The 57,671-nt window shown below is 71.9% G+C and carries 45 protein-coding genes and 3 tRNA genes (1 of these 48 only partly in view); 17 read left to right on the top strand and 31 right to left on the bottom strand.

Annotated features, from left to right (window positions below):
* Nucleotides 1-144: 144 nt before the first annotated feature.
* From AC54T1_RS13935 to AC54T1_RS13905, 7 genes are all read right to left on the bottom strand, one after another.
* Nucleotides 145-4,149, bottom strand: a complete 4,005-nt coding sequence (locus AC54T1_RS13935; RefSeq protein WP_496912301.1) for an endo-1,4-beta-xylanase — start codon at nt 4,147-4,149, stop codon at nt 145-147.
* Nucleotides 4,150-4,411: 262 nt separating this feature from the next.
* Nucleotides 4,412-8,062, bottom strand: a complete 3,651-nt coding sequence (mfd, locus tag AC54T1_RS13930) for a transcription-repair coupling factor (RefSeq protein ID WP_496912325.1) — start codon at nt 8,060-8,062, stop codon at nt 4,412-4,414.
* A gap of 183 nt (nt 8,063-8,245) precedes the next feature.
* Entirely contained in the window at nt 8,246-8,845 is a 600-nt protein-coding gene (gene pth / locus AC54T1_RS13925; RefSeq protein ID WP_496912300.1) for an aminoacyl-tRNA hydrolase, read from the bottom strand.
* 131 nt (nt 8,846-8,976) lie between these two features.
* Nucleotides 8,977-9,603 (bottom strand): 50S ribosomal protein L25/general stress protein Ctc, encoded by a 627-nt coding sequence (locus AC54T1_RS13920; RefSeq protein ID WP_484345832.1) that lies wholly within the window; start codon nt 9,601-9,603, stop codon nt 8,977-8,979.
* Between the two features lie 373 nt (nt 9,604-9,976).
* A complete protein-coding gene (locus AC54T1_RS13915) occupies nt 9,977-10,963 on the bottom strand; it encodes a ribose-phosphate diphosphokinase (RefSeq protein WP_484345833.1) in 987 nt (328 codons plus the stop codon).
* Nucleotides 10,963-12,621: a bifunctional UDP-N-acetylglucosamine diphosphorylase/glucosamine-1-phosphate N-acetyltransferase GlmU gene (glmU, locus tag AC54T1_RS13910; protein WP_496912299.1), complete on the bottom strand. Its 1,659-nt coding sequence runs from the start codon at nt 12,619-12,621 to the stop codon at nt 10,963-10,965. The genes AC54T1_RS13915 and glmU overlap by 1 nt, the downstream gene beginning before the upstream one ends.
* 59 nt (nt 12,622-12,680) lie before the next feature.
* Nucleotides 12,681-12,752 (bottom strand) — tRNA-Gln (locus tag AC54T1_RS13905).
* A 169-nt stretch (nt 12,753-12,921) separates the two neighbouring features.
* On the opposite strand from AC54T1_RS13905, the gene AC54T1_RS13900 reads away from it, so the two are divergent.
* From AC54T1_RS13900 to AC54T1_RS13885, 4 genes are all read left to right on the top strand, one after another.
* Nucleotides 12,922-13,527: a TetR/AcrR family transcriptional regulator gene (locus AC54T1_RS13900; RefSeq protein WP_484345936.1), complete on the top strand. Its 606-nt coding sequence runs from the start codon at nt 12,922-12,924 to the stop codon at nt 13,525-13,527.
* An 85-nt stretch (nt 13,528-13,612) separates the two neighbouring features.
* Nucleotides 13,613-14,548: an ABC transporter ATP-binding protein gene (locus AC54T1_RS13895; RefSeq protein WP_496912298.1), complete on the top strand. Its 936-nt coding sequence runs from the start codon at nt 13,613-13,615 to the stop codon at nt 14,546-14,548.
* The gene (locus tag AC54T1_RS13890) at nt 14,545-15,714 is read left to right on the top strand and encodes an ABC transporter permease (protein WP_496912297.1); all 1,170 of its coding nucleotides are present in this window, start codon (nt 14,545-14,547) and stop codon (nt 15,712-15,714) included. Before AC54T1_RS13895 ends, AC54T1_RS13890 begins: the two co-directional genes overlap by 4 nt.
* A 64-nt stretch (nt 15,715-15,778) precedes the next feature.
* Nucleotides 15,779-16,285 (top strand): MarR family winged helix-turn-helix transcriptional regulator, encoded by a 507-nt coding sequence (locus tag AC54T1_RS13885; RefSeq protein ID WP_484345837.1) that lies wholly within the window; start codon nt 15,779-15,781, stop codon nt 16,283-16,285.
* A 27-nt stretch (nt 16,286-16,312) separates the two neighbouring features.
* Here AC54T1_RS13885 and AC54T1_RS13880 read toward each other — a convergent pair whose 3' ends face one another.
* The 10 genes from AC54T1_RS13880 to AC54T1_RS13835 form a co-directional block, all read right to left on the bottom strand.
* Complete coding sequence (locus AC54T1_RS13880; protein WP_496912296.1) at nt 16,313-18,184, bottom strand: ABC-F family ATP-binding cassette domain-containing protein; 1,872 nt, start codon at nt 18,182-18,184, stop codon at nt 16,313-16,315.
* A 48-nt stretch (nt 18,185-18,232) separates the two neighbouring features.
* Nucleotides 18,233-19,162 (bottom strand): 4-(cytidine 5'-diphospho)-2-C-methyl-D-erythritol kinase, encoded by a 930-nt coding sequence (locus AC54T1_RS13875; protein ID WP_484345839.1) that lies wholly within the window; start codon nt 19,160-19,162, stop codon nt 18,233-18,235.
* Nucleotides 19,159-20,058, bottom strand: a complete 900-nt coding sequence (rsmA, locus tag AC54T1_RS13870) for a 16S rRNA (adenine(1518)-N(6)/adenine(1519)-N(6))-dimethyltransferase RsmA (RefSeq protein WP_484345840.1) — start codon at nt 20,056-20,058, stop codon at nt 19,159-19,161. The genes AC54T1_RS13875 and rsmA overlap by 4 nt, the downstream gene beginning before the upstream one ends.
* A 51-nt stretch (nt 20,059-20,109) precedes the next feature.
* On the bottom strand, nt 20,110-21,645 hold the full coding sequence (locus AC54T1_RS13865) for a resuscitation-promoting factor (RefSeq protein WP_496912295.1): 1,536 nt from the start codon (nt 21,643-21,645) through the stop codon (nt 20,110-20,112).
* 394 nt (nt 21,646-22,039) lie between these two features.
* Entirely contained in the window at nt 22,040-23,203 is a 1,164-nt protein-coding gene (locus AC54T1_RS13860; RefSeq protein WP_496912324.1) for a resuscitation-promoting factor, read from the bottom strand.
* Between the two features lie 154 nt (nt 23,204-23,357).
* A complete protein-coding gene (locus AC54T1_RS13855; protein ID WP_496912294.1) occupies nt 23,358-24,275 on the bottom strand; it encodes a TatD family hydrolase in 918 nt (305 codons plus the stop codon).
* A 2-nt stretch (nt 24,276-24,277) separates the two neighbouring features.
* On the bottom strand, nt 24,278-25,972 hold the full coding sequence (metG, locus tag AC54T1_RS13850; protein ID WP_496912293.1) for a methionine--tRNA ligase: 1,695 nt from the start codon (nt 25,970-25,972) through the stop codon (nt 24,278-24,280).
* A 19-nt stretch (nt 25,973-25,991) separates the two neighbouring features.
* Entirely contained in the window at nt 25,992-28,130 is a 2,139-nt protein-coding gene (locus AC54T1_RS13845; RefSeq protein WP_496912292.1) for a DEAD/DEAH box helicase, read from the bottom strand.
* A gap of 137 nt (nt 28,131-28,267) precedes the next feature.
* Complete coding sequence (locus AC54T1_RS13840) at nt 28,268-29,569, bottom strand: PQQ-dependent sugar dehydrogenase (protein WP_496912291.1); 1,302 nt, start codon at nt 29,567-29,569, stop codon at nt 28,268-28,270.
* Between the two features lie 11 nt (nt 29,570-29,580).
* Nucleotides 29,581-30,774: an aminotransferase class I/II-fold pyridoxal phosphate-dependent enzyme gene (locus AC54T1_RS13835; protein ID WP_484345847.1), complete on the bottom strand. Its 1,194-nt coding sequence runs from the start codon at nt 30,772-30,774 to the stop codon at nt 29,581-29,583.
* A gap of 71 nt (nt 30,775-30,845) precedes the next feature.
* Here AC54T1_RS13835 and AC54T1_RS13830 point away from each other — a divergent pair, with 71 nt between their 5' ends.
* On the top strand, nt 30,846-31,439 hold the full coding sequence (locus AC54T1_RS13830; protein ID WP_484345848.1) for an isochorismatase family protein: 594 nt from the start codon (nt 30,846-30,848) through the stop codon (nt 31,437-31,439).
* 72 nt (nt 31,440-31,511) lie between these two features.
* Here AC54T1_RS13830 and rsmI read toward each other — a convergent pair whose 3' ends face one another.
* Nucleotides 31,512-32,360: a 16S rRNA (cytidine(1402)-2'-O)-methyltransferase gene (rsmI, locus tag AC54T1_RS13825; RefSeq protein WP_484345849.1), complete on the bottom strand. Its 849-nt coding sequence runs from the start codon at nt 32,358-32,360 to the stop codon at nt 31,512-31,514.
* 52 nt (nt 32,361-32,412) lie between these two features.
* Here rsmI and AC54T1_RS13820 point away from each other — a divergent pair, with 52 nt between their 5' ends.
* Entirely contained in the window at nt 32,413-34,071 is a 1,659-nt protein-coding gene (locus AC54T1_RS13820) for a dolichyl-phosphate-mannose--protein mannosyltransferase (RefSeq protein WP_496912323.1), read from the top strand.
* 36 nt (nt 34,072-34,107) lie between these two features.
* Here AC54T1_RS13820 and AC54T1_RS13815 read toward each other — a convergent pair whose 3' ends face one another.
* The 5 genes from AC54T1_RS13815 to AC54T1_RS13795 all read right to left on the bottom strand — a co-directional run bounded on the left by AC54T1_RS13815 (nt 34,108) and on the right by AC54T1_RS13795 (nt 38,794).
* The gene (locus AC54T1_RS13815; RefSeq protein ID WP_484345850.1) at nt 34,108-35,181 is read right to left on the bottom strand and encodes a fatty acid desaturase family protein; all 1,074 of its coding nucleotides are present in this window, start codon (nt 35,179-35,181) and stop codon (nt 34,108-34,110) included.
* Between the two features lie 211 nt (nt 35,182-35,392).
* Nucleotides 35,393-35,468, bottom strand: a tRNA-Ala gene (locus AC54T1_RS13810).
* 91 nt (nt 35,469-35,559) lie between these two features.
* A complete protein-coding gene (locus AC54T1_RS13805; protein ID WP_496912290.1) occupies nt 35,560-36,720 on the bottom strand; it encodes a hypothetical protein in 1,161 nt (386 codons plus the stop codon).
* Between the two features lie 83 nt (nt 36,721-36,803).
* Nucleotides 36,804-37,517, bottom strand: coding sequence for a GNAT family N-acetyltransferase (locus tag AC54T1_RS13800; RefSeq protein WP_496912322.1), 714 nt, complete (start codon nt 37,515-37,517; stop codon nt 36,804-36,806).
* Nucleotides 37,518-37,555: 38 nt separating this feature from the next.
* Nucleotides 37,556-38,794: a molybdopterin molybdotransferase MoeA gene (locus tag AC54T1_RS13795; RefSeq protein WP_484345853.1), complete on the bottom strand. Its 1,239-nt coding sequence runs from the start codon at nt 38,792-38,794 to the stop codon at nt 37,556-37,558.
* Between the two features lie 114 nt (nt 38,795-38,908).
* Between AC54T1_RS13795 and AC54T1_RS13790 the strand changes: the two genes are divergently transcribed.
* Nucleotides 38,909-39,550 carry a 5-formyltetrahydrofolate cyclo-ligase gene (locus AC54T1_RS13790; protein ID WP_484345854.1) on the top strand — a complete coding sequence of 214 codons (642 nt, stop codon included), beginning with the start codon at nt 38,909-38,911 and terminating at the stop codon, nt 39,548-39,550.
* 12 nt (nt 39,551-39,562) lie between these two features.
* On the opposite strand, the gene AC54T1_RS13785 is transcribed toward AC54T1_RS13790, so the two are convergent.
* Nucleotides 39,563-42,202 (bottom strand): penicillin acylase family protein, encoded by a 2,640-nt coding sequence (locus tag AC54T1_RS13785; protein ID WP_496912289.1) that lies wholly within the window; start codon nt 42,200-42,202, stop codon nt 39,563-39,565.
* 168 nt (nt 42,203-42,370) lie between these two features.
* Here AC54T1_RS13785 and AC54T1_RS13780 point away from each other — a divergent pair, with 168 nt between their 5' ends.
* The 3 genes from AC54T1_RS13780 (at nt 42,371) to mscL (ending at nt 44,140) form a co-directional block, all read left to right on the top strand.
* Nucleotides 42,371-42,766, top strand: coding sequence for an FmdB family zinc ribbon protein (locus tag AC54T1_RS13780; protein ID WP_496912288.1), 396 nt, complete (start codon nt 42,371-42,373; stop codon nt 42,764-42,766).
* 155 nt (nt 42,767-42,921) lie between these two features.
* Nucleotides 42,922-43,629, top strand: coding sequence for an SAF domain-containing protein (locus AC54T1_RS13775; protein WP_484345857.1), 708 nt, complete (start codon nt 42,922-42,924; stop codon nt 43,627-43,629).
* 25 nt (nt 43,630-43,654) lie between these two features.
* On the top strand, nt 43,655-44,140 hold the full coding sequence (gene mscL / locus AC54T1_RS13770) for a large conductance mechanosensitive channel protein MscL (protein WP_484345858.1): 486 nt from the start codon (nt 43,655-43,657) through the stop codon (nt 44,138-44,140).
* A 42-nt stretch (nt 44,141-44,182) separates the two neighbouring features.
* Here mscL and AC54T1_RS13765 read toward each other — a convergent pair whose 3' ends face one another.
* The gene (locus tag AC54T1_RS13765) at nt 44,183-44,425 is read right to left on the bottom strand and encodes a hypothetical protein (protein ID WP_496912287.1); all 243 of its coding nucleotides are present in this window, start codon (nt 44,423-44,425) and stop codon (nt 44,183-44,185) included.
* Nucleotides 44,426-44,434: 9 nt separating this feature from the next.
* Nucleotides 44,435-48,691, bottom strand: coding sequence for a PDDEXK-like endonuclease domain-containing protein (locus tag AC54T1_RS13760; RefSeq protein ID WP_496912286.1), 4,257 nt, complete (start codon nt 48,689-48,691; stop codon nt 44,435-44,437).
* Nucleotides 48,692-49,193: 502 nt separating this feature from the next.
* Here AC54T1_RS13760 and AC54T1_RS13755 point away from each other — a divergent pair.
* Nucleotides 49,194-49,266 (top strand) — tRNA-Arg (locus AC54T1_RS13755).
* A 124-nt stretch (nt 49,267-49,390) separates the two neighbouring features.
* Here AC54T1_RS13755 and AC54T1_RS13750 read toward each other — a convergent pair.
* Genes AC54T1_RS13750 through AC54T1_RS13735 form a run of 4 tightly spaced genes read right to left on the bottom strand, consistent with a single transcriptional unit; the run spans nt 49,391 to nt 52,558 of the window.
* Entirely contained in the window at nt 49,391-49,861 is a 471-nt protein-coding gene (locus AC54T1_RS13750; RefSeq protein ID WP_496912285.1) for a hypothetical protein, read from the bottom strand.
* Nucleotides 49,858-51,282: an alpha/beta hydrolase family protein gene (locus tag AC54T1_RS13745; protein WP_496912284.1), complete on the bottom strand. Its 1,425-nt coding sequence runs from the start codon at nt 51,280-51,282 to the stop codon at nt 49,858-49,860. Before AC54T1_RS13745 ends, AC54T1_RS13750 begins: the two co-directional genes overlap by 4 nt.
* The gene (locus AC54T1_RS13740; protein ID WP_496912283.1) at nt 51,279-52,079 is read right to left on the bottom strand and encodes a hypothetical protein; all 801 of its coding nucleotides are present in this window, start codon (nt 52,077-52,079) and stop codon (nt 51,279-51,281) included. The genes AC54T1_RS13745 and AC54T1_RS13740 overlap by 4 nt, the downstream gene beginning before the upstream one ends.
* Entirely contained in the window at nt 52,076-52,558 is a 483-nt protein-coding gene (locus AC54T1_RS13735; RefSeq protein WP_484345864.1) for a hypothetical protein, read from the bottom strand. Before AC54T1_RS13735 ends, AC54T1_RS13740 begins: the two co-directional genes overlap by 4 nt.
* A gap of 127 nt (nt 52,559-52,685) precedes the next feature.
* Between AC54T1_RS13735 and AC54T1_RS13730 the strand changes: the two genes are divergently transcribed.
* From AC54T1_RS13730 to AC54T1_RS13705, 6 genes are all read left to right on the top strand, one after another.
* Nucleotides 52,686-53,177: an OsmC family protein gene (locus AC54T1_RS13730; RefSeq protein WP_496912282.1), complete on the top strand. Its 492-nt coding sequence runs from the start codon at nt 52,686-52,688 to the stop codon at nt 53,175-53,177.
* A gap of 18 nt (nt 53,178-53,195) precedes the next feature.
* Nucleotides 53,196-53,894 carry a hypothetical protein gene (locus AC54T1_RS13725; RefSeq protein WP_484345866.1) on the top strand — a complete coding sequence of 233 codons (699 nt, stop codon included), beginning with the start codon at nt 53,196-53,198 and terminating at the stop codon, nt 53,892-53,894.
* Nucleotides 53,891-54,364: an SRPBCC family protein gene (locus tag AC54T1_RS13720; protein WP_496912281.1), complete on the top strand. Its 474-nt coding sequence runs from the start codon at nt 53,891-53,893 to the stop codon at nt 54,362-54,364. Before AC54T1_RS13725 ends, AC54T1_RS13720 begins: the two co-directional genes overlap by 4 nt.
* A gap of 75 nt (nt 54,365-54,439) precedes the next feature.
* A complete protein-coding gene (gene ddaH / locus AC54T1_RS13715) occupies nt 54,440-55,261 on the top strand; it encodes a dimethylargininase (protein ID WP_484345868.1) in 822 nt (273 codons plus the stop codon).
* A gap of 67 nt (nt 55,262-55,328) precedes the next feature.
* The gene (locus tag AC54T1_RS13710) at nt 55,329-56,321 is read left to right on the top strand and encodes an ATP-binding cassette domain-containing protein (RefSeq protein ID WP_484345869.1); all 993 of its coding nucleotides are present in this window, start codon (nt 55,329-55,331) and stop codon (nt 56,319-56,321) included.
* Nucleotides 56,318-57,154, top strand: a complete 837-nt coding sequence (locus AC54T1_RS13705; RefSeq protein WP_484345870.1) for an ABC transporter permease — start codon at nt 56,318-56,320, stop codon at nt 57,152-57,154. The genes AC54T1_RS13710 and AC54T1_RS13705 overlap by 4 nt, the downstream gene beginning before the upstream one ends.
* A 23-nt stretch (nt 57,155-57,177) precedes the next feature.
* Here AC54T1_RS13705 and AC54T1_RS13700 read toward each other — a convergent pair whose 3' ends face one another.
* Nucleotides 57,178-57,671, bottom strand: the 3' portion of a protein-coding gene (locus AC54T1_RS13700; protein WP_484345871.1) for a universal stress protein. It continues 430 nt past the right edge of the window; the window shows 494 of its 924 coding nt (coding positions 431-924); its start codon lies off the right edge, out of view; the stop codon is at nt 57,178-57,180.

The raw sequence follows: 57,671 nt of genomic DNA, 5'->3' as shown, positions 1-57,671 counted from the left end.
CCAGCGTACTTGGATCGCAGCCGGGAGCGTCGGGATGTTCGTCCCGTGGTTCCCGCGGCAGCCCTCCTCCGGACGCACCGCGGGCCCTGACCTCGGATGAGGTCAGGGCCCGCGGTGTCACTCGGTCAGGGCAGGTGTCACCACCTATGCGCCGTCAAGCCCCCGACGTCGGTACCGGACGAGGGCAGCGCCGACACCGACGAGCAGCGCCAGGGCGAGGAGCGCCCCGGTGAGCTCGGCACCGGTGAGGGCGAGCGATCCACCCGAGCGCGGCGCGTCGCCAGCTCCGGGGCCGGCAGGACCTGCCGCAGGGGCCGTGCCCGGGTCGGTCCCGTCCTCCGGCGGCACGACCGGGTCGGTCGGGTCGGTCGGGTCGGTCGGGACCACGACGTCGAGGGTCTCGACGAGCTGCCCCACCCCCCAACGGCTCGTGTCCTGGTAGGAGTTGCCCGTCGGGTCGCTCCACGACCGCACCGAGGTGCGCGCCGTGTTGCCGGGCGTCGCGTCGTTGACCTGGAACTCGACACCGATGAACGGGCCGTCCTCCGCCGCTGCGGCGAGGGCGACCTCCTCCGGCTCGGTGAGCTGGACGGACGCCTCGACGATGTACCCCGTGTCCGTGATCGCCGTCGCGCTCTGGAGGTTGTCGCCGATGACGGTGGGGTCACCGCCGAACGACTGCTCGTTGTCGAAGTTGACCCGGTAGTGGCCGTCCGCCGGGTTGAGCGGACCGGACTTCGCGTTGGTCGGGTCGACGAAGAACTCGACCGAGTCCTGCAGGTAGGCGTCGATGGCCGACTTGTCGAGCTCGTCGTCGGTGACCTCGAAGAGGAGGTGCAGCACGCCCTCCGTCCACAGGGTGCGGACCGTGGCGGTCGCTCCACCCTCTGCTTCGCCCTCGACCTGGGTGTCGGTGCTCACGACAGCGGCACCGGCCCAGGCCTCCTCGATCTCACCGTCGATGGTCACGTCGCCCTCGGCACGCGGGATGGCCACGTAGCCGACGGGCTCGACGAGCACGGCGGTGCCGAGCGCGGAACCGTCCTCCTGGTTGTGCGTGAGGTCGTTCCACGACACGAGCTCACCGGTGCCACCGTCGGCGATGCGGACGTCGAACGGCACGGTGGAGTCACGGGTGATGCCGTCGACGGCGAGCTCGGCGACGACGGTGTACCCGGTCTCCGTGCTGACCACCTGGGTGCCGGCGGTGGATCCGTCACGCGCGACCTCGAGCGAGGTGTCACCGGCGAACAGCGTCACCGTGTCGGCGGCGCCGTCGTCCGTGGGGTCCTGCACCTGGACGTAGGCCAGAAGTCGACCCTCGTCCCAGCGCAGCTGGAAGCCGGTGGTCCCGGCGTCGCTCGACTCGATCTCCGTCAGCGGGAGCAGCGCCCACTCGATGTCGTCGACCACGCCGGGCTCGACCGTGAGGTCGGCCTGGTGGGTGGTGACCTGGCGGGTGAGAGCCGGCAGCTCGCTGCGGTCGGCGATGCCCCAGAAGGCGGGCTTGGCCTGGCGCTCCTCGTCGAACACCAGGGGGGCTTCCCCGGTGCGCCAGGTGCGCGCGTCGTCCGGTCCCCAGAGAGTGACGGAGAACAGGTCGGGGTACTCACGGAGCATGTCGAACAGATCCGCGTAGTAGTACCCCTGCTGGACGAGCCGCTCCGGGGTCGCCTCGCCGTTGACCCCGACGTCGAGCTCCGTGACGACCTGCACGAGGCCGGTCTCGGCGAAGGCGTCGATGCTGGCCTTCATCTGCGCGATCGGCGTCGCGAGGCTGACGTGGAACTGGTGTCCCATGCCGTCGACGGGCGCGCCACGCTCGAGCATGCGCTCCACGACGTTGACCATCGCCTGGCGCTTGCCGGGCAGCTCGGTGTTGTAGTCGTTGATGAACAGGGTGACGGGTCCGCCCACCTGGCCGCCGTTGAACGCGTCGCTCGCGTACTCGAACGCGAGGTCGAGGTACTGCTCGCCGAGCACCTGGAACCAGCGGCTCTTGCGCAGGCCGTCGGACTGGGACTCGTCGATCGCCTCGTTGACGACGTCGAACGCGACGATCGGGTTGGTGGCGGAGCCGAACTCCCCGTACTTCGTGCGGTAGTGGTCCGCCACGGTGTCGATGTGCGTCTTCATGCGGTCACGGAGGATCGCCTGGTCTGCTGCGCTGTTGGTCAGGGGCTCACCGGCAGCGTTGTTGAAGAACCACTCAGGCGTCTGGCTGTGCCACACGAGCGTGTGCCCGTAGACGCGCATGTTGTTCTCGACCGCGAAGTCCACCAGCGCGTCAGCGCCAGCGAAGTTGAACTCACCCTCGGTGGGCTGGATCGCCTCAGGCTTCATCGCGTTCTCGGCCGTGATCTGGTCGAAGTGCTTCGTGACGAGGACCTCGCCCTGCCCGTCGGTCTCGCGAGCGTCGATCGCGACGCCGAGGGGCCACGGGAGCGGGTCGTCGAGGTCGTTCAGGGACGGGATGTCCGTCTGCACGGGAGTCTCGTCGCCGGGGTTGATCGCGGTGACGACGATGTCGTCGACGAGGAACGAGGACGTCCCTGCCGCCGTCTCGAAGTAGAGCAGCAGCTGGTCGGCGGTGGAGGGGGCCGTGTACGTGGCGGAGATCTGCTGCCACGCGCCGCTCTGGACGTTGGTCGCGGAAGCGACCTGCGAGTAGGTCGTGGCGTCCGCGAGACCGCGTTGCTGGCTGAGGTTGACGTCGGCGGCACTGGCCCCCGCCGCCATCTTCACCCAGGCGGAGACCCTGTAGGAGGCTCCGGGCTGGAGGACGTCGACGACGTCTGCCTGGAGGCCGTTCCAGGGGTTCGTGCGACCGGACACGAGGGCTGCCTGCCCACCGTTGCGGCCGTCGTCGTCGAGCGCAGCGACGGCCTGGGCGTCGCCGCCCTCACCGCGCACGCCCCAGGCACCGAGCCCGGTCTCGAAGTCGTTGCTGAGCCCGGGGTCTGCCACGGGAGTCTCCGGCTCGGCCGGGATTCCGGTCGCGTCGGCTCCGACGGGGAGGGTGAACTCCCAGTCCTGAGCGAGACGCTCCGCCACGACGGTCCGCACCGCGGCGACGCTGTTGTTCCGGTCGCCGCCACCGTCGTGCACGAGCACGATCTCGCCCGCCCTCATGCTGGCGCGGAGGTTCGCGGTCAGCGTGGCGAGGTCCTGGGTCTCCCAGTCGCTGATCGTGTTCGTGACCTCGAGCGGCTGCATGCCGAGGCGCACGGCGACGGCCGGGGTCGCACCCCAGCTGCCGTTGGGCGCCCTGAAGAACGGTACGGGCGCCGTCGGGTCGCCGAGCGCCTCGCGGATGATGTCGAGGTTCTCCCGGAGGTCGGCCTCGATGTCGGCCTCGGACGCGCTGCCGAGGTCGGCGTAGCCGGTCGTGTGGTTGCACAGGACGTGGCCCTCGTCGACCATCCGCTGGAGCAGCTCCGCGCCGCCCGGCTTCTGGATGTTCTCGCCGATGACGCAGAACGTCGCCTGGATGTCTTGCGTCTCGAGGAAGTCGAGGAGGTCAGCCGTGGTCTGGCCGTTGGGACCGTCGTCGAACGTCAGGGCGGACACGTTGCCCGAGCCCCGTGCGGCGGTCACCGGGGTGACGACAGGGCTCGTGGGCTCGGCGGGAGCCTCGCCGCCGCCGGCGGGACGCTCGGGGCCGTTGATGACGACGTCGTCCACCATGAACGACGTGGCTGCACTGCCCGCCTCGAGGTAGAGCAGCGCGCCGGTCGCTGTGGCGGGCATCGTGTAGGTGCCGGAGAGCTCGACCCACGAGTCGCCGACGTTCGTGGCCTCGGCCACCGTGACGTAGTCCGAGGGGGTCTCCTCGACGGTGAACTTCAGCGTGTCCGCGGTGGAGCCGGCGGGCAGCCGGACCCAGGCGGAGACGTCGTACTCCTCGCCGGGCGCGAGCAGACCGGTGAGGGAGGTAGCGGTGCCCTGCCATGTGTCGGCGCGGTCCGTGACGAGCAGGCTGCTGCTGCCCGTGTGCGCCTCGGGTGAGAGTGCCAGCTTCGCGGCACCCCGTGGTGCCCACGGCTCGTAGGTGGTCTCGAAGTCGTTGGAGAGGATGTCGACGTCAGCAGCCTGCGCCGAGGTGATGGGAAGGATTGCGAGGGGCGCTGCTACGACTGCGGCAGCCACGAGGGCCGCGATCCTGCTTCTTCCGGGGGAGGCTTGAGCGCGTGCGTGTCGCGGCTCAGCTCTACCCTTTCCGAAAGTTTCGATCTGTGCGGGCGAGATCATCACACGCTCCTTTGCGAGTCCGATGCCCAAAAGGGGACACGGGGCACCTTACGGGGGTGAAAACTCCCCCGCAAGAGCGCGTGACCCTCCCGTGACGAACCCGAAAGTTTCGCTCCGATTCTGCTACCACATACCGGACAGTTCGACGTTCATCGCCGCCTTACCGCGTGCCGACGGCCGCAGCGGCACCCACGTTCCCGACGATGACGGCATCGATGAGCTCGGTCGCCCAGGTGAGGATCTCCGCCCCGCGCAACGGTCGCCCACCGATCCGCGCCGTCGTCGGGAAGGGCACGAGGATCGTCCGGGTCGCTGGCTTGACCATCGCGCCCGGGTAGAGGCGCTTGAGGCGCAGCTCCGCCGACTCCGCGAGATCGACCGGCGCGAACCGCACGAACTTCCCCTGGGACGTGACGTCCGAGAGGCCCGCCGCGCGCGCATGGTTGCGGAACGCCGCGACGTCGAACAGGTTCCCCACCATCTCCGGGACCGGTCCGTATCGGTCGACGAGCTCCGCGCGGATGTCCGCGAGCGCCGCGTCGTCCTGCGCGGCAGCGATCTTGCGGTACGCCTCGAGGCGGAGCCGCTCGTGCGCGATGTAGTCGTGCGGCAGGTGTGCATCGACGGGCAGCTCGATCGTCACCTCCGGCGCCTCCTCCTCGACCTCCCCGCGGAAGGACGCGACGGCCTCCCCCACCATGCGGATGTAGAGGTCGAACCCGACCCCCGCGATGTGCCCCGACTGCTCGCCGCCGAGCAGGTTCCCGGCGCCGCGGATCTCGAGGTCCTTGAGCGCGACGGCCATGCCCGACCCGAGGTCGGTGTTGGCGGCGATCGTCGCGAGGCGGTCGTGCGCGGTCTCCGTGAGAGGCCGCTCGGGCGGGTAGAGGAAGTACGCGTACGCGCGGTCCCGACCGCGCCCGACACGTCCGCGCAGCTGGTGCAGCTGTGACAGGCCGAGCATGTCGGCGCGCTCGAGGATGAGGGTGTTGGCGTTGGAGATGTCCAGCCCGGTCTCGATGATCGTCGTGCAGACGAGCACGTCGAACTTCTTCTCCCAGAAGTCCATGATCACGCGCTCGAGCTGGTGCTCGCCCATCTTCCCGTGCGCCACCTCGATGCGGGCCTCCGGGACGAGCTCGTGCAGGCGCGCGGCCGTCCGGTCGATCGACTCGACCTTGTTGTGGACGTAGAACACCTGACCCTCGCGCAGCAGCTCGCGGCGGATGGCCGCGCTGATCTGCTTCTCGTCGTACGCGCCGACGTACGTGAGGATCGGGTGGCGCTCCTCGGGGGGCGTCGCGAGGGTGGACATCTCCCGGATACCCGTCACGGCCATCTCGAGCGTGCGCGGGATCGGCGTCGCGCTCATCGCGAGGACGTCGACGTTGGTCCGCAGCTGCTTGAGCTTCTCCTTGTGCTCGACACCGAACCGCTGCTCCTCGTCGACGACGACGAGGCCGAGGTCCTTGAAGCGGATGGACCCGGACAGCAGCCGGTGGGTGCCGATGACGACGTCCACCGTGCCCTCCGCGAGGCCGTCGATGACCTCCTTGGCCTCCTTGTCGGTCTGGAAGCGGGACAGTCCCTTGACGACGACCGGGAAGCCCGCGTACCGCTCGGAGAACGTGTCGTAGTGCTGCTGGACGAGGAGCGTCGTCGGCACGAGGACGGCGACCTGCTTGCCGTCCTGCACCGCCTTGAACGCCGCGCGCACCGCGATCTCCGTCTTGCCGTAGCCGACGTCACCGCACACGAGACGGTCCATCGGGACCGTCTTCTCCATGTCCGCCTTGACCTCGTCGATCGTCGCGAGCTGGTCGGGGGTCTCGATGTACGCGAAGGCGTCCTCGAGCTCTCGCTGCCAGGGGGTGTCCGGGGAGAAGGGGTGCCCCTTCGTCGCCATGCGCGCGGAGTACAGGCGGATGAGCTCGCTCGCGATCTCCTTGATCGCCTTCTTCGCCCGGCCCTTCGTCTTCGCCCAGTCGGAGCCCCCCATCTTGTTGAGGGACGGCGACTCGCCACCGGTGTACTTCGTCACCTGGTCGAGCTGGTCCGTCGGCACATAGAGGCGGTCCCCCGGGTGCCCCCTGCGCGACGGCGCGTACTCGATGACGAGATATTCGCGCACGGCCGCGTTCGCACCAGCGCCGAGCGTGCGCTGCACGAGCTCCACGAACCGGCCGACGCCGTGCTGCTCGTGGACGACGAAGTCGCCCGGCCGCAGCTGCAAGGGGTCGACGACGTTGCGCCGCTTCGAGGGCATCTTGCGCATGTCCCGCGTCGAGGACCCCGAGCGCCCCGTGAGGTCGGACTCGGAGAACACGGCGAGCCGCTGCTCGGGTGCGACGAAACCGGGTCCGACCGGGGCGGGCGTGACGAGCACGACGCCGCCCTCGGGCTCGGCCGTGATCTCGCCGACGAGGCGCGCCGGTGTGTCCGCCCCGCTGAGCTGCTCGACCATGCGCTTGGCGGGGCCGTGGCCCTCGGTCGTGAGCACGAGGCGCCAACCGGCGCTCTGCAGCCCGCGGATGTCGTCGAGCGCGCGCTGCACGTCGCCGCGGTAGCTCTCGACGTCCCGGGCGGCGATCCGGAGCGTCTGCGCGCCGTCCTGGAGGCCGGGCCGCAGGTCGTCCGCGCCGTCCGAGACGTCCGGCGCCGAGGGGTCGTCGAGTGCGAACGCGCTGAGCGTCCACCAGCCGAACCCGCGCCGGGCAGCGGTGTCCCGCACCTGCTCGATGGTCGCGAACGACGCCGCGCCGAGGTTGATGGGCGAGCTGCCGCCCGCGGCCGCGCCCGTCCAGGCCGCGGCGAGGAACTCCTCGGTCGTCGAGACGAGGTCGAACGCACGGCGCCGGACCTTCTCGGGCTCGGAGATCACGACGAGGCTCTCGTCGCTCACGAGATCGAGGACGGGGACCATCGAGTCGACGAGCACCGGCGCGAGCGACTCCATGCCCTCCACGGCGATGCCCGCGGCCATCTTCGTGAGCATCTCCTCCGCCCCCGGGAGCTGCTCGACGAGCGCCGCCGCCCGGTCCCGCACCTCGTCCGTGAGCAGCATCTCCCGGCAGGGCGGGGCCCACAGCCCGTGGTCGGCGACCTCGAGGCTGCGCTGGTCCGCGACCGCGAACCAGCGGATCTCCTCGACGTCCTCGCCCCAGAACTCGATGCGCAGCGGGTGGTCCTCGATCGGCGGGAAGACGTCGAGGATGCCACCGCGCACGGCGAACTCGCCGCGCCGCTCGACCATGTCCACGCGCGCGTAGGCGGCCGCGGAGAGCCGGTCCGCGACCTCCGACAGGTCCGCTCGGTCCCGGACCTCCAGGCGCACCGGCTCGAGGTCGCCCAGCCCACCGACGACCGGCTGCAGCAGCGCACGCACAGGCATGACGAGCACGCGGATCGCCCCCGTCATGCCGCCGTCGGCCGAGGGGTGGGCGAGCCGCCGGAAGACCGCGAGCCGCCGGGCCACGGTGTCCGACCGCGGCGAGAGCCGCTCGTGCGGGAGCGTCTCCCAGGCGGGCAGCACCGCGACGTCGTCGTACGGGAGGTAGCACCGCAGAGCAGCGGCGAGGTCGTCCGCCTCCCGCCCCGTGGCGGTGACGACGACGAGCGGCCGCGACCCGGCCGCCCCGGCGGCCGGGACGGGGCCGTCGCTCGCCCTCGCCCCGGCCATCGCCGCAAGCAGCGGCGGGCGCGTCCCGACCGGTCCGACGACGTCGAGGAAGCCCCGCGCCGGCACCTGCTCGACGGCGGCGGCCGCGCCGGGGTCAGCGAGGAGAGCCGGCAGGATTCCCGTGAGGTTCATGATGTCCTTGTGGTCGACGACAGACGGTCCGGGCACGCGAAGAAGCCCGGATCTCGATCGATCCCGGCTCTCGTCCAAGCCTACGTCCGGTCACCGACCTGCAGCACGCGGTCGGTGGGACTCCGTTTCACCGCCGGACGGAACGCGACACGGCGGTTCCGAGCAGCCGCCCCGTGCGTCCGATCACGCCTTCGTGTGGAACTTCCCCTGCGCGGCCAGCAACCCCTGCGTGAGGATCATCTCGACCGCGTCCGCCGCATCGTCGAGGAGGAACGGGAGCTCCTTGCGCTCGACCGCGGAGAAGTCCTTGAGGACGAAGTCCGCGGTGTCCATGCGCCCGGGTGGTCGCCCGACCCCGGCGCGGACCCGCACGTAGTCGCGCGTCCCGAGCGCTTTCGTGATGTCCCGCAGACCGTTGTGGCCGCCCTCGCCGCCGCCGACCTTGCACTTGATGTCACCGAACCCGATGTCGACCTCGTCGTGGACGACGAGGACGTTCGCCGGAGCGACGTCGAAGTACTGGGCGAGGCCGGCCACCGGACCGCCCGAGGTGTTCATGTACGTGCTCGGCTTGGCGAGGATCACTCGTGGTCCCGGCGCACCGCCCGGCAGCGTGCCGAGCCGGGCGTCGGCCACGAGCGCCCGCGCCCGGTGGGCGGCGAACCGCGCCCCGTACCGCTCCGCGAGGACGTCCAGGACCATCTGGCCCACGTTGTGCCGGTTGCCCGCGTACTGCGGACCGGGGTTCCCCAGCCCGACGACGAGCCACAGATCATCCGACATGTTCTTGCTCCCGCGTCACTCGTCAAGGACGACGATGCGCCCGGCACCATCGGCACCGGGCGCATCATCCCGGGGCTCGCGCCCCGCGGTGGGTTGCTGCGGACCCGGGGGTCAGCGGCAGCCCGCTGGCATCAGAGGCCGGCAGCCGTCTCGGCTGCGGAGGCGGAGGCAGCGGCCTGGGTCGCGGCGACCTCGGCAGCGGCCTCGTCGTCGGCCGAGTTGTCCTGCGGTGCCGTGACGGTGACGATCGTCTGCTCGGGGTCGCCGATGAGGACCGCGCCCTCGGGCAGCGCGACATCCCCTGCGCGGACGCGCGCGCCTGCGGCGAGGCCGTCGATCGACAGGTCGATGGACTCCGGGAGGTTCGTGGCGAGCGCCTCGACGAGGAGCGTCTGGATCTCGACGATGTGGATGGTGCCGGGAGCGGCCTCACCGACGATGTTCACGGCGATCTCGACGTTGACCTTCTCGCCCTGCTTGACGATGAGGAGGTCGACGTGCTCGATGACCGACTTGACCGGGTCACGCTGGACGTCCTTGACGATGGCCAGCTCGACCGCGCCGTCGAGCTCGATCTCGAACAGGGCGTTCGCGTGCTTGAGCGCGAGCATCGTCTGGTGGCCGGGCAGGGCGACGTGCAGGGGCGCGGTGCCGTGGCCGTACAGGACGGCGGGGACCTGGTTGTTGCGGCGGACGCGGCGCGCGGCGCCCTTGCCGAACTCGGTGCGGGCCTCGGCGACGAGCTTGATCTCTGACACAGGAACTCCAAGAAGTGTGGGACGGGCGGACCACCGGTGGGGGGTCGTCGACTGACAGCGGGAAGGTGCTCGGGGGCGGGTGCGCGACGTCCTCGCCGGGCCCCTCGATGGTGGGCGGCTGCATCGGCGCGGGACACATGACGGACGCGCAGGATGCGACCGCCCAGTCGATTACGGAATCCGTGACGGTCGAGCCGTCACCGTCCTGACAGTGGCGGTGCTCGCAGCACCTGCCCGTCAGACGTCCCTCGCCGAGGCAACCGCATCACTGTACCCGCCCCGCCCCCGCGTCGTCGAACTCCGGACGGCAGGGGGACGGGGCGGGACAGCCCGGCGCGGGACGGTGCGGCGTCACCGCACGTGGCAGCAGCTGTCAGGCGTTGCCCTCGAACAGCGACGTGACCGACCCGTCGTCGAAGACCTCGCGGATGGCACGGGCCAGCAGGGGCGCGATCGACAGGACGGTGAGCTTGTCGAACTGCTTGTCCGGGGTGATCGGCAGCGTGTCCGTGACGATGACCTCGCGGGCGCCGCACTCGCTCAGGCGCTGCGCGGCCGGGTCCGAGAGCACGCCGTGGGTCGCGGCGACGATGACGTCCTTGGCGCCCGCGTCGAGCAGGACCCGCACGGCAGCAGCGATGGTTCCGCCGGTGTCGATGAGGTCGTCGACGAGGACGCAGCTGCGCCCCTCGACCTCACCGACGACGCGGTTCGCTGCGGACTGGTTCGGCACGTTGATGTCGCGCGTCTTGTGGATGAACGCGAGGGGGGCGTCGCCGAGCTTGGCGGCCCACTGCTCCGCCACCCGGATGCGTCCGGCATCCGGGGACACGACCGCGACGTTCGCGAGATCGACGCGGGTGCGCACGTAGTCGGTGAGCAGCGGCATGGCCCACAGGTGGTCGACGGGGCCGTCGAAGAACCCCTGCGCCTGCGAGGTGTGCAGGTCCACGCTCATGAGCCGGTCCGCCCCGGCCGTCTTGAACAGGTCCGCCATGAGTCGCGCCGAGATCGGCTCGCGCCCACGGTGCTTCTTGTCCTGGCGGGCATAGCCGTAGAAGGGCTGCACCACGGTGATGGTCTTGGCGGACGCACGCTTGAGGGCGTCGACCATGATGAGCTGCTCCATGATCCACTGGTTGATCGGCGCTGTGTGCGACTGCAGGACGAACGCGTCCGCCCCGCGCACGCTCTCGCCGAACCGCACGTAGATCTCGCCGTTCGCGAAGTCGTAGGCCGTGGTGGGGAGCAGCGCCGTGCCGAGCTCGCGGGCGACGTCCTGGGCAAGCTCGAGGTGGGCCCGTCCGGAGACGAACACGAGGCGCTTCTCGCCGTCGGGAGAGGTGATTCCGGTGACCATCAGTCGCGGCGTCCTTCTGTGGTGCCACCGGTCGCGGACGACGGCGTCGCCTGCTCGTGGGTAGCGGTCGGGGGGGTGGGCACGGGCAGGGTCGCCTGGTGGTCCGCCTGGGCGCGCTCCGCGCGCGCCTGGGCTCCGAGGGCGGAGACCGGACCGTCGATCTCGGCGCGCATGCGCTCCGCGGCCCGGGCAGCGTCGGTCCCGGGACGACGGCGCTCGACCCAGCCCTCGATGTTGCGCTGCGTCCCGGCCGAGACGGCGAGCGCCCCGGAGGGCACGTCGTTGCGGATGACCGAACCGGCGGCCGTGTAGACGCCGTCGCCGATGTGCACGGGGGCGACGAAGAGGTTGTCCGCGCCCGTCCGGGAGAACGACCCGACGGTCGAGTGGTGCTTGCTCACGCCGTCGTAGTTGACGAAGATCGTGGCCGCGCCGATGTTCGTGTGCTCGCCGATGGTCGCGTCGCCGACGTAGGACAGGTGCGGGACCTTGGAGCCGTCGCCGATCGTCGCGTTCTTCGTCTCCACGAAGGTGCCGATCTTGCCGCTCGTCCCGAGCACCGTGCCGGGCCGCAGGTAGGCGAACGGGCCGACGCTCGCGTCGTCACCGACGACCGCGCCGGTGGCGTGGGTGCGCACGACGGTGGCATGGGCGCCCACCCGGACGTCGGTGAGGGTCGTGTCGGGTCCGACGGTCGCACCCTCGCTGATGACGGTCGAGCCGAGCAGCTGGGTGCCGGGCAGGATCGTCACGTCACGCTCGAGCTCGACGTCGACGTCGATCCACGTCGTGGCGGGGTCGACGACGGTGACCCCCGCCGTCATCCAGTCGGCGAGGACACGCCGGTTGAGCTCGGCGCGCAGGACGGCGAGCTGTCCGCGGTCGTTGACGCCTTCGACGACGAACGGGTCGTCCGTGCGGACCGCGCGGACCGCACCGCCCTCGCCCCGGGCGATGGCGAGGACGTCGGTGAGGTAGACCTCGCCCTGCGAGTTGTCCCGGTCGAGGCCCCTGAGCCCGTGGCGCAGGACCTTCGCGTCGAAGACGTAGATCGACGAGTTGATCTCACGGATGCTGCGCTGCTCCGGGCTGGCGTCCCGGTGCTCGACGATCGACAGGACCTCGCCGGTCTGCGGGTCGCGGACGATGCGCCCGTACCCGGTCGCGTCGTCGACCTCGGTCGTCAGGACGGTGACGGCGTTGCCGTCCGCGACGTGCGCGGCGAGCAGCTCCGCGAGCGTGCCGGAGTCGAGCAGCGGGATGTCGCCCGCGATGACGACGACCGGCCCCTCGACGCCGTCCCCGAGACCGCGCCCCTCGGCCCCCTCGGGCACTCCCGCCTGGGCAGCCTGCGCGTGGGCGGCGGCGTCGAGCACGCTCAACGCGCACTGCACGGCCCGGCCGGTGCCGGGCACGTCGTCCTGGTCGACGACGAGGACCTGCGGGTCGACCGTGGTGGCGTGCTCGGCCACGGCGTCACGCTCGTGCCGGACGACGACCGCGACGCGGGCGGGGTCGAGGCCGCGAGCGGCAGCGAGGGCGTGGCCGAGCATGCTCCGGCCGCCGAGGGTGTGCAGGACCTTGGGGATCGAGGAACGCATCCGCGTCCCTTCGCCTGCAGCGAGGACGACTACTGCCGCCGGTTGAGCGGTGGTCACGAATGGACTCCCGGGTGCTCGAGATCAACTGCCTGGAAGCGCCGCGACCGCGACGCCAGCTCCGCCCCCAGGACTCGAACCTGGACTAAAGGCACCAAAAACCCTTGTGCTGCCGATTACACCAAGGCGGAAGGACGACCTTCGATCAGGTGGCGGTCCGGACGCCGTGAGGGCACCGCCCGTCGAGGGTCCGCCACTCATTCTGCCAGGATTTTTGGTCCGTCCAAACGCTCGGGATCGATCGGCGTCCGGCATGATGTATGCGTGCCTCCGGACAACAAGCGCGCTCCCCGCGCCCGCATGACAGCCAAGGAGCGCCGCGAACAGCTGCTGGACGTCAGCCGCTCCCTGTTCGCCATGAAGGGCTTCGAGGGGACGAGCGTCGAGGAGATCGCCGCTCGCGCCGAGGTGTCCAAGCCCGTCGTGTACGAGCACTTCGGCGGCAAGGAAGGGATCTACGCCGTCATCGTCGACCGCGAGATCGAAGGGCTCACGGCTGCGCTCACCGGGGCGCTCACCGCCGGGGGCCACCCGAAGGTGCTCGTCGAGCGCACCGCGCTCGCCCTGCTCGCCTACATCGAGTCCTCCGAGGACGGGTTCCGCATCCTCGTCCGTGACTCCCCCGTCGCCCAGGCCACCGGAACCTTCTCCAGCCTCATCGGTGACGTCGCCACCCAGGTCGAGCACCTGCTCGCCGAGCAGTTCGACCGACGGGACCTCGATCCCGGCATCGCGCCGTTGTACGCACAGATGCTCGTAGGCATGGTCGCGCTCACAGGTCAGTACTGGCTCGACGCGCGCAGCCCGGACAAGGCCGAGGTCGCCGCGCACCTCGTCAACCTCGCCTGGAACGGGCTGGCCGGCCTCGAGCGCGACCCCATCCTGCGGCCCGGCGCGACGCGCTGACCCGCGGCCCCGCCCGGAGGAGGGTCTTGCGCAGGGACCCGTCGGTGCGCTTGGCTCTGTAGCGACCCCCGATGGGAGGACGCCCGTGCCCGCTCTCGAGGTCGACCGCGTCACGAAGTCCTACGGGTCCCTGCAGGCCCTGCGCTCGGTGTCCTTCACCGTGGCTCCCGGGGAGATCTTCGGCTTCGTCGGCTCCAACGGCGCCGGCAAGTCGACGACGATGCGCATCATCCTGGGGGTCCTCGCAGCCGACTCCGGCGAGGTCCGGCTCGGCGGCACGCCGCTCGACCTCGCTGCACGACGGCGCGTCGGGTACATGCCCGAGGAGCGGGGTCTCTACCCGAAGATGAAGGTCGGCGAGCAGCTCGTGTACCTCGCCCGCCTGCACGGCCTGGGGGCGCCGCAGGCCCGGTCAGCGATGGAGACGTGGACCGACACGCTCGGGGTCGCCGCCCGACGCGACGACGAGGTGCAGAAGCTCTCCCTCGGCAACCAGCAGCGCGTCCAGCTCGCCGCGGCCCTCGTCCACGACCCCGAGGTGCTCGTCCTCGACGAGCCCTTCTCCGGCCTGGACCCCGTCGCCGTCGACGTCATGAGCGAGGTCCTGCGGCGCCGCGCGGACGCGGGTGCGCCGGTCATCTTCTCGTCCCACCAGCTCGACCTCGTGGAGCGCCTGTGCGACCGGGTGGGGATCATCTCCGCCGGGTCCATGGTCGCGGTCGGCTCCGTCGACGAGCTGCGCTCGACGAGCGCACCGCGGTGGGTCGTCGACGCCCCCGGCGCGCAGGCCGGCTGGGCACGCTCGCTGCCCGGCGTGACCGTCCTGTCCGAGACCGGCTCCCGTACCGTCGCGGAGGTCGCGCCCGCCCCGCACGCCGAGCAGGTGCTGCTGCGCGGCGCCCTCGCGACCGGCCCGGTCCTGGAGTTCTCCCGGCAGCGCCCCCGGCTGACCGAGCTGTACCGCGACGTGGTGAGCACCGGAGGTCCCGCGCACACCACCACCGAGGGGGTCCTCTCATGAGCCGCGCAGGCCGCCCGCTCGACGCGTGGCCCTCGGTCCGGCTCGTCGCCGGGCGCGAGATCGTCCAGCGTGCCCGGACGAAGTCCCTCCTGTGGACGACGGTGGTGCTCGTCGCCCTCATCCTCGCCGGCAGCTTCGCGGCGAAGCTCATCCTGTCCGCGGAGGACACCCTCGCGGTCGGCGTCACCCAGGACGGCGAGCTCACCCAGGCGCTCACGTCCACGGCGGAGGCCTTCGGGGTCACGGTGAAGACCGAGATCGTGACCGAGGACGAGGGACGGGACATGGTGAGCGACGAGGACGTCACCGTGGTCACGCGTTCCGAGCTCGACCCGTCCCTCGAGACCGTGCTGACGGCGGTCGCTCAGCAGTCCGCTCTCGCGCACGAGATCGAGGCGCTCGGCGGGGACCCCACCGCCGTCGGGACCGCGATGGCGTCGGTCGCGCTCGATGTCGAGCGCCTCGACCCCCCGCGCGAGGTCGACGGATCCCAGACGGCGTTCGGGCTGATCTCGGGGATCCTGCTCTTCCTCGCCCTTCAGATCTGCGGGCAGATGGTCGCCCAGGGTGTGGTCGAGGAGAAGACGAGCCGGGTCGTGGAGCTGCTGCTCTCCACCGTCCGCCCCTGGCAGCTCATGGCTGGCAAGGTCGTCGGGATCGGCGTGATCGGGCTCGCGCAGATCGTCATCCTCGGCGGCGCCGTCCTCGCGGGGGTGCTCGGGTTCGGCCTCGCGGAGGACATCGAGGTGGACCTCGGCGCCACGGCCGCCTGGTCGCTCGCGTGGTTCGTCGTGGGCTTCACGATGTATGCGCTCCTCTACGCGGCACTCGGGGCGCTCGTCTCCCGGCAGGAGGAGGTGGCTACCGTGACCTCGCCGGTGCTGGTCCTCATGATGGCGCCGTACATCGTCGGCATCTCGATCGCGCCGTACGCCCCCGACAACCCCCTCGTCGAGTGGCTCTCCTGCCTGCCGTTCACCGCGCCCCTCATCATGCCAATCCGGGTGGCGACGGGCACGGTCCCGGGCTGGCAGGTGCTCGCCGTGCTCGCCGTCAATGTCGCGGTGATCCCTCTGCTCGTGTGGTTCGCCGGCCGCGTCTACGGCAACGCCGTGCTCCGCACCGGGAGCAGGGTCGCGATCCGGGATGCGCTGCGCGCCAGCTGACGGTGCGGGGGCCGCGCGCTCCGGATCGGCCATCAAGAGTCTTGACGTCAAGTAATCTCGACCCATGGAGCCGACGCACGAGGACGAGGTCGACCGCATCATCGCGGCCTGGGGACGGGTGCGCCCGGACCTCGACATCACACCGCTCGCCGTCCTGTCCCGGGTGAGCCGCCTCGACCGGCACCTCGACGTCGCACGCCGCGGCGCCTTCGCGGGCAACCAGCTCGAGCCGTGGGAGTTCGACGTGCTCTCCGCGCTGCGACGCACGGGGCCCCCGCACGTCCTGTCCCCCGGTGCCCTCGTCACCCAGACGATGGTGACGAGCGGGACCATGACCAACCGGATCGACCGCCTCGAGGCCCGCGGGCTCGTCGAGCGTCAACCCTCGCCGGACGACCGCCGCGGGGTCCTCGTCCGCCTGACCCCCAGCGGTCTCGAGCGGGTCGACGCCGCGCTGAGCGACCTCCTCGACGTCGAGCACCAGGTCCTCGCCGCCCTGGCCCCCGGCGACCAGCCCGCGCTCGCGGACCTGCTGCGACGCCTCGTCGCCCAGTTCGACACCCTCGGCTGACCGCTCGCCCACGGGCGCCCGGAAGGGTCAGCCGGCGATCTCCGCGTGCTCGAGCCATTCGGCCTCGAGGTCGTCCTTCTCCGCCGCGAGGGTGCGCAGCTCCGCATCGAGCGCGGCTACCGCGGCATGATCCGTCGCCTGCGCAGCCATCTTCGCGTGGACCTTCGCCTCGAGCTCCGCGATCTTCGACAGGCGGCGCTCGATCCGGTTGAGCTCCTTCTTCGCCGCACGCACCTCGGCACCACCCGGCGCGGGTGTCCCCTCCCCGCCCCCGGACGCCGGAGCCGCGCCACCGGGGACTCCGGTGGACGCGCCTCCCATGCTCCCCGGACCGCCCGAACCCCGCGGAGCCGCCCCGCGGCGCAGCTCGAGGTACTGCTCGACGCCACCCGGCAGGTCCCGGATCGTCCCGTCACCCAGGAGCGCGACCTGCCGGTCGCACACCCGCTCGAGCAGGTACCGGTCGTGGGAGACGACGATGAGGGTGCCCGGCCACCCGTCGAGCAGGTCCTCGAGCGAGGCGAGGGTGTCGGTGTCGAGGTCGTTCGTCGGCTCGTCGAGCAGCAGGACGTTGGGCTCCCCCACCAGCAGCCGGAGGAGCTGGAGTCGTCGACGCTCTCCACCGGAGAGGTCGCGGACGAGGGTCGATGCGCGGTCCCGCGTGAAGCCGAGGCGCTCGACGAGCTGGGCAGCCGTGAGCTCCTTGCCGTCGACAGCCACGGTCCGCTTCTCGTTCTCGATGACCTCGAGGACCCGCATGCCGCCGACCGTGTCGAGCTCGTCGACGTCCTGCGTGAGCTCGGCGACCTCGATCGTCTTGCCCCGCTTGACGCGCCCCGCGTCGGGCTCGGCCCGCCCGGACAGGAGCTTGAGGAGAGTCGTCTTCCCGGCCCCGTTGACCCCGACGATCCCGTACCGGTCCCCCGGTCCGAGGCGCCACGTGACGTGGTCGAACAGCACCCGCCCGTCCGGGTCGGGCGTCCCGTCTGCGGTCGGGACGCGCAGAGTGACGTCCTCGAGGTCGAGGACGTCCTTGCCGAGGCGCTTCGTGGCCATCCGGGTGAGCTCGAGCGGATCCCGGGGAGCAGGCTCGTCAGCGATGAGCGCCGCTGCGGCGTCGAGGCGGAACTTCGGCTTCGACGTCCGCGCCGGAGCACCCCGCTGCAGCCACGCCAGCTCCTTGCGCAGGAGGTTGTTGCGCTTGTCGGCCGTGACCGCGGCCGCCCGGGCGCGCTCGGCCCGGGTGAGCACGTACGCCGCGTATCCGCCCTCGTAGCCCTCGACGGCCCCGGTCCCGTCGCCGGTGACCTCCCACATCCGCGTGCAGACGGCGTCGAGGAACCAGCGGTCGTGCGTGACGACGACGAGCGCGCCCCGAGCACCGGGGCGCGAGAACCGGTCCCGCAGGTGCTCGGCGAGCCACGCCACACCTTCGACGTCGAGGTGGTTGGTGGGCTCGTCGAGGAAGATCACGTCGTGCTCGGCGACGAGCAGCGCCGCGAGCGCCACGCGTCGGCGCTGGCCGCCGGAGAGGGCGTCGGCGTCCTGGTCAAGGTCGAGATCGGCGAGGAGACCGGCGTGCACCGAGCGGATCCGTGCGTCCGTCGCCCAGGTGTGCTCCGGCGCGTCGCCGTGCACGACGTCACGCACCGACCGGCCGGGGACGAGCTCGTCACGCTGGTCGAGCATGCCCACGCTGAGCCCGCCGACCTGGGTGACCCGGCCGGCATCGGGTGTCGTGTGTCCGGCGAGCAGCCGCATGAGTGTCGACTTGCCCGCGCCGTTGGGTCCGACGACGCCGATGCGGTCGCCGTCGTCGATACCGAGGCTGACGTCGTCGAGGAGGGTGCGGGTTCCCGCGACGACACGGATGCCGTCAGCGCCCAGGAGGTGAGCCATGTGCTTCTTTCGTCGCGCGCGCCCGGAGGCACGCGGGGATGGGTCGGTTCAGAGGATGCGGGCGCCCGGCACGGGGCCCGCGGCACAGACCGCGGACGCGCAGACGCCCTCGAGGGTCATGGCTGCCGCGAGGGCGAGCGCGTGCTGCCTCGTGCGCCCGAGAGCGGCGACCGTCGGGCCGGAGCCCGAGACGATCGCACCGAGCGCGCCGGCGGAGCGTGCGACGCCGAGCGTGTCGGCGAGGTCGGGTGCGAGATCCACGGCGGACTCCTGGAGATCGTTGGACAGGGCCAGCCCCAGCCGGACGGCGTCACCTGCCCGCAACGCCGCCATGAGCTCGGTGTCCGCGCTCGGGTCCGGCTCCGTGGGCCGGCGATCCGACGCATCGAAGTGCCGGAACACCTCGGGCGTGGACAGCCCCTGCGCGCGCAGGGCGAACGCCCAGTGGAACTGGCCGCGGGCCATCGCCGCCGTGAGCGTGTCGCCGCGACCGGTGCCCACCGCGGTGTGCCCGTGCAGCGCGAACGGCACGTCCGCGCCGAGGGTGCTGGCGATCTCGGTGAGCTCCTCGCGCCCCAGACCTGTCGACCAGAGCGCGTCGAGCGCCAGGAGTGTGGCGGCCGCGTCCGCGGAGCCTCCTGCCATGCCCCCGGCGACGGGCACGCCCTTGACGATCTCGAGTGCGGCGCCACGCTCGACGCCCGTCGCTTCGAGGAGCGCACGAGCAGCGCGGAGCGCGAGGTTCGTCTCGTCGAGCGGCACGTCGTCCGCCCCGGGACCCGTGACGCTCACGGTGAGGTCGTCCGCCTCGGCGACCGTGACGTCCTCGAAGAGCGAGACCGCCTGGAACACGGTCGTCAGAGGGTGGTACCCGTCCGGGCCTGGCGATCCGACGTGGAGCGAGAGGTTGACCTTGCCGGGAGCGCGGACCCGGACCGTCGGAGGCCCGACGCTCGTCAGGTGCGGGTGCGGGGTCACTGGTCCACTGTGCCAGGTCGGGCCGTCGCGGGCGCCCCGGCGGCGGCCAGCGCCTCCGCCACCCGGGCGAACTCCTCGATCGTCAGTCGCTCTCCGCGGGCGCCCGGGTCGACGCCTGCGGCCTCGAGGGCGGCCTGGGCGGCCGCCGGCGAGCCCGCGATCCCCGCGAGCGCACCGCGCAGCGTCTTGCGCCGCTGGGCGAACGCCGCGTCGACGACGCGGAACACCTGCTCACGCGTGGCTGTCGTCGTCGGGTGCGGTCGTGCCTCGAGCAGCACGAGCGCCGAGTCGACGTTGGGCACGGGCCAGAACACCGAGCGGCCGATCGTCGACGTGCGCCGCGCGGATGCGTACCACGCCGCCTTGACCGACGGGATGCCGTAGGTGCGGCTCCCGGGCGGGGCCGCCAGCCGGTCCGCGACCTCCGCCTGGACCATGACGAGAACACGCTCGAGCGAGGTGAAGTGCTCGAGGAACGTCAGCAGGACCGGGACGGCGACGTTGTAGGGAAGGTTCGCGACGAGAGCGGTCGGGGGCGGGCCGGGCAGCTCCCGCACCGTGAGCGCGTCCTGCAGCACGACGGTGAGCTGGTCGGCCTCGGCAGGCGCCATGCGCGCGACCGTCGTGGGCAGCTCGGCGGCCAGCACCGGGTCGATCTCGACGGCGACGACGCTCGCTCCTGCCTCGAGGAGCCCGAGGGTGAGCGACCCGAGTCCCGGTCCCACCTCGACGACGCGCTCGCCGGGCCGGAGCCCCGCGGAGCGCACGATCTTGCGGACCGTCCCGGCGTCGTGCACGAAGTTCTGGCCCAGCGTCTTCGTGGGTCGGACGCCAAGACGCCCTGCCAGGTCGCGGATCTGTACCGGACCGAGCAGGGCGCCTGGGGTGTCGTTCATGGTCACGAGCCTAGAGGGTCGATGCCCCCGTCGATCACCGTGGGGTGCGGGTCAGCGCAGCCCGAGCTTCGACGAGCAGTGCGGCCACTGGCCCCAGCCGGACCGCGCCTGCAGGACCTGGGCGAGGCGGGTCTGCTCGGCCGCGCTCGCCTGGGACGGCAGACCCGTGCCGCCGACGGACTTCCACGTGCCTACCGAGAACTGGTAGAGGCCGTGGTAGAGGCCGTTCGAGCTCACGACGTCGGCGCGGCCACCGGACTCGCACTGCGCGAGCTGCGACCACACGTCACCGCTCACCGGGGCAGGCTCGGCGGGAGCGGCCGGGGTGGGGGTCGTGGTGGACGAGCCACCCGACGGAGCCGTCGTCGCGTCACTGGTCGTCGAGCGCTTCGGGGCTGCGGGAGCGGGCTTCGGCCGCTCCTTGGTGCCCTGCACGAGGACCTTGGCCACGGGCGGCGTCGTCTGAGCATCGGACACGAGCGTCCGGGACTCCTCGACCCCGTCGACCATCGTCACGCTGTGGACGGTCGTGTGGACGCCCTCGACACCCTCGGTGGCAGTGACGACCGGAAGGTCCTTGAACCGCTCCGGGTCCTCCTGGGTGACCGTCTCGAACGGCACCGGGGTCGTGACGACCTCCTCGACGACGGCGACGCGGTCGACGACGATCGTCAGGGCGGTCTCGTTCACGCGGGGGTCGGCGACGACGTCCGCGGGCTCGTCGGCCGCGGGCGTCGCGGGGTCGACAGGAGCGGCGGGGTCGACGGGCGCAGCGGGGTCGGCAGGAGCGGCCGGGTCCACCGCCGCAGCGGCGGCCTCCTGCGCCTCACGCTGGGCAAGGAGCTCCTGGGCGCGCAGCGCCTCAGGCGTCGGCAGGTGCTGGACGGAGACACGGTCGAGCTCGCCGAGCTCGATGCCCTCGTCCTCGAGGATCGTGTCGACCCCCACGGAGCCGTCCTCGACCGTGCGGGTCTCGCCGTCCACGTCGAGGTTGACAGGACCATCGACGCTCAGGCGCAGCCCGAGGTCGGTCCGACCGGCGGCGTCCGACCGCGAGGCGACGAGGCGCACGTCGGTGCCGCGGCCGCTGTAGGAGGCAAGGAGCTCGTCGGCGTCCACGGCCGTCGTCGTGAGGGTCGTGGGCTGGCCGTCCTCGAGGAGCGTGATGTCACGGGCGTACCGGACCACCACGTCCGAGGACTCGGTGAGCTCCGCGTCGAGGGACGGTGCGACGACGTCGCCGTCGTCCACGGCGACACCCTGCTCGTCGAGGATGCCCTCGACGGAGCCCGCGAACGTCGTCACGGTGGTGAGCTGGCCGTCGACGTCCAGCGTGATGGTCTTGTGGGCGTCCGCGTAGACGGCGGATCCGCCTGCGCCGAGCGCGAGGACGAGGCCGCCGAGGACGATGGGCAGGGCGCGGCGCGAGGTACGACGGTGGGCACCGGACGGCGCGTCGTGCAGCGCGGCGTCCTCGGCCGCAGCAACGGCGGTCGGCGTGGCGCCCGGCGCGAGGTCCGCGTCGTCGGGCGCGCCTGCAGCGGGCGCGGGGGTGGAGCGGGTCAGACTGGCGCGCAGTGCGCTCACAGGATTCTTCACAGGTGTCCAGACGTGGAGCCTTCCGGGCACAGGGCTGTCGTCGCGGCACGCCGCGGCCTCCTGGCGGAGGCACCACAGTCCTGATCCGGCCATCGTGCGGTGTGCTCGTCCGCGACTGCGGCCACACCGGTGTCGCCCTCGTCCGCTCTGCAGATCTGCACAGACGGGCGCCAGGCCGACAATCGACCGTAACCGATCTGTGACCATGAGCCAAGGGGGAAGCGGTCCCGGTCACACCGGCGGCACCACGACGGGCGGGTCCGGGCGGCGCGCAGGCACCGGTCGTGCGGGCCAGCAGTGCAGGCCACAGCGCTACCGCCGATCGCCTCTGCTCACCCGGGCGCCGCGGTGTGGCCTTCACCACACTGCGGTTTCACCCGCCTCAGTACCAGTTGTGGGCCTTCGAGTGGGCCCACGCGCTGCACGGCGTGCCGTAGCGCGACTCGATGTACCCCAGGCCCCACGTGATCTGCGTCGCGGCGTTCGTCTCCCAGTCAGGTCCGGCGCTCGCCATCTTGCTGCCCGGCAGTGCCTGCGGGATCCCGTACGCGCTGCTCGACGGGTTGTCCGCCGTCACGCGCCAGTTGCTCTCCTTCGTCCACAAGGAGTCGAGGCACTGGAACTGCGCCTCGTCCCAGCCGGCCTCCGCCGCCAGGGACCTGCCCAGCTGGCGTGCCGAGTCCGGGTCGACGACGACGCTCGCCGGGTCCGGCAGGACGAGCGTGCCCACGGCCACGATCTCGTTGACGGGCACCGCGATGACGCTCTGCGCCGTCACCGTGCGCTGGGTCTCGACGCCGTCGACGACGGTGACGTCGTAGGTCGTCACAGCGCGGCCGACCCGGCCGGGGCGCGTCACGGTGCGGGTGCCGGCGAGGGCTTCGGGGTCCTGGACCTCCTCGACAGCGAAGGGGATCACCTCGGTGACGGAGGTGCTGCCGAAGGCCGCACGCCCGATCGTCACCGTCTGGCCGTCCACGGGCACGCTGTCCAGGTCGCTCGACACCGTGTCCCCCGGATCCAGCACCACCCCGAGCTCGGCGAGCATGTCACGGACCGTCGACGCGCTGCTCGTCACCGGGATCTGCTGGCCGTCCACCGCCACGACGACGTTCTTGACGGTCGAGATCTTCAGGGGCTCGCGACCGGCGGAGTCCGACCGGGAGGCTGACACGCTCGCGCCCTCGACGCGCGGCCCGAGGTCGTCGAGCACCTCGCCGACCGTGAGCGCCGTCGATTCGATCGTCTGGGAACGTCCGTCGATCTCCACCGAGATGTCCTTCACCGTCCGGACGACGATGACGTCACCGTCCGCGACGGTGGCGTCGTGCGCCGGGACCACCTCGTCCCGCTCCCCGACCCGGACGTCGTGGCTCGCGAGCACGTCGTCGACCGTCCGTCCGAACGACGTCACCGTGCGAGCCTCGCCGTCCACCTCGATCATGATGTCCTTGTGCAGGGAGGTGAACGCTGCCGTCCCCGACACGAGCGCTGCGACCACCAGCGTCCGCGTAGCGATGGCGACGGTGCGTCGAGCAGGACGCATCGGATTCACGGGCGCTGGTGTCCTTTCTTCTCTCTGGGCCTACCGGTTCATCGGCGGGTGCGGCCGGCACTTTAAGGTAACCGACGACCGGGCGGCCGGTACAGCGCCCCCGACGCTCCCCCCTCAGGGCCCTGCGGAGGGGTCCGCGGAGGGCTCACCACTCGCCGTACACCTCGTGGGAGGTCTGCCACAGGCTCGCACACACGTCGTGCAGGGGCCGGCCGTGCACGGCCGCCACGGTGCGCACGGTGTGCGGGACGAGATAGGGCGCGTTCGGACGTCCCCGGAACGGGTGCGGTGTGAGGTACGGGGCATCGGTCTCGACGAGCACCTGGCCGGGCGGCGTGCGACGTAGCGCCTCCCGCAGCCCGTCGTTCGAGGCGAAGGTCACGGGTCCCGCGAAGGAGAGGTACCACCCGCGGGCGGCACAGTGCTCGGCCATCTGCGCGTCGCCGGAGAAGCAGTGGAACACGGTCCGCTCGGGGGCTCCGTCTGCCTCGAGGATGTCGAGGACCTCCGCGTGGGCGTCGCGGTCATGGATCTGCAGGGCCAGTCCGAGCTCCTTCGCCAGGGCGATGTGCGCACGGAAGGCGTCCCGCTGGACCAGGGCACCTCGCTCTCCCGTACGGAACAGGTCCATGCCCGTCTCGCCGATCGCCCGCACGCGGTCGTTGCCACGAGCGATCCGTGCGATCTCTGCGATCGCGTCGTCGAGCCCCGTGGTGTGGTGCTCGGCGGGCGCGGGCTCGAGCCCGTCGGGGCCGACCTCCCGGACACCAGCATGCAACGGGGCCTCGTTGGGGTGGATCGCGACGGCACCCAGGAGCGCCCCGTGCTCACCGACGACCGCGTCGGTCCACCGGGCCGAGGGCAGGTCGCACCCCACCTGGACCATGCGGGTCACCCCGACGGCCGCCGCGTCGGCGACGTGCTCCGCGACCGTCGGCGCGGTCACCGTGTCCGGCAGGACGTGGCTGATCGACTCGAGGTGGGTGTGGTTGTCGACGACCGGGTGCGGCAGGGCGTCCGGTGCCGGGGGCCAGCTGAGGTCCCGCTCGCGTCGTCGTCCCACGCTCAGTCCGCGGCAGGTGCGGTCGCGTCCACCGGGTCCTCGAGCCGCGGGAAGAGCGAAGCGCCCTTGGTCACCCGGGTCCCCGGCGGCAGGAGCCCGAACCGCGCCGCGGACGCCACGGGCTGAGCACCGAGCGGGCCGAGCGGCTCCTCCGCGCCGAGCAGCACCCACAGCTGCTCCGCAGCGCGCGGCACCACCGGGTTGAGGAGCACCGCGAGCGCCCGCAGGGCCTCGGCAGCCGTGACGAGGATCGTCGCGAGCCGCCCACCGTCGACACCGCCGTCCGGCGTCGTCTCGCCGGGCTGCTTGGCGACCTTCCACGGCTCGGTCTCCGTGAGGTACATGTTCGTGGCGTCGACGAGCGTCCAGACGGCGTTGATCGCCTCGTTCGGCGAGATCGCGTCGATGGCAGCCTCCGCGTCGGCGACGGCCTTCTCCGCGACGGCCTGCAGCGCCTCCTCGGCGGGGGTCGCCGGACCAGCCGTGGGCAGCACCCCGCCGAAGTTCTTGCCGATCATGGCCGCGACGCGGGATGCGAGGTTGCCGAACCCGTTGGCGAGCTCGGCGTTGTACCGGGCGGAGAGGTCCTCCCACGAGAACGAGCCGTCCGACCCGAACGGGATCGCCCGCATGAAGTAGTAGCGGAACGCGTCGGAGCCGAAGTGGTCGATGATCTGGCTCGGTGCGATACCCGTGAGCTTGGACTTGCTCATCTTCTCGCCGCCCACGAGCAGCCAGCCGTGCGCGAACACCGTGCCCGGCAGGGGCAGCCCCGCCGCCATGAGCATCGCCGGCCAGATGACCGCGTGGAACCGCAGGATGTCCTTGCCGACGAGGTGGACCGCGGCGGGCCAGCGCCGGGCGAACTGCGCAGCGGCCTCCGGGTCGTCCTCCGGCGTCGCACCGAGCCCGACGGCCGTCATGTAGTTGAGCAGCGCGTCGAACCACACGTACAGGACGTGCTCGGAGTCCCAGGGGATCGGGATGCCCCAGTCGAACGTCGACCGGGAGATCGACAGGTCCTGCAGCCCTTGCTTGACGAACCCGATGACCTCGTTGCGTGCGCTCGCGGGCTGCACAAACTCCGGGTGCTCCTCGTAGAGCGCCAGGAGGCGGTCCGCGTAGGCGCTCATGCGGAAGAAGTAGTTCTGCTCCGAGAGCATCTCGACCGGACGGCCGTGGACCGGGCAGAGCTTCTCCCCCGCGAGGTCACCGGTGCCGTCGACGAGGTCCCCGGGGAGCTTGTACTCCTCGCAGCCCACGCAGTAGGGACCCTCGTAGGACCCCGCGTAGATCTCGCCCTTGGCGTAGAGCTCGGAGATGAACGCCTGGACGCGGGTGGTGTGGCGCGCCTGCGTCGTGCGGATGAAGTCGTCGTTGCGCACGTCGAGCGTGCCGAGGACGGGCTGCCACGACGTCGTGACGAGCCGGTCCGCCCACTCCTGCGGTGACACGCCGTGCGCCTCGGCGGTCCGCATGACCTTCTGGCCGTGCTCGTCGGTGCCGGTGAGGAACCAGACGTCCTCCTGGCGCTGCCGGTGCCACCGGGTGAGGACGTCTGCCGCGACGGTCGTGTACGCGTGACCGATGTGCGGGGCGTCGTTGACGTAGTAGATCGGGGTCGTCAGGTAGAACGACGCGGGGCTGCTGGGGGCGTCGCCCCGGTCTGCGGAGTCGGGGTTTCCTGCGGTGGCCATGGCCCCCATCGTAGAGCGCTCAGGCCTGCAGCTCGTCCCAGACCGGGCCGTATCCCCAGCGTGCCTGCTCGGCAGCGACGACCTCGCGGGCGAGCTGCGCCTCGGTCACGTCGACCGCGGAGGTGGTGCTCGCCGCGAGGTCGGAGTCCCGCACGTACTCGTCGAACACCCGCTCCTTCTCCTCGAGGATCTCGAGGAGACGCTCGTCGACGGTGCCCTCGACGAGCAGGCGGTGGACGTGCACGGTGCGGACCTGGCCCATCCGGTGGGCGCGCGCGACCGCCTGGGCCTCGGTCGTGGGGGTGAGCTGCGGCTCGCAGAGGACGACGACGCTGGCCGCCTGGACGTTGAGCCCGACCCCGCCTGCCTGCACCTGGGCGACGAGCACGGCGCCGGGCGGAGCCGCGGAGAAGGCATCGACGACCTCCTGCCGTCGTGCGGCCGGCACGGAACCCGTGAGGGGGCCGTGCACGGTCGTCACGTCCGCGGCTGCAGCCGCCACGACGTCGACGACGTCACGGAAGAACGAGAAGACGAGAGTCTTGCGGCCGGTGTCGCGGGCCTCCGCGACGATCTCGAGCAACCGCCCGAGCTTCCCCGGGCCGTACGGCTCGTCGGGAGACGTCGCTGCGTCGGACGTGCGGTCCCCGTGCCCGGCGTAGGCGGCGCGGCGCATCGCCATGAGGTTCCCGCCGGCGAGCGCTGCCCGGTAGGCCGCCTCCTGAACCTCGGTGAGCTCCTCCCACTCGTCCACCCGCACGAGCTCCGGGAGCTCCACGAGGACGTCCTCGGCGTTGCGTCGCAGGTACACCGGTGCCACCTCCTGACGGAACCGGTCGGCGCCGACGAGGGCGAGGTGCCTCGGCACCCGGTCGACGAGGCCGGGCTGGAGGTAGCGCGCGAGCGCGAGGAACTCCTCGAGCCGGTTCTCCATGGGGGTGCCGGTGAGGAACAGGACCCGCCAGCACGCCGTGGCACGTCGCGCCACAGCCTGGGACCGCTGCGCGGCCGGGTTCTTCACGAGGTGGGCCTCGTCGACGACGAGCATGCCGACCTCCCAGGTGTCGTCCGGCCCGGGCTCGGGCACGTGCTGCAGCCCGTCGAACGTCGTCACGGCGACGCCGCCGCTCGCCAGCCATGCGGCGGCCGCCGCCTCCCGGTCGGGGCCGTGCACGCGGTGCGCGACGAGGTGCGAGTGCGTCGCGATCTCGCGCAGCCATCCGACGAGGACGCTCGCGGGGCACACGACGAGCAGGTGCCGGTCACCAGCGGCAGCCCGGTGCGCGAGGGCAGCGATCGCCTGCACGGTCTTCCCGAGCCCCATCTCGTCCCCGAGGAGCGCCCTGCCCTGGTTGAGCGCGAACCTCGCGCCGAAGGCCTGGTAGCCCCGCAGGCGCACGCGCAGGAGCGACTGGTCGAGCGGGTGGGCCTCGACACGCTCAGCGAGCTCGGTCGGGAGCATCCCGTGCGCGAGGGCCACGTCGGCGGTCGGCACGATCTCGCCGAGCACGGTGTAGTACTCCACGGACCTGCGCTCGAAGTCGTCCCAGAGCGCCACCGGACCCGGGCGCTGCCGTTCCCGCTCCGCGGTGAGGCCGTCGACCGTCTCCGGGAGTCCCGTGGAGGTGAGCCACCCGTCCCACCCGGCCAGCGCCGCGAGAGCCGTGCGTGCCCGCTCCTTCGTCGTCGGGCTTCGCAGGAGCCACGTCAGGCGGTTCGTCGCGGGGTGCGCGGAACGCCGCAGGTCCGTCACCGCACGCGCATAGTCGTCGAGATCCCGGCGGTGCGGCTCGACGAGCGGACCGAGGTGCAGCACCCGCTGCAGGGCCCTCAGGAGAGCCGTCCCCGGCCCCTGGTCCGTCCCGGGTGCGTCCTCGCCGGGGTCAGACGGCTCGTCCGGGAGGTGCCGCGACGGACGGAACCGGATCCGGGTACGGACCCCGGCACGCACCACCTCAGCCAGCTGGTGGGTCGCGGCGACGACCCCCCGGGCGGTGTGCGGCCCGACACCGTCGTGCTGCTCGAGCTCGTCCGGGCCCGCCCGGTAGACGTCGAGCGCCGTCGCGTAGCCCGCGTCGAGGAGCGCGCGGACCCTGAGGTTCTTGTCGGTGAGCTCACCCAGGCGGTCCACGCCGATGCGGGCGAGCTCGCGGCGCACGGCCGCCTCGCGGTCCTCCTCGACGAGTGCGGCGACCTCGAGCCGGGCGCCGTCGACGTCGTCCAGGGCGGCCCGCGCGCGCTCCGCGAGGTGCCGGTGCCGGTCGAGGAGGTCGCGCGCCGGACGGCCCGGCGCGGTCAGGAGGGACCCGGGGTGATCGTCACGGCGAGGAGCTGGTCGTCACCCTCGCGCGGCGCGCCCCGCCCGTCGGTGTTGTTGGTGAGCACGCGCAACGTGCCGTCGGTGGCAACCACCACGGCGCGCAGCCGGCCGTGCGTCCCGCTGAGCAACGCCTGCGGCTCTCCCACGCCCTGCTCGGCCAGCGGTACGCGCCACAGCTGTTGCCCGCGCAGGCCGGCGAGATACACCCCCTCGTCCGTCACGGCGAGCCCGCTCGGCGACGCCTGCGACGTCGGCCACGTGACGAGCGGCTCGACGAATCCCGAGGGCCCGACGAGCGTCCCGGGGACCGCACCGTCCCCGGCTGCGGCCTCCACGTCGTGCGTGGTGCCCGCGGCCCCCTCGGCACCGTCCGCGTCCTCAGCGTCGGCGTCGGTGCCCCCGTCATCCCGCGCACCCGACGCGCCCTCGACGTCGGGCCAGCCGTAGTTGCCGCCCGGGACGACGAGGTTGAGCTCGTCGACGGTCGACTGCCCGAACTCTGCGGCGAACATGCGCCCGTCCGCCGACCACCCCATCCCCTGCACGTTGCGGTGGCCGAGGCTCCACAGCGGCGACCCGGGCAGCGGGTTGTCCGCGGGCACCGCACCGTCGGCGGTGATGCGCAGGATCTTCCCGGCGAGCGAGTCCGGGTCCTGGGCGGCGTCCGGCACGCCCGCGTCCCCGGTCGAGACGTAGAGGTGCCCGTCGGGCCCGAACGCCAGCTGACCCCCGTTGTGGTTGCCCGCAGCGGGAATCCCGGAGAGCACCGGGGTCAGCGGACCCAGCACCGTACCGGTGAGCTCGCCGTGCAGCACCTCGTTGCCGTCGTCGGCGGTCCGGTACACGTACACGCGTCCGTCTGTCGCGACGTCCGGGGAGACGGCCACCCCGAGGAGACCTCCCTCGCCGTCGCCCGACGTCCCGTCGAGGAGGTCCTGCGCGCCGTCGCCCGAGATCATCACGGGCGCTGCGCCGGGTCGCACCAGCAGGAGCGACCGCGTGTCGCGCTCGCTCACGAGCCAGCTTCCGTCAGGGAGCTCCGCGAGGCCCCAGGGCGCAGCGAGGTCCGTCGCGACAGCGCCGGTCACCTGGGCCTCGACGAGCGGCACCACCGGGGCGCGCGGTCCGTCCTCGTCGGGCTCGGGCTCGGGCACCGGGTCCCGTTCCGGTGACGCAGACGCCGTCGGCGTCGGGTCCGGGGCGCTCGGCGTCTGGTCTCCCGTGCACGCCGAGAGTGCCGCGACGGCGAGCGCCGTCCCCACGGTCACGGCACGCACCCGAGCAGACCTCACAGCCGCGTCAACCCCTTCTTCAGCCCGCGCACGGCCTGACCGATGCGGTGCTCGTTCTCGATGAGCGCGAACCGCACGAACTCGTCGCCCCCCGCGCCGAACCCGACACCCGGGGAGACTGCGACGTCGCACTCCGCGATGACGTGCGTGGCGAACTCGATGGACCCCATCTCCCGGTACGCCTCGGGGATGCGCGCCCACACGAACATCGTGCCCCCGGGCTTGTGCACGTCCCACCCGATCCGCGCGAGCCCGTCGCACAGCGCGTTGCGGCGCGACTCGTAGACGTCCGAGACCTCCCGCGGGAAGTCGACAGCCTCGTTGAGCGTCACGGTCGCCGCGATCTGGATGGGCTGGAAGGTGCCGTAGTCGAGGTAGCTCTTGAGCTTCGCGAGCGCCGCGACGACGTCCGCCCGGCCGACGAGGAACGCGACGCGCCACCCGGCCATCGAGTACGACTTCGTCATGGAGTACAGCTCGACGGCCACCTCGGTCGCACCCTCGCACTGCATGATCGACGGCGGCTCGAACCCGTCGAACGTCATGTCGGCGTAGGCGAGGTCGTGGACGAGCACGACGTCGCGGTCGCGCGCCCAGTCGACGAGGCGCTGCAGGTCGCTCAGCTGCGCGACGGTCGTCGTCGGGTTGTGCGGGAAGCTCAGGACGACGACGCGGGGCTTGGGCCAGCCGAGCTCCCACGCCTCCATGACCCGGTCGATGAACCCGGCGGCGTCGGTGCCGTCACCGATCGGGACCTGCCGGGCGTCGGCTCCCGCGAAGTACGGGCCCCAGATGTGGATGGGGTAGCTCGGCGTCGGGACGATCGCCGCGTCCCCGGGCTGCAGCAGCACCCACATGAGGTGGCTGAAGCCCTCCTTCGCACCGATCGTCGAGATGATCTGGGTCTCGGGGTCGAGCGCCACGCCGAACCGCCGCTGGTAGAGGTCGGCCACGGCCTGGCGCAGCTTGGGGATCCCGCGCGAGGACGAGTAGCGGTGGTTGCGCTGGTTGAGCGCAGCCTCCGCGAGCTTGTCCACCGCGACCTGGGGGCTCGGCAGGTCCGGGTTGCCGAACCCGAGGTCGATGATGTCCCGCCCCTCCCGGCGTGCCGCGAGCTTGAGCGAGTCGATGATCGTGAACACGTACGGCGGCAGTCCGGGAATCCGGCGGAACTCGATGTCACGGGGCATACCACCGAGAATACAAGCGGACCACCACGCGACCCCGGGCCGCTCACGCGGGGCGCCGCTACATTGGGCAGATGGCCGAAGCACCCGAGCGCACGCACCGCGCACTCCTCGTCGTCGACGTCCAACCCACCTTCTGCGAGGGCGGCGCCCTCGCTGTGACGGGTGGTGACGCCGTGGCGGAGGGCATCGCCCGCTACGCCGCCGAGCACCGCTCCGAGTACGACCTCGTCGTCACCACCCAGGACTGGCACATCGACCCGGGCCCGCACTTCAGCGACACCCCGGACTTCGTCGACACGTGGCCCCCGCACGGCATCGCCGGCACCGCCGAGGCCGAGCTGCACCCCGCGCTCGCGACGCTCGAGCCGGAGGTGAGCGTGAAGAAGGGCGAGTACCAGGCCGCCTACTCCGGCTTCGAGGGACGCGACGCCGGGGGCCGCGCACTGGCCGACATCCTCCTCGAGGCGCAGGTCACGCGGGTCGACGTCGTGGGCATCGCCGAGTCGCACTGCGTGCGGGCGACGGCCCTCGACGCGCACGCCCTCGGCCTGGCGACGCGCGTCCTCACCGACCTCACCGTCCCGGTGACACCGGAGCTCGGGGCCGCGGCCCGCACCGAGCTCGCAGCCGCCGGCGTGCACCTCGCGACGAGCGACACCGTGTGACGTGACCGGCCCGGGTGTCGTGCCGGAGGGTCCGACGAGGTCTGCACCCCGACCGACGGGGTCGACCGTGTGTCAGGGGGTGCGCGGCGCCTTCGCGGCGAGTGCTGCGGCGTAGAGGTCACGCTTGACGACGCCGGACGCTGCCGCGACCTCCGCGACAGCCTCCTTGAGCCGCTCCCCGGAGTCCACACGCGCGAGGACCTCGGCGACGAGGTCGGCCGTCGAGGCTGGCGCCCGCCCCGGCGCTCCCGCCACCACCACCGAGATCTCCCCGCGCAGCTGCTCGGCAGCGGCACGCTCCGCGAGCTCGCCGAGGCCGCCGCGCAGCACCTCCTCGTACGTCTTCGTCAGCTCGCGGCACACGGCAGCCGGGCGGTCCGCGCCGAAGGCCTCGGCCATCGCGGCCAGCGTCTGGTCGACGCGGTGCGGGCTCTCGAAGAAGACCATCGTGCGGCGCTCGTCGGCGAGCACCTGGAACGCGCGCGCCCGCTCCCCCGGCTTGCGCGGGGGGAACCCCTCGAAGCAGAAGCGGTCCGTCGGCAGCCCCGACACCGCGAGCGCCGCGAGGACAGCGCTCGGACCAGGGGCCGTCGTCACCGGGAGCCCACGCTCGATGGCTGCGCCGACGACGCGGAAACCGGGGTCCGAGACGCTGGGCATCCCGGCGTCGGTGACGACGAGGACCGTGCCCCCCTGCGCGACGACGTCGAGCAGCTCGTCAGCCCGCGCTGACTCGTTGTGCTCGTGATAGCTCACGACGCGTCCGCCGATGCGCAGCTCGAGGCGGCCTGCCAGCGCGTGGAGGCGGCGGGTGTCCTCGGCAGCGACGACGTCCGCCTCGACGAGCAGCCGACGCAGACGCGGCGAGGCGTCCTCCACGTCGCCGATGGGAGTCGCGGCAAGAACGAGGCGGCCTGTCATGGGGCAAGCCTGCCACGCCCCGGAGGAGGGACCGGTGGCGGTCCCGCATACGATGACGTGCGTGACGAGCGAGACCGACGCGCAGGACAGACCGTCGCCCGGGACGACCGGGGAGGACGGCACCGCCCAGCGGCTCCTGCGCATGCTCGTCCCTGCGCGTGAGCTGGCACTGGGTGCCACGGCGCGTGACCGCTTCTGGGGGTGGGCCGGCCCCGCTGCGGTCGCGCTCCTCGCGGCGGTCCTGCGCCTCGTGGACCTCGGACGTCCGAGCACCCTCGTCTTCGACGAGACCTATTACGTCAAGGGCGCGTACTCCTTGCTCATGGAGGGGTACGAGGCCGACTGGCCCGAGGACCCGGACGCGAACTTCGAACGCGGCGTGCAGCAGGTCTACCTCGAGCGCGCGGACTACGTGGTGCACCCGCCGGTCGGCAAGTGGATGATCGCGGTCGGGCTGCGGCTCGCCGGTCCGGAGAACGCGTGGGCGTGGCGGCTCGTCCCGGCGATCGTGGGCGTGCTCGCCGTGTTCATCCTCGCCCGTACCGCACGACGTGTGCTGGGGTCGACCCCCTTCGGCGTGATCGCCGGCGGCGTGTTCGCGATCGACGGCGTCGGCATCGTGCACGCCCGCACGGGCCTGCTGGACAGCTTCGTCATGTTCTGGGTGCTCGTCGCCTTCGCCTGCCTCGTCGCCGACCGCGCGCAGGCGCGGCGCCGCTTGGCGGACCGCATGGCGGCCCTGCTCGACGCCGGCACGGATCCCGGTGCGCTCGGGCCGGGTCTCGGGTGGCGGTGGTGGCGCATCGCTGCCGCGGTGGCGCTCGGTCTGGCGTGCGGGACGAAGTGGTCCGGGCTCTACTTCGTCGCCGTCCTGTGCCTGCTCTCCGTCGGCTGGGACGCCGCGGCGCGACGCACCGTGGGGATCCGACGATGGCTGCTCGGCGCCGTCCTGCGGGACGCGATTCCCGCCGCAGTGACGATGCTCCCTGTCGTCCTCCTGACGTACCTCGCATCCTGGTGGGCGTGGTTCGCCCAACCGCGGTCCTACGACCGGGACTGGTCGTCGAGCCACCCCCGCGAGTACCCGGGCTGGTTCCCCGACGCCCTGGAGGGTGCGGTCGACGCGCTGCGCTCGCTGTGGGCGTATCACGCGTCGATGCTCAAGTTCCACCGAGGGCTCTCGACGCCGCACGACTACGAGTCGAACCCGTGGGGGTGGCTGCTCCAGCTCCAGCCCACCTCGTTCTACTGGCGCAAGACGGTCGACGGTGCCGGTGACTGCGGGGCGGACGTGTGCGTGCGGGCCATCACCTCGCTCGGGAACCCGTTCGTCTGGTGGCTCGCGACCGCCGCGCTCCTGCTCGCCGTCTACGGCCTCCTGCGCTGGCGGGACTGGCGTGCTGGCGCCGTCCTGGCCGGCATCGTCGCCGGCTGGGTGCCGTGGCTGTTCTTTCCCGACCGCACGATCTTCACCTTCTACACGATCGCGTTCGCGCCGTGGATGTATCTCGCGCTGGCCTGGGCGCTCGCTGTCGGGTGGGAGCGGCTCGGCGAGAGCCCGATGGCCCAGCGCCAGGGGCGCTGGGCCATCGGGGTGCTGCTCGGGGTCCTCGTCGCCACGAGCGGGTTCTTCTACCCGATCTGGACGGCCATGGAGGTGCCGATCGAGTTCTGGCGAGCACACATGTGGTTCGCCAGCTGGATCAAGTGACCGCGGGGCACCCGGCCCCGCCGTCGTCGAGACCGCTCAGCGAGCCGAGCGGTACTGCGCCGTGAGCGGGCACTGGAACGGGTCCCGGGCGGCGAGCCCGACGCGGTTGAGGTACTGGACGACGATCTTGTAGGACTCGACCAGGGTCGTCTCGGTGTACTTGATGCCGCGCTGCGCGCAGAACTCCTTGACCATCGGTCGGACCTCGCGCAGGGCCGGGCTCGGCATGCTCGGGAAGAGGTGGTGCTCCACCTGGAAGTTGAGGCTGCCCATGAAGACGTCGACCCACCGGCCGCCGACGATGTTGCGGGACATGAGGACCTGACGGCGCAGGAAGTCGATCTTCACGTCCGGCGCGACGATCGGCATGCCCTTGTGGTTCGGCGCGAAGGACGCGCCCATGAGGAACCCGAACACTCCGAGCTCCACGGCGAGGAAGGCGAATCCGATGCCGACAGGCATGAGGAGGAAGACAGCGGTGACGAACCCGACGAGCCGGAACGTCACGAACGCCATCTCGACCCAGCGTCGCTTGACCGGCTCGCGGCCGAAGATCGTCTTGATGCCGCTCGCGTGGAGGTTGAGCCCTTCGAGGAGCAGGAGCGGGAAGAACAGGTACCCCTGGTTCGCGGCGAACCAGGCGCGCAGACCCGACTTGGTCTCGGTGAGCGAGTCTGTCTCCCAGACGAGCACGCCGTTGTTGATGTCGGGGTCGACGTTGCGGACGTTCGGCTTCGCGTGGTGCCGCGAGTGCTTGTGCAACCACCATCCGTAGCTCATCCCTCCGAAGAGGTTCGCGATGACGAGGCTCGCCCAGTCGTTCCACTGGCCGGACTTGAAGATCTGACGGTGCGCGGCGTCGTGCCCGAGGAAGGCGAACTGCGTGAAGAGCACTCCGAGTGCCCCGGCCACGGCGAGCTGCCACCAGGAGTCGCCGATCATCACCATCGCGACGCCGCAACCGGCGAGCAGCGCGCAGAGCACGGCGAACCGTGTCCAGTAGTGCCCGTAACGACGCCGCATGAGACCCGTCTCCTGCACGGTGCGCGTCAGGGCGCTGAAGTCGCTGACCTGGCGGTCGCGGACGGACACCGTCTCGTCCTGTCCCATCACAGTGCTCTCAGCCGTCATAACATCCCAGTCGTCGGTCGGTCGCGTCGGGGCCCCGACGCCGGTCGCCGCTAAGACTACGTGCCGATGGTCGACGATGTCCTGACAAAGGACCTACGTCATGCGGAGGTTCGACGAACACCGGAGCGCGACAGCGTCCGGTGACGAAAGAAGCCCGTCCGGATGGACGGGCTTCCCGATCGTGCTGAGATGGTGGAGCTAAGGAGATTCGAACTCCTGACCTCTTCGATGCGAACGAAGCGCGCTACCAACTGCGCCATAGCCCCTCACACGCTCCGCGTCGCCGACCAGGGGCCGGTTCCGTCGAAGCGCTCACTAGATTAGCACCACCGCAGAGGTGGTGTTCACTACCCGGTCTCAGGCACCCGCAGCCCGTCGCCGTGCGAGCACGGACTCGAGGTCGACACCGAGGCTGTCGCGGGACGGCTCGTCGGCCGTCTCCTCGACGACGGCCACGGGACGCAGCGTCGTACCTGCGGCGATCTCAGCGCGGCGGGCCTCCGTGAGCTGCTGGAGCTCTGCCGTGAGCGGGGCGGGCTCCCACCGAGGAGCCGCGGCCTTCATCGTGTAGACGGGACGCGGTACCGGGACGGGCGCCCAAGCGGGGGCGGCATCGCTCCCGTCCCCGACGGCGCCGGCAGGGTCAGGTGCGCCGCTGCGCTGCGCAGCAGAGCCTGAAGGGGCCCCCTGCGTCCCTGGCGCTTCCTGGCGGACATCCTTCGGGGCGGGGGCGCCGCGGCCCGCTCGGTCGGCCGGCGATCCGTCGGCCGGTCGCTCGCGGTCGCCGAGGACGGCCGACGGACGCGGCGAACCGTCCTGACGATCCGGCGGCACGACGCGCGCGATGAGCTGGGTGTGCGACTGCGACCCGTGCACGGCGCGCCCGGTGGCCGAACCCCGCCCGCCCGGCCGCGGGCCGCCCGGGCCTCGTCCTCCGGCCGAGGCCGGTCGGCGCGTCTCACGCTCGACGTCCCGGCGCTGAGCAGCACGGACCGCGCGGCGGCCGAGGACGAGGACAGCGAGCAGCAGCGCCGCCGGGGCGACGACGACCCACGCTGAGACGACGCCGGCGGCAGCGAGCAGGATCGAGACGACGAGGAGCAGGAGGAGCGTGGCGGCGAGCACCGCGCGGCGTCGGGCCGCAGCAGCACGACGCTCCTGGTCGCTCTCGGCAGGACCGGTCTCGGGGTGTGGTCGTTCCATGTCCTGCTCTCCTCCCGGATGATGCCGTGCAGGCCGGACGGTGGTCCCGTACGGCGGTGTCAAGAGTGTTGCCGAACCGCTCGACGCCGGGCAGTCTCCCCGCCTGTCGCCGATGACGCCACGTGCCCCCATGTCCCGTGCAGCCGCATCAGCGGGATTCCCCGACACGACCGCGAGCACCCGCAGCCGCGCGGAGAACCTGTCCCCCACACGCGCCTCGAGCAGCTGCTGACGTTGCCTGAGCCGGTGTGGCACGAGGTAGGCGAGCCAGAGCACGACGACCGCCACGACGACGATGCCGGCCGGTGAGTCCACCTCATGACGGTAGGCGAGCGCCCGAGGACGCAGCCGGACGCGCCCCGGTGTGTCGACAAGTTACACGGGTGTGAGTCGACCCGTCACCCGACGTCTGGGGCCGGCGGCAGATCCGGCGGGCGGCCCCGCCAGGAGCCCTGGCGCCACCGAGCGAGAAGCCCTTGCGGACCGACCTCCTCCGCGGTGAGCGCGAAGGTCCGGTGGTCGCACCACTGCCCGCCGATGTGGATGTACCCGACCCGCACGCCCTCGTCCCGGAACCCGAGCTTCTCGACGACACGCAGGCTCGGACCGTTCTCCGGTCGGATGTTCACCTCGACCCGGTGCAGGCCGAGCTCCGCGAAGCAGTAGTCCGTGACCAGGGCGACCGCCGTGGGGGTGATGCCCCGTCCAGCGACGTGTCGACCGACCCAGTACCCGATGCTCGCGGAGCACATGGATCCGTAGGTGATCGAGGAGACGGTGAGCTGTCCGACGAGCTCACCGTCGAACTCCACCGCGAAGGGCAGGGTCGTGCCGTCCCGCGCCGCGCGCTCAAGGAGGTCCGCGTACTCGGCGAAGGTCGGGGGTCGGCGATCCCTGCCGGGTCGGCCCGGCCCGTAGGCCGCCCCGCCCCGTGGCCGGTCCCGGGCACCTCCGCGCCGCTCCGTCGGCGCGGGAGTCGTCGCCTCCCAGGGATCCAGCCACGCGCTGTTCTCGCCTCGTAGCGCCAACCACTGCTCGCCGTCGGAGCGACGCAACGGGCGCAGGAGAAGAGAGCCGCCCGGGGGCTCGCCCAGCGAGTCGTCCCGGAGCATGACGGGCCAGTAGGGGGACCGACCGAAGAGTCGCACCCTCACCCCTCGAGCACGAGGCAGTGCACCCGGTCGCCGAACCGCACCTCGGACTCGTCCTCCGGGACGACGGCGAGGGCGTTCGCGGCGGCGAGGTGCGTGACGGAGAGCTCCTCGAGACGGGTCGGATCACCGACCGGGGTGACGTGATAGCCGTCCTCCGGGGTCCCGACGAGTGTTGCCGGCACGAACTGCCTGATCCCGGCGGGGCTGCGCCAGCCCACGGACGCGTGCGCGGCCACCGAGGGTCGGAAGATCTCGGTGTAGCCGGCCATGGCCCGCAGCGCCGGACGGACGTACACCTCGTACGACACCTGGGCGGCGACGGGGTGGCCGGGCAGCGCGAACACCGGCACGGTCTCCCCGTCGGACCCACCGATCCCGGCGCGGACGGTGCCGACTCCCTGGTTGCGGCCCGGGAGCATCGCCACGTGGTCGAACCGCACCTCGCCGAGCTGCGCCAGCACCCCCCTGAGCGTGTCGTTGGTTCCCTCGCTCAGGCCCCCGGTCGTCAGGAGCAGGTCCGCACGCACGAGCTGGTCCTCGATCGAGTCCCGCAGCTTCCCCTGGTCGTCGCTCACCGGCGGGACCTGGATGGCGACCGCACCGGTGTCCTGCACCGCGGTGCGCAACGACGGTCCGTTGGCGTCGAACACGCCGGGCCGGCTCGACCCGGGGAGCACGAGCTCGTCGCCGACGGGGAGGATGACGACCCGCGGCGCGGGGTGGACCCGGATCCTCGCGTACCCGAGGCTCGCCGCGAGCGCGAGCTGCCGCGCGTCCAACCGCGTCCCGGCCCGCAGGGCGACGTCGCCCGCGCGCACGTCGGCGCCCGCCGCCCGGACGTTGCTCCCCGGTCCGAACGTGCCCGAGATCCGCACCCGGACGTCTCCCCGGTCCGTCGCCGACACGGGCACGAGGGTGTCCGCGCCGACGGGCATCGGCACACCAGAGCTCACGCGGACGCTCTGCCCCGGCGCGAGGCGGAAGGGCTCGTCGGCCGCCGACCACACGTCGTGCACGACGGGCAGCACGGGAGCCTCGCCCGCGCCCGTCCCGAGGTCCTGCGAGCGCACGGCGTACCCGTCGCAGGTGGCCGTGGCACGGGGCGGCACATCCTCCGTGACGACGATGTCCGCCGCGAGGATGCACCCGGCTGCGTCGGTGAGCACGACGTCGAGCGCAGGGACCGGCTTCGCGACCGCGAGCACCGCGGCGAGCTGGTCCTGGACGCTCCTCATGCCGCTCCGCTCGTCATGCAGCACAGGCTAGTCGAGAACGCCCGGGGGGTCGGCCCGCGGTCCCAGAGGCACCATCTGCACCATTTTCACGAGAATCCTTGAGACACTGTGTGCATGAGCGGTCCAGTGCAGCCCTACCCGATCAACGGATCACTCGAAGCAGAGGACGCCAAGAGCGCACTGCGGAGCGCGATCCGAGCAGCCCGCGAGTCGCGCAGCGAACGACGGCGGGCCGAAGCCGCGCGGCTCCTTACCGCGACCGTGCTGACGATCCCCGAGGTGCGGGACGCCGGAGTCGTGGCGTTGTACACCTCACGCACCCACGAGCCCGGGACGCTGCCGCTCATGGACGAGCTCGACGACCTCGGCAAGCGGATCCTCCTGCCGGTCCTCGGTGCCGGGCTGCAACGGGACTGGGCGGAGTACGCGGGGCTGGACGACCTCCTGCAACGCGCGCCCGGCCGGCCGCCGGAGCCGAGCACCCCGCCGCTGGGCATGTCCGCGCTCGAGATGGCCGACGTCGTCATCGCACCGGCGCTCGCGGTCGACACCGCCGGCACGCGGCTCGGCATGGGCGGCGGGTGGTACGACCGGACGCTCGTCCACGTCCGTCCGGGTGTCCGCGTCATCGCTCTCGTCTTCCCCGAGGAGGTCTACGACGCCTCGGAGCGTCCGCTGCCCCACGAGCGCCACGACCGCCCCGTCGACGGGTTCGCGACCCCGTCCGGCTGGGACTGGGTGCCTGGACGGGTCTGAACGCTGCGTCCGTCACGGGACGAGCATGAGCTCGTCCTGCGCCGCCTCCTCCACCGCGTCGGGCGAGAACGCCCAGGTGTACGACTCCCCCTGCGCCCACGCAGAGAGCTGGTCCGCGTAGTGCGGGCTGGCCGGGTGACCTGAGACTCCGGTGACGACGACCCAAGTGGACGCGTCGAGGTCGTCGAGGTCGACGACCATCCGCATCGACGGTCCCGACGTCACGTCGAACGTGCCGGTGGAGGCATCCCAGCTCGTGGCGTTGACGATCGACGAGCCTCCGCCGAGGTCGACCGGAGACGGGTTGACGAACGTGCGCACCAGCGCCGGCACGGACCCGCCCCCGAGGACGGGGTGCTCCGGGGCCAGCCGGTGCAGGCGACCCCACTCCCACTCCTCGGCCTCGCTCCCGAGAGACGTCGTGAGCGAGGCGCGGGCCGTCACGAGCGCCTGGGTGAGGATCTCGTCACGGGTCTCCACGACGTTCACCGTCGTGCGGTCGTCCCACCACGCGCTCGTCGGGTCGTCGAGGCGTAGGCGGACGACCTCGAGCCAGCGGCTGCTGCCGTCAGGGAGCGCGGAGTCGGGCAGCTCGTCGTGGAACGTCAGGACGAGGAGCTCTGCCCAGACGGCGGAGAAATAGGCCGCCGCTGCGGAGTCCGCAGCCTGGGTGTAGTCCCAGTCGACGAGGAGGTCCTGCCCTGCCCGGTCGAACGCGTTGGGGATCTTCTGCTCGAGGAGCGTCGGGACGAGGAGCTCGGCGTACGGGTTGTGCTCGTCGTTCTGGATCGCGGCCATGGTCTGCGTGGTCAACGGTCGCCCAGCCTCGATCTCGGCCGCGAGGAGCTCACGGATGCGCTCGGACCGGAAGCCGTGGTCCCAGTCGAGAGCGAGGAACGGGCCCGCGCCCGCCGGCGCCACGGCCTGGTTGGCGGCGACGATGAAGCCCTCGGGGGGGTCGAGCACCGCAGGCATCGCCGCACTGTCGACGTATCCCTGCCAGTCGTACCGGCTGTCCCAGCCGGGTCGCGGCCATGTTCCGTCGGAGGGCAGCACCCCCGGCACCTCAGCACGGACGGGGATGCGGCCGGGCGCCTGGTACCCGATGTGTCCGTCGACGGTCGCGAAGACGATGTTCTGCGACGGGACCTCGAACAACGCCGCCGCCGCCGCGATGTCGGCCGCGCTCGTGGCGAGATTGAGCGCGAAGACCGCCTCTGCCGTGCGTCCGGGCGTCAGTGCGGTCCACCCGAGCGACACGGCGACGGGACGGCCGCTCGACGCGGTCTCTTCGGTGGGCACGCCGCCGACGGCGCTCACCTCGAGGACGTCGGAGATGATCGGCCCGTGCACGGTCGAACGCACGTCGATCTCGACGTCCGTGCCGCCGTTGACCTTGATGGTCTCCGTGCGGGTGGTGAACGGGACGATCGTGCCGTCGCGCTCGTACCCGTCGTCCACGACACGCTCGACGAAGAAGTCGGTGACGTCCGCGCCGAGGTTGGTGATCCCCCAGGCGAGCGAGGAGTTGTGCCCGATGATCACGCCCGGGAACCCGGCGAAGGAGAAGCCGCCGACCTCGAAGGGGCACTCGTCCGACACCTCCGTGCAGTGGAGTCCCACCTGGGACCAGATCCCCGGGGCTGCGAGCGCGAGGTGCGGGTCGTTGGCCAGCATGGGCAGACCCGTCTCGGTGTGCTGGCCCGACACCACCCAGGAGTTCGACCCGACGCCCTCACCGCTGCCGACGAGGACGGGGACGGCGTCGACGGCGCGCGCGGCGGAGGTGATGGCGGCATCCACGGCGGCGTCGTCGGCGTACCACTGGTCGTCGGCGGCGGGGGGCGCATCCTCCTGGGAGTCGTCGGCGAGCCCTTCCGCCGCGGCGGCCTCCGCGAGGGCCTGGGCCGTGGCGACGTCGAGGTTCGCCTGGGCAGCGGGCCCGTCGAGGATCGGTGGGTTGGTCGTCTCGGGATAGGCCGGGAAGAGCTCCTCCACCCGGGCGACGTCACCGATGCTCAGATAGCTCTGCGCCCGGTCGAGCTCGTCGTCGTAGTTCCCCCGCAGGTCCCATGCCATGGCCTTGAGCCAGGCGAGCGAGTCGACGGGGTCCCACTCCTCGGGCTCCGTCACCGTCACGCGCGCGCCGAGGACGGTGTACTCGAACGCGAGGTCGTTCGCGTCACGGGTGCCGAGGTAGCTGTTGACGCCGTCGGCGTACGCGGACAGGTAGGCCTTGGTCTGCGGGTCGAGGAGCTCCCACTCCTGCTCTGCGACGTCGCGCCAGCCGAAGGTGCGGATGATCGTGTCCGCCTCGATGGCGGTCTCGTCGTCACCGACCAGCTCGGCGACGCGGCCCGCCGTGACGTGGCGCCGGTAGTCCATCTCGAAGAAGCGGTCCTGGGCGTGGACGAACCCCTGTGCCATGAAGAGGTCGGCGGAGGTCGTGGCGTAGATGTGCGGGACACCCTGCCCGTCCCGCACCACCCGGACGGGATCGGTGAGGCCGCTGACCGTCAGCTCACCGTCCGTCCGCGGGAGCGGCTCGCGCGTGATGACGACGGCGGCGACCACGGCCGCGAGGAGGGCGAGGAACAGTGCCCCCGCGATCCCGACGAGGGAACGGCGGAGGTAGACGTTGCGACGGGACACGCCCCGAGACTACTGCGTCCCCTCATGGCCCGCCTCGCCACGAGACCTGTCCGTCCTCGTCGCGCACCGGCGTATCATTAGCACTCAGCCGCTGCGAGTGCCAAGCCCTCCCGCGGCGTCCGAACACCTCTCGCGGGCAGCTGCCCGCGCCATCTCCGAGGAGAATCCGTGCCCCTCTACGCGTACACGTGCACCGCGTGCGGTCACAGCTTCGACATCCAGCAGTCCTTCGCCGACGACGCGCTCACGGTCTGCCCGGAGTGTGCCGGTCGGCTGCGGAAGGTGTTCTCGCCCGTCGGCGTGGTCTTCAAGGGCTCCGGCTTCTACCGCACGGACAACAAGGCGAAGTCGAAGCGCTCGGGGGACGGCGCCGGACGGTCAGGCTCGTCCGACTCGACGTCGAGCACCTCGGGGGCGTCGGCCGGATCCTCGTCGAGCACCTCCACGTCCGGCGACTCCTCGACGTCTGGGACGTCTGGTGGGGCGTCGAGCGCGTCGACGTCCGGTGGCTCGTCAGGGTCGAGCAGCGCGTCGGTTCCTGCCTCGTCCGGCTCCTCCTCCTAGACCCCGCCGTGCGGGGACTCCGTGCACGGAGTCCCCGCACACACAGCGCGTCCGCCTCACAGCGTCTCCCCCACAGGTGCGCACCCCGGCCCACGCACCCACAGCACACTGCGCCGGGGCCGGAGGTGCGGTGCGCCGCTCGTACCGTCCCGTGCATGACGACGCTCCCGTCCCGCTCCTCGCCGTTCCCACGCGCCCGACGCCGGTGGCGCTCCTGGGTGTGGAAGCTGCGGTTCCTCCTTGCGGCATGCCTCCTCGGCGTCGCAGCCTCCGTGACCGTGCACCAGCTCCGGCCCCCGCCCCCGCACACCCAGCCGATGATCACTCTCGCGGCAGGTGTACCCGCCGGTCACGTGCTCACCCGCAGCGACGTCCGCGAGGTCCGCGTGGCACCCGACGCTGTCCCCGGCGACGCCCTCGGTACGGCTGCTGAAGCCGTCGGGCGGACCGCGACTGTTGCCCTCGCGCCGGGGACCGTCGTCAGCGAGACCGTCCTCGCTGCGCCGGACATCACGTCCTCGGTCCCTGCAGGATCGGTCATCGCCGCGGTGCGGCTCGCCGAACCGGCGCTGCGGGCGGTGCTCGAACCCGGGGTGCGGGTGGACCTGCTCGCACCGAGCGTCGCCGCACCCGACGACCGGGGTTCGTCAGGCGCGGCGACGTACCTCGCCCGGCGGGCGCTCGTGCTCCCCGTGCCGTCCCCCAGCACCGACACGGGCGAGAACGCGGGGATCTCGCTCGGTGGCGCGGCTGCTGACGACACCCCGTCGGACCTGCTCCTCGTGGCGGTGTCCGCGGAGGAGGCCACCTTGCTGGCCAACGTCACCGGCTGGACGCCGATCAGCGCCGTCCTCGTGCAATGATCGATGTCTGGAGACGGGAGAAACCATGAAGAACGTGCTCAACGGGTTCAAAGAGTTCATCATGCGCGGCAACGTCATCGACCTCGCCGTCGGCATCGTCATCGGTGCGGCGTTCGCGTCGCTCGTGGAGAGTTTTGTCGACGGGTTCATCGGGCCCCTCATCGCCGCCGTCTTCGGCCAACCGAGCCTCGACGGATCGCTCGAGCTGACGATCAACGGGGCGGTTTTCCGCTTCGGGCTGATCCTCACCCAGCTCATCAACTTCCTCATCGTCGCTGCCGCGCTCTACTTCTTCGTCGTGCTGCCCCTCAACAAGCTGCAGAACCTGCGTAAGCGCGGTCTCGTCGACGAGCCGGAGGCGCCCGCGGAAGATGTCATCCTGCTCCAGGAGATCCGCGACCTGCTCGCGGCCCAGCGCGGGACGGGTCCGAGCGGACCGGGCACGGCCGGGACGGACCAGGGCACCGGGCGGACGCCGCCTGCGCCCCCGGCGCAGCCGACCGGGTACTGACGGACCGTCACTTCGCTCGCGCGGCCCGTCGGGCCCGGTTCCTCACCAGTGCGGCGGAACGTCCTCGGCGAGGCGTGCGTCGTTGGAGTCGGCGCGCGCGTCCCGCTGCGCGGACTCCTCGTCCGACGACGCGTCCCAGGGCGCCGGTCCGTCTGCGGCACCAGGGACCTCGGCGCCCTCCCTGACCACCCGGCGGTGGCCACGTCGGCGCCGCGGCACCGTCTCGTCCGGCGTCGGATCGATCGGGGCCGGATCGACCGGGGCGCCGGGGTCGTGCGCGCTCACCCGGCCGTCCTAGCCGTGGTACCGGCGGACCGCGCTCGAGACCGCGGTGTCGACGCGCGCGCTGCGCCTCGTCACCCCCAGCTCGGTCCGCACCTCGAGCCCGAGCTGCTCGTGGTCGCGCTCCACGCCGTCGGACACGATCCACTCGACGAGCTCGTCCAGCTGGTCGTCGCCGTACGCGGCGATCGGGAGACCGGGCTCCACGTCGGGGCGAGGGCCGCGCGCCGACGGCGCCACGGTGCCGGCCTCGCGGGCGCCTGTCTCGACGACCTCGTCGGCAGCTGCCGGCACGACGACCGGGGCCGACGGGTCGACGAGGTCGCTCTCTCCTGAGCCGTCGTCCGCCGCGGCGAGTTCGGCGAGCGCCTCCCCGGTCACGCTGCTCACCATCGGCAGGGCTCCCGTCACGGGCTGCCGGGCCGCGCGGCGTCGCGCCTCGATCTCGAAGACGGCTTCGCGGATGCGGTTGGCCTGCCGCTCCGGGTCGAGGAACAGCGCCACGGACCACACCTGGACGACGTGCCAGCCCAGCCGCTCGAGACGCTCGGCACGCTGACGGTCGCGGACCCGGATGCTTCGCTCGGCGATGTAGGCGTCGTCGTCGGTGAGGACGGCGACGAGAAGCTCCCCGGGCAGGTCAGGGTGGCCGACGACGAGCGGGATGTGCTCGCCACCCGGTGCACCGTGCTGGGTCTCGACGGTGAGCCCGGTGCGCCAGAGCCGCTCGGCAAGATCCACGAGGAGCCGGTCCGGCTGCGGTCGGGGCGCCGTGGTGCCGACGCCCTCGGCCCCGATGTCGGTCGGCCGGTTCTCCGCGAACTCCAGGAGTGCGCCGAGCAGCTTCGCCCCGTCGCCCCGCAGCCGCTCGGGGTCGAGGTCCTGCATGCCGTAGCACGCGACGACGGAGAGCCTGCGGCGTGTCGCGCCGAGTGCGTTGAGGAGCAACGCGTCGCCCGTCGGGCCGGAGATCTCGCCGAAGCGGTGGAGCACGCGACCGTGCGGGGTGCGCCCGAACCCGAGCGAGAAGATCACCGCGTCGCGGCTGAGTCCGGCGACGCCCATGAGGTCGGCGACGACCACCGGTTCGCGTCGGCGCGGGTCGAAGAAGGTGCCGAGGGCGGCGTTCTGCCGGACCTGTGCGAGCAGCGCGTCGCGGATGCGGTCCGCGTGCACCCGGGACCCGGCGACGACCGCGAGGGATTCCTCGGGGCGGTCCAGCGCGTGGTTGATGGCGAGCTCGACGACGCGGTCGACCTCGGCCTGGGTGGACTCGACGGCGCCGGACGACGAGTCGGGCATCCCGGTCCCGTCGACGACGTCGAACGTCACGAGCTGTTCCGCCGACGGCAGGGGCATGGGCCGCAGCACGCCCGCATACCCGTGCTCGATGAGGAAGGAGGTCAACAGGGGGTCGCGCCGTGACGCGTCACCAGCGAGGGCGACCGTGGGAAGCAGGCGGGAGAGGTTGCGCACCGCTTCTCCCGACGCACACCGCGCGTCGCCGACCACGACGACCTGCCGCCCCCGGGCGATCGCCGAGAGGACCGACTCGACGGGCAGCTGCTGCACCGCGTCGAGGATGACGAGGTCGACGGTCCGGTGCGCCGGCAGCAGGTGCGGGACGAGCGTCGGCGTCGCGATGAGGCAGGGGCGCAGCTTGCGGATGACGTCGCCGAAGTCGTCGTTGGCGGTGCGGATGCTCGCGAGCCGCTCCTCGACGAGCTGGGCGAACAGGCCCTCGGCCTGGTCACGGTTGTCCCGCAGCGCACCGTGCAGCTGGTGGACCGCTGCGGCGCGGATCGGGGTGGCGAGGGACTCGACATGCGCACGGTCGAGCTGTCGGAACCGCTCGGCGAGCATCTCGATGCCGTGACCGTCGACGCCGGCGAGGTCGGGGTCCGCCGCGATGATCTGCTCGAACACCGAGCTCCACCACGCGAGGTCGAGCTCGGCCTCGACGACCGCGAGGTCCACGCGTCGGGCAGCGAGGTCGTCGAGCAGGTCACGGAGCCCGAGCCCGACGAGCCGACGCTGCAGGCGCGTACGCTCCGGCAGCTCGGCGAGGGCACCCCTGTCGTCCAGCAGGCGCTGCAGGCGCTCGGTGAGGTCACCGAGGGGCGCCGTGGTGAGGTCCTCCGCGCCGGGCGTGGTAGCCAGCACCGTGCCGAGGACCTCGAGGTCGGCGACCACCGACGCGTAGGTCGCCTCGATCGTGTCGAGGCGCTCGGGCAACCGCGGCCACCCACCGCTCTGTGAGTGCGCGGCCCACGCGTCGCGCTGCTTCTGCACCTGCAGGAGGGCCGTGTGGAGATCGGGCACCCGCGTCCCGGGGCGCAGCATGTCCTTGGCGCGCCGCACGAGACGTCGGCGGTGCAGGCGTCGCATCTCGATCCCCTGGGCGGCGCGCCACTGACGGGTGGCCGTCGCGGCGACGAGGTCGTCCGCCGTCCGCTCGAACACGAGAGGCTGGAAGACGTCGAGCGTGGAGCGCATCCCGTCGAGCATCCGTAGCTGCTCGCCCCACTGGGCGAGCGTGCGCGGTGTGACGAGCCCGGTGTCCTCCGCGACGGCAGCGACCTGGGTGCGCAGGTCGCGCAGCGTGACGTCGAGGAGCCGCTCGATGCGGGTCACGGCGTCCTGCGCGACCTCGTCGGTCTCGATGTCCGCGCCGTACCAGGGCGTGGACGCTGGTCGCAGCGTGAAGCCGTCGAGGTCCGCGAGACGCACGAGGTCGGCGCCCACCGTGGGGCGCACGGCGGCCACGCGGCTCACCGTCGCCGCGTCCAGGCGCGTGGTCGTGGACGGCGCAGGCCGCTCGGCCGTGAGGCGCGCGAGCGCCTGCAGCGCGTCGTAGGCGGAGATCCCCCACGGCTGGCGGACCTCGTGGAGCGCGTCGATCATCCGCGCCAACCGGGAGCGCGTCTCCACGAGCTGGAGGCGTGTCTCAGCGATGGCTGCGGCGTCGACCGGTGGCGGCTCGAGCGTCATCGCCCCGAGGAGACGGCGCGAGACGGCCGTGCGCCAGCTCGGGTTGGGCGTGACGTCGAGCAGCAGGTCGTCGAGGCCCAGCTCGGCCAGCCGGACGGTCAGCGCGTCGGCCGCCCGCCGGTGCCCGGGCACGTAGAGCACGCTCCGACCGATGGCCGCCGCCTCCGCGACGACGGCTGCCACCGCACCCGTCGAGTCAGCGCCGACGGGCGCGTCGACGAACAGGTGGCTGCCGCTGGCGAGCGCATCGAGCACCCGCCGACCCGAGGGGTCGAGGTCCCCCACGCCACGCTCCATGTTGGGCTCGGCGTCCTCCGCCCGGACGGGCGGCAGCGGGTGCCGGAGCGCGTCGGCCGAGGGACCGTCCCCCGCGAGCGCAGCGATGATCTCGTGCCGCTCGAGGCCGACGGACAGGTCGTCGAGATCATCGACGAGCATCTGGCCGGGATGGACGAACGTGCCGACGAGCAGCTTGTCGGCGAGCGTGAAGTCGTTGAGGACGGCGCCACCGAGGGAGTTGATGCGGTCGAGCGCGGTGGAGGGGTCGAACCCGGAGCCGGTGAAGGCGCCGCGGGCCAGCGCGGCGGGGTCGAGCAGCGCCCCGCGGGAGCGCAGCGCGCGGGAGAGCACGGGGTTGATCTCCGCCGTCGGCTCGAGGGTGAGCTCGTAGTCGGTCTCGCCGCCGCCCCGGGCGTGGATGCTGATCGGGCGCAGGAGCACGGGTGCTCGGACCGTCCGGCCGACGCCCCGGCCGGACGTCGTCGTCGGCGCGGGCGCCGCCGCGTCGTCGTAGGCGGAGCGGCTGCTCACCGTGCCGCTGCCCGTCGCACGGGCGAGCGCAGCCATGTCGTCCGCGGCCTCGTCGACCGTGTACTCGGTCCAGGTGGCGACACCGATCGCCAGGTAGGTGGGCGCGACGCCGTACCGCTCCGCCTGCTCCTGCGAACGCTGGGACACGGCGCGGGCACGACGTCGCGCCACGGGCAGCGACCCACCCTCGCGGAAGATGTTCGCCAGGCGGGTCCCCCGGCCGGCGAAGAGCTGCGCGATCCCGGAGGGGTGCGCCGCCGTGAGGTCGAGGACGGCGTCACCGAGGAGACCGACGTCGGCAAGGCTCGACCCGCCGGCCAGGGCGACGAGCGTGGTGCGCCACCCCTCGACGGCTCGGTGGACGAGCTCCGCCGCGCTCGGTGGCCGGACGACCGTGGGCGCCGGAGCGGGCGCTGGTGTGTCCGCGTCGTCGCCGGGCGAACGGGTCGCCATCGTGTCGCTGGTCATCTCGGCGGGTTCCTCCGACTGGGTGTGGTCTCGCGGACTCGTGGCGTGCGGGGTCACCGCGGCACGTCGCGTACCCGGCGCCTGATCGCGTTCGGGAGCAGTCACCCTGGCACGCTAACCGCTGGCCGTGCCCGCGGGCGATTGGCGCGCCGACGAGACCTGAAATGGCACCGCACGAGGACCGTCCGGGCGCTCCGTGCACGGTGGCCGGCGGCATTCGACGGGGGCGACGGGCCGGGGCGCCCCGGCCCGATCGCGCCGCCCGTCCGGCGGCTCGGCCTGCGGTCCGGCGGACGGTACGAGAACAGTGCGTGCCGCGCAGGGGGCAGGCGGCACGCACTGTCGTGGAAAAGTGTCCATGTTCACGTACCGGGAGTCAATGAGCACGGACCCGCAGACGTCAGGAACACCAGCACGTCACGGGCCTCACAGCACCCAGGACTGCCGCAACGGCTTCGTCACCGGCTCTCCGGCCACCGTCAGGTAGCCTGGACCCGCTCACGCGCCCGTAGCTCAGGGGATAGAGCACCGCTCTCCTAAAGCGGGTGTCGGCAGTTCGAATCTGCCCGGGCGCACACGTCAGAAGTCGGCACGATCTCGCCGCTCCGGCTCGTCACCTCGTGACCCAGCAGGCGCCGGACAGCTCCAGGTCCGCACCCGCTGCTGTGCGCCTCCACGATCCCCGGAGGGGCCGAGGCGTCATTCGCACGCGGGAGCTGGCGCAGGGGTGGGGTCAGCGCCAGGCTCAGGCCGCGGGCCGTAACGCTCCTCGAGGTCCGCCCACCACTTCTGCGGCCCGACGTCCTCCTTGGTGGCCGCGTCGTTGAAGTTCTCATCCGTTCGCTGCACCCTCAGACGGATGTCGGTGTCACGGCCCATCCAGAGGATCGCGGTGGCTTGATCGAAGACGCAGAAGAGGTCTGCGCTGTCCTCCACCGTGAGGGTGGCGCTGTAGTAGTCACCATCGGTGAGGTTGACGACGTAGGACACGTTGGACTCGACGACCTGGTCCATCGCCTCGATCTGGGCGAAGAGCTCGGTGTCCGGCACCGGCCCCTCAGGGACGCCGTCGACCCGGCTGGAGTCACACGCGGCGACTGTGGCGAGGACGAGCGCGGCGGCGAGCACCATGGACGTGCGGGGCCCCGGGCCGATCCCTGGCCGGCTCATGGCGTCGGTCGGATCTCGTAGCGGTTCACGGACGACTCCGCGTCGGGGTCGAAGAACTGGTCGTTCCGCTCCTGCCACGCGACGATGCTCGGGTCCGAGGATCTGTCGACCTGCGCCCCGGTGGACCTGTAGACATCGGTGCCGTGCGTGGCGAGAGGATCATGCGTCGTCATGACGGGTGCAAGGTCCCGCTCGACCGTCACCCAGTTGGCCCGGTCGGGGTTCTCCCGGCCGTCGAGCATCGGCACGATGTCCTGGTCGTGCTCGAGGGCGAGCACCGAGACGTTGTCGGGGATGTCGAAACGGGCGATGGGGGACCCGCCGGTGACGATGCTCGTGACGTTGAACTCGGCCGTGAGGGCGGGGTCGGACGCCATCGCAGCGCAGACCATGCCGCCCTGGCTGTGTCCGGTGAGCATGACGGGCTCGCCGGGGTTGATCCCGGCATCGCGCATCGCCTGGGCGATCTGCGCGCGCATCACCGTGTCCTCGCCGCTCATGAGGTTGACGTTGGTGGAGAAGTCGACGGGGTTCGCCCCGCGGACGACGCCGAGCTCCTGGGTGCCCGGCACCTGGACGATGTGCGAGACGGAGCCGTCGGGGTTGGTCGTCGTCGTGATCTGGATCTGCGCGGCGTGCTCGCCCAGATCCTCCTGCTGCCTGAAGACGTCCGCCACCGAGCGTGGGGCCACCATCTCTGGGTCCCGGTCGGTGACGAGCTCCGGCGCGAAGTCGCCCTCGTCGTGGAACGCACCGAAGAGCTGCCCCCCGGCGACGAGCCCGCCGACGGCGTCCTCGTAGTCCCCCGAGGGCCAGCGCCCACCGGAGAGCACGAACGGCAGGACAGGGCCGAGGACCCCGACTGCTGCGCCCTGGAGCAGCCACGGCGCGCTCGTGATCGCCTGGTCCATGAGCCACGGGTTCTCGAAGAGCGTCTCGAGGGCCGCTTCGCCGATCGCCTCCCGGTTGAGGTAGGCGGTCCCGCCGAGCGCGAGGGCGAGCATCGGGTTGGCGGCGAGGAGGACGCTGGCACCGGCGGCCATCCCGGGCAGGGCGAGGCCGAGGGCGAAGCCACCGACGGCGTGCAGTCCCTGGTACACAGCCTGCTGGGTCGCCTCGATGACCTCGTACGACAGGACAGTGCCTTCGAGCACGAGGGCGGAGCCTTCGAGGAGGACGCTCACCGGGAGAAGACCGCTGGGACCTGTGGCTGCTGACCCGAGCGCCAGCTCGGCGGTAGCGACCTCGAGGGGGCACAGGAGCGCCGCTTCGAGGATGTCGGGGTCGAGGAGGAGCTTGGCGACGTCGTCCGACCATGCGCGCACGTCGTCACCGGCCGTGTCGAGGACCCGCGCCTGTGCCAGGAGGTCCGCGTACGTCGCTCCGACGCCTCCGGCCCCACCGCTGACCTCGATCGTCATGCTGCATCTCCTGTCGTTCGCATGATCGCGTCGAGCCGTCCTGCAAGGTCGAACAGGACGATCCGAGCGATGTCCTGCGGGGAGCGAGGTGTGTGGACCACCATGCCGTCGCGGTCGCGTGCGAGCTCCACCCATCCTGCGGCGCAGCGCACGAGGGACAGCACGCTCGTGCTGTCCCGTCCCGCGCTGCGCGAGCTGATGACGAGGCTCCCGTCCATCGTCGCCACGGCCGCCTCGACGACGGGCGGGGCGCTCTCGATCCCGAGGTCGCGACAGATCGCCTCGACAAGAGCCGTGTCCCTGGTCCGCAGGCCACGGGCGAGGGCGATCGTCAGCTCCTCAGGCACGACCGCAGCCGGTGCCTCGATGGAGACGGGCGCCGGCGGGACGAGCCGCAGCACCTCGTCGAGGAGCCTGGACAGCGGGAAGGCGCTCACCTCGACCCCCGCGCGCACGCGGGCGCCGGTCGCGCCCGCGGCGGTCACGTCGAGCCCGCGAACCATCGACGACGCGACCTGCCCGTCGGTCCACATGGTCGAGAGGATGCCGCGGTCAGCGGCGACCGCAGCCACCTCGATCTCGAGGACCGACGCGCCGCGCATCTGGACGGCCTCGAGCAGGGCATCGTCGATGTGGACGTCCGCATCCTCGTCCTCCTCGCCGAGGAGTCCGTCGGGCTGGGCCCACTGCGCGGTGGCCGCGTCACCGCAGGCATCGAGCACCGCGCGCCACTGCGACTCGCTCATCGCTCGGCGCAGCGCACCGTCCTGCTCCTCCAGGGCGATGACGGCGCTCATGTGACCTTGTCCTTGATCTCGCCGAAGACGTCCTTGGCGACGTCGACCCACTCCGGGCTGCCCACCGGAGGCAGCGAGGCGGCCTTGTCGACGAGCTCCTGTGCGGTATCCCTGGCGGCGTTCTCGGCGTCCGTGAGCTCGTCGCGCGCCCACCCCCAGAGGCGCCCGAGCGTCGACCTCGCACCGTCGATGGCGTCGTTGACCGCGTTCATCGCACGCTGGATGAACTCCTGGCGCTCTTGGAGGGCGTCCGCGAGCGCGTCCAGAGCGTCGGCAGCAGCATCCATCTCGTCACGCGCACCAGCGATCGAGAGCGAATGCTCGGCGAGGCGCTCGCGGTAGCGGTCGGCTGCCGTGCTGACCCACTGGACGCCCGATCCGGCTGCGACCGTGTCCCGTGTGACCTGCACGTCCAGCGCCCATGCGCGCAGGGCGCGCGCCGTGTCCCGGATGTCGTCCGGATCCCCCCCGATGGCCATGGCGTGACGGTAGCGAGGCCCCTCCACGACGGTCGATGGGGCGAAGTCCCCACTGACCTGCGAGGACGACCGGTCGAGGATCCGCACGGGTGCGCATCCGTGGCCGTCCACCTGCGACAATCGCGGCATGAGCGACTCGTCGACGACACCCGAGACCAGCGCGGCGGCTCCGCACGGCGCCTCCGCCCCCGAACCCGCCCTGTGGATCGAACGAACCGGCACCCGACGCTACGTCGGGCGCTCCGAGCGGGGCGGCGTCGTCGAGATCGGCGGCGCCGAGGCGCCAGGGACGTTCACACCCGGCGAGCTGCTCAAGGTTGCCCTCGCCGGTTGCTCAGGGCTGACCTCGGACACTGTCTTCGCGCGGCGGCTCGGCGACGACTACGCCGCGACCATCCACGTCGCCGGGCGCAAGGATCTCGAGGAGGACCGCTACCCCGCGCTCGTCGAACGTCTCGAGGTCGACCTCTCGGGGCTCGACGACGGCGCACGAGAGCGGCTCCTCACCGTCGTGCGCCGCGCGATCGACCAGGCGTGCACCGTCGGGCGGACCCTGACCACGGGGACTACGGTCGAGCTGAGCATCGAGTCCGTGCCGTCGGCTCCGCCCGCCGGCTGATCCCCCAGGAGACCATCCGTGGCGCACACCCCCCGCAAGCCCACCGCGCTGCCGCGCACGCCCTACATCGACGCTGCTCTCGACCGGGCCGTGACGATGCCCACCACGACGATCCGCGCGCACGTCGACTCGCTGCGCCGCCGCAACCCCGAGGCCGGCCCGCAGCAGATCATCGACCTGCTCACCCGGGAGTACCGGCTCGTGCTCCAGAGCGCGGGCGGTGCGGTCGGCGCCGCCGCCGCGGTCCCCGGGATCGGGACAGGGGTCGGCCTCGCGCTCAGCTCGGGTGACATCGCGACGTTCTTCGCCGCGTCGGCGGCGTACGCGCTGGCCGTCGCGGAGGTGCACGGCATCGAGGTCACCGACGTCGAGCGGCGCCGGGCGCTCCTGCTCGCGACGGTGCTCGGCGACGCCGGCGCCGAGACCGTCATGGACGCGTCCGGCAAGTCCGCCGCAGCCTGGGGTACCGCGCTGGTGACGACCATGCCGACGAGCACCCTCAAGCAGGTGAACTCGACGCTGACCAAGCGGTTCATCAAGCGGCAACTCGCGAAGCAGGGCTCCCTCGCCCTCGGCCGGGTCATCCCCTTCGGCATCGGTGCGGCCATCGGCATCGCCGGCGCACGGACGCTCGCCAGGACGGTCGTCGAGCAGGCGACCGCCGCGTTCGGACCCGCACCGCGAACCTTCGTCCGGCCTGCCGTCATCGAGGCATGACCCGGTCGGTGCGCGAGCAGCGGTTCCGCGCGTCGCGCGTCGTCCCGTTGCCCGCGCCCGACGCGTTCCGGCTCGTCGCAGACGTCCGCCACCATCCACGGTGGATCCCGCTGACGACAGCGTGCTGCCCGCCGGCACCCGACGGGCCGCTCCCGGTCGGGACCCGGTTCGTCATGCGGTCCCGACCGATGATCACGGACGAGATGGTCGTCGTCGCGCTCGACGCGGTCGGGCCGACCCTGAGCACGACGTTCCGCAAGACCGGATCCCTGCTCCGCGGCACCGCGGGGATCATCGTGGAACCGGTCACCGCCCGGTCGAGCCGCGCGACATGGTGGGAGGACGTCCACCTCGCCGGCCGTGTGCCCCCCGCAGTGACCCGCATGCTCGTCGGACCGTTCCTCGTCGCGATGACCACGTACGCGTTGCGGCGCGTCGCCCGCGAGATCACCCGAGCAGACCCCGGCTGACGGCGGGAGCGCACCCCTCGCCCGGCATCGCCGTTAGTCTTCACCGCACACCCTCCACCACCCCCAGGAGACCCCATGCCCACGCAGCAGACCCGCCGCTACCTCATGTGCCGCCCCGACTTCTTCACGGTGAGCTACGAGATCAACCCGTGGATGAACAAGGCGCACCCCACCGACACCGCCAAGGCCGTCGCCCAGTGGGAGCGGCTGCGAGACACCTACCTCGACCTCGGGCACACGGTCGAGCTCATCGACCCGATCGAGGGCTTGCCGGACATGGTGTACGCCGCGAACGGAGCGACGGTCGTCGACGGCCGTGTCTACAGCGCCCGCTTCACCTACCCCGAGCGCCAGCCCGAGGGCCCCGCCTTCATGCAGTGGTTCGCCGACCGTGACTTCACCGTGCACGGCGCCGTGCAGCGCAACGAAGGTGAGGGCGACATCCTCGTCGCGGGACGGCACATCCTTGCCGGCACCGGGTTCCGGACCGACCCCGCCGCCCACGCCGAGGCGGCATCGCTGTGGGGCCGTGAGGTCGTCACGCTCGAGCTCGTCGACCCGCGCTTCTACCACCTGGACACCGCGCTCATCGTCCTCGAGGGCAGCGACGGCACGGGAGCGGGCCAGGTGGCCTACTACCCCCCGGCCTTCTCCCCCACCAGCCAGGAGCTCCTCGCCGACCTCTACCCCGACGCCGTGCGCGCCGTCGAGGCCGACGCCGTCGTCCTCGGCCTCAACGGAGTGAGCGACGGTCACCACGTGGTGCTCAACCCGCGGGCGACGAACCTCGTGGGCGAGCTCACCGACCGCGGATACGACCCGATCGGGGTCGACACCTCGGAGCTCCTCCTCGGGGGCGGCGGCGCGAAGTGCTGCACCCTGGAGATCCGCGTCTGAGCATGCCGCGCGAAGAATCCGGCGAAAAGGTGTAGTCAGGACGCGCTGACGGGACCACGATGGGAGGATGACCGACCTCGCTATCGAAGCCCAGGGGCTCGTCAAGCACTTCGGCACCACGCGTGCCGTCGACGGGATCGACCTGCGCGTACCCGCAGGAACCGTCTACGGCGTCCTCGGACCCAACGGAGCCGGAAAGACGACCGCGGTCCGGATGCTCGCGACGCTCCTGCGACCGGACGCGGGCACCGCCCGCGTCCTCGGGCACGACGTCGTCGCTGACGCCGATGCTGTGCGGACACGCGTCGGCCTCACGGGCCAGTACGCATCCGTCGACGAGGACCTCACAGCCACCGAGAACCTCATGATCCTCGCGCGCCTGTACGGGTTCAGCCGGATCGCCGCGCGCCGACGGAGTGCTGATCTCCTCAGTGCCTTCGACCTGAGCGAGGCGGCCGGCAGGCAGGTCAAGACGTTCTCGGGCGGCATGCGCCGACGCATCGACCTCGCCGCGAGCCTCGTCATGAGCCCCGTGGTGCTCTTCCTCGACGAGCCGACCACCGGGCTCGACCCGCGCAGCCGCAACGACGTGTGGGACATCGTCCGGGTGCTCGTCGCCGACGGCGCCACCGTGCTGCTCACCACCCAGTACCTCGAGGAGGCGGACCAGCTCGCCGACCGTATCGCCGTGATCGACCGCGGAAAGGTCATCGCCGAGGGAACGGCCACCGAGCTCAAGAGCTCGGTGGGATCAGGAACCGTCTCCCTGCGCCTCGCCGACTCTGCTCACCGCGAGGCCGCCGTGACGATCGTCGCCGAGGTGCTAGCCGTCGGCATCGAGGACGTCACGGTCGCAGCCGACCCGTACGCGTTCTCGGCGCGCGTGGACAGCTCCCCGGAGGGACGCGCCCGGGCCCACGGGATCCTCGTCCGGCTGCACGACGCGGGAATCCACGTCCCGGAGTTCTCGCTCGGCCAGCCGAGCCTCGACGAGGTCTTCCTCGCCCTCACCGGCCAGCCGGCCGCCACGGACACCGCCTCCGAGGAGAACACGTCATGAGCCGCACCGTGACCGCGTCACCGCCCACCCCCAGCACCCTCCGCGATGCGGTCGCCCTCGACGTCCGCCCACCGCGGCCGTCCGTGGTCGCCCAGACCCTCACCTTCGCGTGGCGGGCACTGCTGAAGATCAAGCACGTTCCCGAGCAGCTGTTCGACGTCACGCTCACGCCCGTGATCTTCACGCTCATGTTCACCTACCTCTTCGGAGGCGCGATCGCCGGGGACACCGCGACGTACCTGCAGTACCTGCTGCCCGGCATCCTCGTCCAGACGGTCCTCATCATCACCGTCTACACGGGCTTCACCCTGAACACCGACATCACCAAGGGTGTCTTCGACCGGTTCCGCTCGCTACCGATCTGGCGCCCCGCGCCGATCGTCGGTGCACTCGTCGGCGACACCGTCCGTTACACGCTCGCGTCCACGGTCGTCGTCGCGCTCGGCCTCATCCTCGGCTACCGGCCGGAGGGCGGAGTGCTGGGGACCCTCCAGGCCGTCGTGCTGCTGCTGGTCTTCGCGTTCGCGCTCAGCTGGATCTTCACGATCCTCGGGCTCGTCATGCGCACCCCCAACGCCGTCATGGGGGTCTCGATGCTCATCCTCATGCCGCTGACGTTCGCGTCGAACATCTTCGTCGACCCCGACACCATGCCGTCGGCACTCCGCACGGTCGTCGGCCTCAACCCGGTCTCAGGGCTCGTCACCGCGATCCGGGGCCTGATGAACGGCGGGACGGACTACGGCGCGGTCGTGGGGGTGCTCGTGGCCTCCGCCGTGATGACCGCCGTCTTCGCGCCGATCACGATGCACCTGTACCGCACGCGCAACTGACGCCCGGCGTGCGCGATGCAGGGTCAGACGGCCTGCTGCGCCTGCTTGCCCTGGCTGCAGTGCCTGTTGACGACCATCACCGGGCACTCGGAGTGGTGCAGAACAGCCTGGCTGGTGGAACCGAGGAGCAAGCCGGCGAACCCGCCCCGGCCACGCGACCCGACGACGACGAGGTCGCTCGCCGTCGAGAACTCGCTGAGGAGCTCGGCGCCCGTGCCGTCGAGCACGATCCGTCGGATGCTCATGCCAGGGTTTGCTGCCTCTGCCTCGTCGACGATCCGGTTGATGCCCACGGCGATGTCCGCGAGCACCTGCTCGTGGTCGACGGCCGCGGGCAGCCACGCGAGCAACCCGGACCCTGACCCGACGGGCACGCCAGCCACGGCCACGAGCTCCGCGTCCCACAGTCGCGCCTGGTCGATCGCCGCCTGGAGCGCGCCGTGCGCCCACGGCGACCCGTCCACGCCGACGACGATGCGTCGGGCAGGCTTGACGACCGCCTCGCTCTCCCCGCCCC

The organism is Sanguibacter sp. Z41_6, from assembly GCF_059621145.1.
The sequence above is the reverse complement of the archived record's forward strand: the minus strand, read 5'-3'. Positions and strand labels throughout refer to the sequence as shown.

Coding starts and splice junctions, on each gene's coding strand:
- mfd (WP_496912325.1), bottom strand. CDS start 8,062: ATGAACCTCACGGGAATCCTGCCGGCTCTCCTCGCTGACCCCGGCGCG.
- pth (WP_496912300.1), bottom strand. CDS start 8,845: ATGTCGGATGATCTGTGGCTCGTCGTCGGGCTGGGGAACCCCGGTCCG.
- AC54T1_RS13915 (WP_484345833.1), bottom strand. CDS start 10,963: ATGGTCACCGGAATCACCTCTCCCGACGGCGAGAAGCGCCTCGTGTTC.
- AC54T1_RS13900 (WP_484345936.1), top strand. CDS start 12,922: ATGACAGCCAAGGAGCGCCGCGAACAGCTGCTGGACGTCAGCCGCTCC.
- AC54T1_RS13890 (WP_496912297.1), top strand. CDS start 14,545: ATGAGCCGCGCAGGCCGCCCGCTCGACGCGTGGCCCTCGGTCCGGCTC.
- AC54T1_RS13885 (WP_484345837.1), top strand. CDS start 15,779: ATGGAGCCGACGCACGAGGACGAGGTCGACCGCATCATCGCGGCCTGG.
- AC54T1_RS13880 (WP_496912296.1), bottom strand. CDS start 18,184: ATGGCTCACCTCCTGGGCGCTGACGGCATCCGTGTCGTCGCGGGAACC.
- rsmA (WP_484345840.1), bottom strand. CDS start 20,058: ATGAACGACACCCCAGGCGCCCTGCTCGGTCCGGTACAGATCCGCGAC.
- AC54T1_RS13860 (WP_496912324.1), bottom strand. CDS start 23,203: ATGCGTCCTGCTCGACGCACCGTCGCCATCGCTACGCGGACGCTGGTG.
- metG (WP_496912293.1), bottom strand. CDS start 25,972: ATGGCCACCGCAGGAAACCCCGACTCCGCAGACCGGGGCGACGCCCCC.
- AC54T1_RS13835 (WP_484345847.1), bottom strand. CDS start 30,774: ATGCCCCGTGACATCGAGTTCCGCCGGATTCCCGGACTGCCGCCGTAC.
- AC54T1_RS13830 (WP_484345848.1), top strand. CDS start 30,846: ATGGCCGAAGCACCCGAGCGCACGCACCGCGCACTCCTCGTCGTCGAC.
- rsmI (WP_484345849.1), bottom strand. CDS start 32,360: ATGACAGGCCGCCTCGTTCTTGCCGCGACTCCCATCGGCGACGTGGAG.
- AC54T1_RS13820 (WP_496912323.1), top strand. CDS start 32,413: ATGACGTGCGTGACGAGCGAGACCGACGCGCAGGACAGACCGTCGCCC.
- AC54T1_RS13815 (WP_484345850.1), bottom strand. CDS start 35,181: ATGGGACAGGACGAGACGGTGTCCGTCCGCGACCGCCAGGTCAGCGAC.
- AC54T1_RS13800 (WP_496912322.1), bottom strand. CDS start 37,517: ATGCTCCGGGACGACTCGCTGGGCGAGCCCCCGGGCGGCTCTCTTCTC.
- AC54T1_RS13795 (WP_484345853.1), bottom strand. CDS start 38,794: ATGAGGAGCGTCCAGGACCAGCTCGCCGCGGTGCTCGCGGTCGCGAAG.
- AC54T1_RS13790 (WP_484345854.1), top strand. CDS start 38,909: ATGAGCGGTCCAGTGCAGCCCTACCCGATCAACGGATCACTCGAAGCA.
- AC54T1_RS13775 (WP_484345857.1), top strand. CDS start 42,922: ATGACGACGCTCCCGTCCCGCTCCTCGCCGTTCCCACGCGCCCGACGC.
- mscL (WP_484345858.1), top strand. CDS start 43,655: ATGAAGAACGTGCTCAACGGGTTCAAAGAGTTCATCATGCGCGGCAAC.
- AC54T1_RS13760 (WP_496912286.1), bottom strand. CDS start 48,691: ATGACCAGCGACACGATGGCGACCCGTTCGCCCGGCGACGACGCGGAC.
- AC54T1_RS13750 (WP_496912285.1), bottom strand. CDS start 49,861: ATGAGCCGGCCAGGGATCGGCCCGGGGCCCCGCACGTCCATGGTGCTC.
- AC54T1_RS13745 (WP_496912284.1), bottom strand. CDS start 51,282: ATGACGATCGAGGTCAGCGGTGGGGCCGGAGGCGTCGGAGCGACGTAC.
- AC54T1_RS13740 (WP_496912283.1), bottom strand. CDS start 52,079: ATGAGCGCCGTCATCGCCCTGGAGGAGCAGGACGGTGCGCTGCGCCGA.
- AC54T1_RS13735 (WP_484345864.1), bottom strand. CDS start 52,558: ATGGCCATCGGGGGGGATCCGGACGACATCCGGGACACGGCGCGCGCC.
- AC54T1_RS13730 (WP_496912282.1), top strand. CDS start 52,686: ATGAGCGACTCGTCGACGACACCCGAGACCAGCGCGGCGGCTCCGCAC.
- AC54T1_RS13720 (WP_496912281.1), top strand. CDS start 53,891: ATGACCCGGTCGGTGCGCGAGCAGCGGTTCCGCGCGTCGCGCGTCGTC.
- ddaH (WP_484345868.1), top strand. CDS start 54,440: ATGCCCACGCAGCAGACCCGCCGCTACCTCATGTGCCGCCCCGACTTC.
- AC54T1_RS13710 (WP_484345869.1), top strand. CDS start 55,329: ATGACCGACCTCGCTATCGAAGCCCAGGGGCTCGTCAAGCACTTCGGC.
- AC54T1_RS13705 (WP_484345870.1), top strand. CDS start 56,318: ATGAGCCGCACCGTGACCGCGTCACCGCCCACCCCCAGCACCCTCCGC.